This is a genomic window from Kribbella orskensis (genome assembly GCF_004342085.1).
Lineage (GTDB): Bacteria > Actinomycetota > Actinomycetes > Propionibacteriales > Kribbellaceae > Kribbella > Kribbella orskensis.
This window is the reverse complement of the sequence record NZ_SLWM01000002.1, coordinates 557,731-614,265: the sequence shown is the minus strand read 5'-3', so window position 1 is coordinate 614,265 and position 56,535 is coordinate 557,731. Positions and strand designations below refer to the sequence as shown.

Sequence of the window (56,535 nt, the reverse complement as noted above, 5' to 3'; positions counted from 1 at the left end):
AGCAGATGCTGCGCGAGCACGACGGGCGGGTCAGCTGCCTGATCCTCGAGGCGGCCACCCAGCACGACCCGCCGGAGGGTTACCTCGCCGGGTTGCGCGACCTCGCCCACCGGTACGGCGCCCTGCTGATCTTCGACGAGATGATCACCGGCTTCCGCTTCTCCGAAAAAGGGGCCCAGGGCATCTACGGAGTGACGCCCGACCTCTCGACCTTCGGCAAGGCGCTGGGCAACGGGTTCGCCGTGTCCGCTCTGGCCGGCCGGCGCGAGCTGATGGAGCGCGGCGGACTGCACGACAGCCGGGAGCGGGTCTTCCTGCTGTCCACCACGCATGGTGCCGAAACGCACTCCCTGGCTGCGTCGATGGCGGTCCTGGACGTCTACGAGCAGGAGGGGATCGCCCAACGCCTGCACGAGATCGGGGACCGTCTCGCGGCCGGCGTACGGGAGGTGGCGGCCTCGGCCGGCGTGGCGGACCACGTGGTGGTGCGCGGCCGCGCAAGCAACCTGGTCTTCGCAACGCTCGATGAGGAACTGCAGCCGTCGCAGCCGTACCGCACGCTCTTTCTCCGGGAACTGATCCTCGGCGGAGTGATCGGCCCGTCCTTCGTGGTCAGCGCCGCGCTGACCGATGAAGACATCGGTCGCACGGTGGACACGGTCGCAGGAGCCTGCGCGGTCTACCGCAAGGCCCTGGACGCCGGCGATCCCAGCGGATGGACAGGAGGACGGCCAGTCAAACCGGTGTTCCGCCGGTTCGCGTGACACAAAAGCTTGTTAGGACGGTCTGTGACCGGACCTGACTGGGGGAGGCCCGGGCACGATCTGTTGCCCTCGGCCATGACTGAGCGCTTCGCTCGTGACAGAGGGGGTTCCACCTTGCACGCCATCTACATCGACGCGGATTTCACCGACGATGAACGCAGACAGAAGTTGTACGACGGCGACCTGTTCGTCTACTCGCCGCGCCCGTCGACGCTGGCGTTGACGGAGTTCGCCGCGGAGCTGGCCCGCGAGGCCTTCGCTCCACTCGATCCGGAGACCGCGCAGTTCGACATGGCGGTCGAGGAGTACGCCGCGCTGCTCGCCGAGCTGAAGCCGCGGTTCATCCACCACCCGGAGTCGAAGCGGCTGATCCAGGACATGCTGGTCGATCTGGGCTGCGACCCGGAACAGGTGTACTTCGACGTACCGCGGATGCGGAGCTCGACGTCGAACGACTACCTCACCACCGGGATCGCATTCGCGTTCCACCCGCACCGCGACACCTGGTACTCCGCGCCCTACTGCCAGCTCAACTGGTGGTTGCCGATCTTCCCGATCAGCGCGGACAACGGGCTCGCCTTCCACCCGCGGTACTGGCAGACACCGGTGAAGAACAGTTCGCGGGTCTACAACTACGCGGAGTGGAACGCGACCAGCCGGCTGATCGCGGCGACCCAGATCGGCACCGACACCCGGGTGCAGCCGGTGCCGGAGGAGGAGGTCGAGCTGGTGCCGCAGATCCGGCCGATCTGCCAACCGGGCGGGATCATCCTGTTCTCCGGGGCGCAGTTGCACTCCAGCGTGCCGAACACCTCGGGACGGACGCGGTTCAGCATCGACCTGCGCACCGTGCACCTCGGTGACGCGGCGGCCCACCGGGCGGCGCCGAACATCGACTCGGAGTCGACCGGGACGACGATGGGCGACTACCTGCGGACCAGCGACCTCGAGCATCTGCCCGAGGGGCTGATCGCGGCGTACGACATCCCGAAGCCCGCGCCGATCACGGCGGAGATCCCGCCACCCGGGACGGACATTTCCGAGCCCGCGACGGTGTGAGTTCTCCGGCCGGCGCAACCCTCGGCGCCGGCCGGGCCCAGGGCGTGTCTCCCCTGCTCCTGTGCGTCTCCGGGAGCGGGAGGCACGCCCTAGCGGCGGGTGGTCACCTGTCGCCTCCCGGCGAACCGGTCGATCAGCAGTGCGGTGGCCAGGACGACGAGCAGAGCGGCGCCGAAGCCGCCGATGGTGTCGGTGGGGTAGTGGGCGGTCAGGTCGATCTGGGCCCAGGCCATCAGCCCGCCACAGATCACCGCGAGCCCCAGCACCAGCGCAGTACCGACGAGGCGTCCCGCCTTGAGCAGATCGGCGGCTAGCAGGCCCAGCACCAATCCGATCGCTGTCGCGGCGGCGGTGTGGCCACTGGGGTAGGACAGGAAGTCTCCATGGATCCGCCGGTCCACGGGCTGCTTGAGCACCAGAGCGAGCACAGTGGTCAGGAACGGGCCAAGGACCGCGACGAGTGCGAGTCGCCGGCGTCCGGTGAGCAAGCAGAGCGCCGCCACGATCAGGACCGTGACCACCCGGCCGGCCGGCTCACCGGTCCAGTCGACGGTCAGCGCGACCTGCCAGACCCCGGCAGGGGTGTTGACGGCCGGCTGGATCCACCGATCGATCCGGTTCGGCCCGCTGTCACCGGCGTAGAGGAGGGCCGGTACGACGAGCAGCAGCGCCCCCAGGACCATCAGCACTACGGCCGGTCCCCGCAACGCGGGTATGACCGCCGGTTTCCGTCCACGTTCGCCGAGACGCGCGGGATCAGCGTTGTCTGTAGTCATGTCCCCCCACCCGATGCAAATTCTATCCCCAGGTTTTCGGGAGGTCGGTCGCAGACGTGGGGCACCCGTAGTACCCTGCGGTGACTTGCCGCCGACGGGTTGGTGAATTCTGGGGATGTGGAGCCGGGGACACATGGTGGTGCGGACTGGTTCGCCGGGGGGTGGCCGCGGAGAAACGGTCGGTGCGGAGGCGAGGCTCCCACTGATTGACAGTGCTGACGGGCAGACTGCGGACTGCCCCGGGCGGTCGCGTAGAGTGCCCGGGCGACAGCAGCGTGAGACGAGGGGCCGGTGTGAGCGGAGGTAGACGCGTGCCCGCGACGCCCGGCGAGGTCACGGCTCCGGACGGCGCCCCTGCCCTGGACATCACCAGCATCGCCCCGAGGGTGCGCGAGCTGGGCGACCGGGTGGACGCACCCGTGGTCGATGTCCATGCCGTCGACGTGCATGGGCCCATGTGGGTGGTGCCGCACGAGGTGCCGGCGATCGTGCCGCGCTCGTCGCGGTGGACCGAGCCGCGCTGGGTGGGCGTCTATCGCTGGGCCGCGGTCGGTGGCGACCTGCTGGCCGCGATGATCGGCATCTCGATCGCCCTGCTGACCCGCTTCGGGTACCACGTCGGCAGCAGCTACCTGCTGATCAGCAGCCTGCTCCCGCTCGCCTGGGTCGGGGTGGTCGCCCTGTCCAAGGGGTACGACTCCCGGTACTTCGGCGCCGGGCCGGACGAGTTCCGCTCGCTGCTGCGCTCAGGGGTCGGGCTCACCGCCGCGGTCGCCCTGGCGTCGTACGCGACGAAGACCGAGATCGCCCGTGGCTTCGTGGTGCTCGCCATCCCGGTGATCGTGGGAACCGCGCTGGTCCTTCGGTACGGGCTGCGCAAAGACCTGCACCGGCACCGTCTCCGAGGCCGCTGCATGCACCGCGTCCTCGTGGTCGGCCGAACAGGGCCGGCCGCGACTTTGTGTGAGCACCTGGAGAGCCGTCCGACGGACGGGTTCCGGGTGGTGGCGACCTGCCGGCCGCGCGGTGATTCCCGCTCGAACGGCCCGTTGCAGCCCGACGAACTCGACGAGGCCGACATCTTGGCCGCGGTCGACCGGCATGCCGTGGACGTGGTCGCGGTGGCGACCGATCCCGAGCTGGCCGGCCAGTCGCTGCGCCGGTTGTCCTGGGCGCTGGAGCAGCGCGGCGTCGAGCTGATCGTGTCACCTGGCATCATCGAGGTGGCCGGCCCGCGGATCTCGATCCGCCCGGTGGCAGGCCTGTCGCTGCTGCACCTGGAGCGGCCGTCCGTGAGTGGCGGGCCGCACCTGATGAAGGCGGTCTTCGACCGGACGCTGGCGCTCGGCATGCTGATCCTGCTCGCACCGCTGATGATCGGCCTGACCATCGCGGTCAAGCTGTCCAGCCCCGGACCGGTGCTGTTCCACCAGCGCCGGGTCGGCAAGGGCGGCGCCGAGTTCACCATGCTCAAGTTCCGCAGCATGTACGCCGACGCCGAGGCGCGCCTCGGCGACCTGTACGCGCTCAGCGACGGCAACGGCGTGATCTTCAAGATGCGGGACGACCCGCGGATGACGCCGCTGGGCAGGCTGATCCGCCGGTTCTCGCTCGACGAGCTGCCCCAGCTGTTCAACGTACTGCGGGGCGACATGTCCCTGGTCGGGCCACGCCCCCCGCTGTCGGAGGAGGTCGCCCTGTACGCTGCGGACGACTCCCGGCGGATGCTCGTCAAGCCAGGCATCACCGGCCTGTGGCAGGTGAGCGGCCGCAGCGATCTCTCCTGGGACGAGTCGGTCCGCCTGGACCTCCGCTACGTCGACAACTGGTCGATGACGCTGGACCTGCTCATCCTCTGGAAGACCGCGCGTGCGGTGATCTACGGAGCAGGAGCCTATTGATGGTCATCGACCGACGGTCACCGGTGTACGTCGCAGGCCACCGGGGACTGGTCGGGTCGGCGATCTGGCGCCGGCTCGAGCGTGGCGGCTTCACCCACCTGATCGGCGCGACGTCCGCCGAGCTCGACCTGCGCGACCGTGCCGCGACGTTCACCTTCCTGGCCGAGCACCGGCCGGCCGTGGTGATCGACGCGGCCGCCCGGGTCGGCGGCATCCTGGCCAACCGGGACCACCCGACCGAGTTCCTCAGCGACAACCTGCGGATCCAGGTCAACCTGATGGACGCCGCGCTGGAGGTCCGGACACGGCGGCTGCTCTTCCTCGGCTCGTCCTGCATCTACCCGAAGTTCGCCGGCCAGCCGATCCACGAGTCGAGCCTGCTGACGGGCGAGCTGGAGCCGACCAACGACGCGTACGCGATCGCCAAGATCGCCGGCATAATGCAGGTCCAGGCCGTCCGCCGGCAGTACGGGCTGCCCTGGATCTCCGCGATGCCGACCAACCTCTACGGGCCGAACGACAACTTCGACCTGACCAGCTCGCACGTGCTGCCGGCGCTGATCCGGCGGTTCCACGACGCGTTGCAGTCGGATGCCCCCGAGGTGGTGCTGTGGGGGACCGGGACGCCGCGGCGGGAGTTCCTGCACGTCGACGACCTTGCCGACGCCTGCCTGTTCCTGCTGGAGAACTACGACGACCCGCAGACCATCAATGTCGGCGTCGGCGAGGACGTGACGATCCGCGAGCTCGCCGAGCTGGTGGCCCGCGTCGTCGGCTACACCGGTGCGATCGGCAACGACCTGTCCAAGCCGGACGGCACCCCGCGCAAGCTGCTGGACGTGAGCCGGCTGCGGGCCCTGGGCTGGAAGCCCGCGACCGACCTCGAGCGGGGCGTCGCGAGCACGTATGCCTGGTACCTCGAGCAGCTGAGGGGTGAGGCATGAGGAAGGCCCTCATCACGGGGATCACCGGTCAGGACGGTTCGTACCTGGCCGAGCTGCTGCTGAGCAAGGGGTACGAGGTGCACGGCCTGATCCGCCGTGCCAGCACGTTCAACACGCACCGGATCGACCACCTGTACACGGATCCGCACGAGCAGGACAAGCGGCTGTTCCTGCACTACGGCGACCTCACCGACGGGTCGCGGCTCGTCACGCTGCTCGCGTCGATCCAGCCGCACGAGGTCTACCACCTGGCCGCGCAGAGCCACGTGCGGGTCAGCTTCGACGAGCCCGAGTACACCGGTGACACCACCGGGATGGGGACCACCCGCCTGCTCGAGGCGATCCGGATGATCGGGCTGGACTGCCGGTTCTACCAGGCCAGCAGCTCGGAGATGTTCGGCGCCACCCCACCGCCGCAGAACGAGGACACCCCGTTCTACCCGCGCTCGCCGTACGGCGCCGCCAAGCTCTACAGCTACTGGATGACGCGGAACTACCGCGAGGCGTACGACATGTTCGCGGTGAACGGGATCCTGTTCAACCACGAGAGCCCGCGCCGCGGCGAGACCTTCGTGACCCGCAAGATCACCCGGGCGGTGGCCCGGATCAAGCTGGGCCAGGAGAAGCGGCTGTACCTCGGCAACCTGCAGGCCTGCCGCGACTGGGGCTTCGCACCGGAGTACGTCGAGGGCATGTGGCGGATGCTCCAGCACGGCACCCCGGCGGACTACGTGATCGCCACCGGTACTTCGTACTCGGTGCGGGACTTCGTCTCGCTGGCCTTCGAGCACGCCGGGATGGACTGGAAGGACTTCGTCGACTACGACGCGCGGTACGAGCGGCCGACCGAGGTGGACTCGCTTGTCGGTGACGCCTCGAAGGCACTGGAGGAGCTCGGCTGGAAGGCCCAGGTCCACGTGCCGGAACTCGTCCGCATCATGGTGGATGCCGATCTCGACATCCTGACCCGCGAGGACTGAAGCAATGACTGCCGAGCTGACGGACCAGCACTTCACGCAGGGATCGGCCCGCCCCGCCGACCTGCCGCATCCCCGGGTCGACGTGCTCGGGATCCATGTCAGCGTCACCGACATGGACGAGACGGTCGAGACGTTCGCGCGCTGGATCGACTGGGGCGAGCGGCACCTGGTCTGCGTCTCGGACATGAACTCCGTGCTGCACGCCCGCGCCGACGAGCGCCTCACCGAGGTCTACAACAACTCCGGGCTCACCGTCGCGGACGGGATGCCGCTGGTCTGGGCGGGCAAGCGGGCCGGCTTCGACCGGATGGCCCGGGTCTGCGGACCGGACCTGCTGGGGCGGGTGATGGCCGAGGCGGCCGAGCGCGGCTGGTCGCAGTACTTCTACGGTGGTGCCGACGGGGTCGCCGAGCAGTTGCGGGAGAACTTCGTCGCGCGGCACCCGGGGCTGCGGGTGGCCGGCGTGTACTCACCGCCGTACCGGGCGCTGACCGACGCCGAGGACGCCGAGATCGTCGACCGGCTGAACGAGGCGAAGCCGGACATCATCTGGGTCGGACTCGGCGCGCCGAAGCAGGAGCGCTGGATGGCCGAGCACCGGGACCGGCTGGACGCCGCGATCCTGATCGGCGTGGGCGCCGCGTTCGACTTCCACACCGGCCGGCTCGACCGGGCGCCGGGCTGGATGCAGCGGTCCGGACTGGAGTGGAGCTACCGGCTCTACAAGGAGCCGCGCCGACTCTGGCGCCGGTACGTGCTGGGCATTCCGCGCTTCGGGGTCGGCATCCTGCGCCGGCCGCCGCGGCCGGTTTCTTGAAGTTTCGGAAACTGGCCGGACCGGCCGGCCGGGCGGGCTGGGGACTGGCCGATCAGGGCCTGTCCAGCCTGAGCAACCTGGCTGTCGGGGTTTTCGTCGCCCGTAGCGGCACTGTCGCCGACTTCGGCGTCTATGCGCTCGCGTTCGGCGGCTACACGATCGCCCTGAACGTCTCGCGGGCCGTCGCGACCGAGCCGCTGGCGGTGCGCTACACCGGCGACCGCGACCCGGACTGGCAACGAGCAGTCAGGGCCAGTACCGCGACCGCGGTGCTCGTCGGCCTGCTCTCCATGCTCGTCGCGCTGGCGATCGCGGCGGTCCCCGCTGTTCCGTCGAAGGGCGTGCTCATCGCTTTCGCGGTGACGATGCCGGGACTGCTTCTGCAGGACGCCTGGCGCTGGGCCTTCTTCGTCGTCGGCGAGGGCGGTCGCGCGTTCTTGAACGACCTGATCTGGTTGCTCGCGATGGGAGTGTTCTTCGCCGCGCTCTATCTGGCCGACGCGGCGACGGCGTTCTCGCTGACGCTGGCGTGGGGCCTGGGCGCGGTGGTGGCCGCGATCGCCGGGCGGTTCCAGACCCGGTTGGCGCCGCGCCGGCAACTCATCAAGGAGTGGGTGAAGACCCACTGGGACCTCACTCCCAAGTACGTCGGGGAGATGCTCGCGGTGAGCGGCACGATCCAGGTCTACATGCTCGGAATCACTGCCGCAGCGGGAATCGCGGCCACGGCCGGTATCCGCGGCGCGCAGGTCCTCCTGGGCCCGGTGAACGTGCTGAACCAGGGGATCCGGGTGGTCGCAGTACCGGAGGCCGCCAGGGCGCTCAGGCATTCCTACCGGCGGCTGTTGCTCGTCGGCCTGGCGATCTCGCTGGGTGTCGGCGCGGGGGCCCTGGCCTGGGGAGCGGTCTTCCTTCTGCTACCCGAGGACGTGGGGGAGTGGCTGCTGGGCGAGGGCGTCTGGGCCCAGGCGAGCGCCGTGATGGTGCCGGTCATCCTGCTGCAGGCGTTCGGAGCCTCGAACGCCGGCGCGTTCGCAATCATCCGGGCACTGGCGGCCGCTACCAGGGGTTTGCGCGTCCGGCTGGTGTCCTCGGTGATCCTGATCGTCGCGGGCATCGGAGGGGCGTTCCTAGGCGGCGCCAAGGGCGCTGCCTGGGGACTCGCCACGGCATCCTTCTGCACTCTGCTGCTGTGGTGGCACGAAGCCCACCGCGCCATCGCCGTCCACAAGGCTGCTGCCAGCAGACCGTGACGCCTGGGGCCTGCCCTTTGCAGGCAGACCCCAAGCGCTACGTCTAGCGTGCGTCGAAGTGGGTCTGGACCTGGTCCGCGCTGAGTGCGGCCGGGTAGATCGCCACTTCGTCGATGGTGCCTGCCAGGCCGCTGCTGGCCGGCTGGTTCGGCCAGGCGTTCAGGTTGTCGTTCCCGATCCGCCAGTAGCCGGTGTAACCCTCGGCGTTGTTCACGCTCTGGGTGCCCTGCAGGACTCCGTCGAGGTAGAACTTCATCGAGCCCGGTACGAACGTGCCGACCACGTGGTGCCAGGTGCCGTCGTTGGTGCCCGGCGCCGAACTGATCGTCCGGGTGGACCCGTCATAGATCCCGAAGGTGACGGCGCCGTCGTTCTGCAGGTAGACGTGCCGGTCGTACTGGCTGCTCGTCCCGTTCGAACTGTTGCCGAAGCCCACGAGTTTGCCGCCCTGCGTCGAGGTCGTGCGGTACCAGGCCTCCACGCTGAAGGTCTGCGGCTGGCTGATCGCGGTCTGCCCGATCATCCGGCCGTTCCCGGTGAAGTCACCCGCGGTGTTGCCGCTCGTCAGTGCACCGGTGACGCCCAGGCTGACCCCGGAGTACGGGCCGGTGTTGTTCTGGCCGGAGGAGTCGGTGGCTGTCGCCGTACCGTTCGGCTCCCCGAGCCGCCAGTACGCCGTGGGCCCGTCCGCCAGCACCTGCTGGTCGTACGGCGCGTCGGCGGCGGCCACCGTGACCGGTAGGGAGTAGTCGCCTCGGAGGGTGCTGTTCCCGTCGGTCACCTCGATCCGGTAGACCTGGGACGAGCCCGGGGCCAGTCCCGTGTCGGTGAAGGACAGCCACGGGCGGCTCCAGAACCTCGAGTCCGCTGTGTAGGTGGCGACCACGGTGTTGCTGAAGCTGCGCAGTACGCGGTAGGTCAGGGTGATGTCGTCGTTGTCGACGACGGTCTGGAAGTTCACCTTGACCTGCCCGGCCTGGTAGCTGACCGGAACCACCTTGGCGGGCTTGGCCGGAGCCGCGCCGGGTCCGGTGTTGGTGAAGCGGACCAATCCCTGCTGGGTAGCGCCGTTCACCGTGGTGAAGTCGCCGCCGACCCAGAGATCGCTACCACCGGTCGCCGACACGAGCGGGCCCACCTGGGTCGGTGCGCCGGTGTTCGTGTTCGGGAACCACGGGCCGAGCTCGCCGGTGTCGAGGTTCTGCGTCAGCAGGAAGCGGCCGGCGCCCTGCGGGAACCCGTTGCCGCCGAGGTAGCTGCAGTCGTGGGCGTGGGACCCCTTGTAGAGCCAGCCGTTCACCACTGTGATGGCCTCGGTCGCGCCCAGGCAGTTGTTCTTCCACAGCAGGCTTCCCGAACTGACGTCCGCCGCCCAGGTGCCGTCGAAGCAACCGCCACCGTCGCCGGCGTTGGCGAAGTACACCCGGTCGCCGCTGGTCTCGATGTCCTTGACCCGCGAGGTGCAGCCGGGGACCGGATCGGGGACCGCACTCGCGGCCGGGAACGCCTGCAGCGAGCCGTCGACCGGATCCAGGCTGGCCACCGACCACCGCGGCGTGCCGTTCACGGTCGAGAAGTTGCCACCCGCAAAGACCCTGGTGCCGTCGTCGGCCACGTCGATGGCGTAGACGTCGTTGTCCGGCTGCGGAGCCCAGGGCAGCAGCGCCGCCGTACTGGTTGTCACCGCGGCCAGCCGCGGCCGGGCGATGTTGTTGACCAGCCCGAACGATCCGCCCAGGTAGACCGTGCTGCCGGCGACCGCGAGGGCCTTGACCCGGTAGGAGACCGACGGCTTCCAGTTGGAGACCAGGGCGCCCGTCGCGGTGTCGAAGGCCGCGATCCGGTTGCGGGTCTGGCCGTCCACCTTGGTGAAGTCACCGCCGACGAAGACCCGGGCGCCGTCGGCCGAGGCCGCGATCGCCCAGACCATGCCGTTCAAGACGTGGTCGAACCCGGTGTCGAGCGCACCGGTGCTCTGGTTGAACGCGGCCAGATAGGTCCGCGCCTGTTCGCTGGTACCGGCCGCGGCGCCCGGTGGCCGGACCGTGGTGAAACGTCCCCCGACGTACGCCTTGCCGTTCGCCACCGCGAGTCCTTGCACGCTGGCGTTGGTCTGCCACGCCGAGCTCGTCAGAGCCGACAGCGAAGCACCGATGCTCTGAGCGGGCGCTGGTGCCAGCAAAGCTGCCACCAGCGCCCCACCCAGCGCGAGAATCCCCACCTTCTTCAAAACATCCCCCCTCAAGGATGTATCCTGTGCGCCGCCTGGTGCGGCGAAGGGTCACACGGCCCGGATCACCGGACCGTCACCGACGCCGCCGGCCCCTTCCGGATGTTGCGTCCGTCGTGGACCTCGACGTGGTAGCTCACTGTCTGGCCCTTCTTCACACCGGTGTCGACAAAAGTCGTCGTCGCCCGCTGCCGCCAGTAGTACGTGTAGTACTTGTAGGTCCTGATCAGGGTCGAACCCCGGAACACGTTGTAGGTCAGCAGGATGTTGTCCAGGTCGTAGCCGTCGGTGAACTTCACCGTGACCTGGTTCGTGACCGTGCTGGACAACGTCGGCGCCTTGGGCATCAACGGGAGCGCACCCCCCGGCACGTTCGTGAACCGGGTCAGGCCCTGCTGGACGGTGTTGTTGACCTTGCCGAAGTCGCCGCCGACCCACAGGTCGTTGCCGCCGGACGCCATCGCCAGCGGGCCGACCTTGGTGGTGCCGCCCGCGTCGGTGTTCGGGAACCACGGGCCGATCTGGCCGTTGACGGCGCTCTCGACCAGCAGGTAGTGGGTGCCGGTGCCGTCGCCGAAGGCGCCGCTGGAGCTGCAGTTGTGCGCGTGCGAGCCCTTGTACACCCAGTCGCCGATGGCCTTGATCGCCTCGGTCGCGCCCAGGCAGTTGTTCTTCCACAGCAGTTTGCCGGTGGTCACGTCGGCGGCGAGCACGCCGTCGTAGCAGCCCGAGCCGTCACCGCCGTTGGAGACGAACACCTTGTTGCCGAGGGTGTCGATGTCCTTCACCCGGGTGGTGCACGTCGCCGTCGGCTTCGGGATGGCCGCGGCGGCGGGCATGCTGTAGGCCGCGCCGGTGGTGGTGTTCAGCATCGCCAGCGAGTAGTGGTCGATGCCGCGCAGCTTGGCGAACGGGCCACCGACGAACACCTTGTTGCCGTCGTCGGACACGTCGATCGCGTACACGTCGTTGTCGGCGTTCGGGTTCCACGCCAGCAGGTCGCCCTGGATCAGCCGGAGCGCGGCCAGCCGGTTGCGGACCTGGCCGTCGACCCGACCGAACGAGCCGCCCAGGAAGACCTGGTTGTACTGGTTGATCGCCAGCGCCTTGACGCGGTAGCTGACCGCCGGGTCCCAGGCGGAGACGATCCGGCCGGTGACCACGCTGAACATCGCGATGCGCTTGCGGGGCAGGCCGTTGACGGTGGTGAAGTCGCCGCCGATCACGACCCAGTTGCCGTCCGGGCTGGTCGCGATGCTCCAGACGGCGCCGTTGAGCTTCGGCGCGAACGAGGTCGGTGCGCCGGTCGTGCGGTTGAACGCCGCGATGTAGGTCCGGACAGCCTCACCTTGTCCGGCCGGCTTGCCCGGCTGGCGGATCCGGGTGAACAGACCGCCCGCGAAGACGGTGTTCCCGGAGACCGCGAGCGCGTTCACGCTGGCGTTGGTCTGCCACGAGAGTTGCTTGATCGCCGACACCGCGGAGGCGAAGCCCGGCTGGGCAGCCTCCACCGGAGCTCCGGACGGGATCAGGGCGGCGGCAAGTACGGCGGCAGCCGTCACGACTGCCAGAACTAGCTTTTTCATCAAAGTCCTTCGGACTGGGGCTGGGCGGGGCCATTAGCACGCGAATCTAGCGCCGGTGGGAGGTCGTCAGGAAGGCGACTTCCGACCGGCGTTATGACTTTGTGCTATAGGAGGTTAGCCGTCCGCTCAGCGGGCACCGAAGTGGGCCTGAACCTGCGCCGCGGTGAGCGCGTACGGGTAGACCGCCGCCTCGTCGATGGCCATATTCGTCTGGGTCGCGCCGCCACCGGACCAGCTGCTGACGTTGTCGAAGCCGATCCGCCACCAGCCGTAGTACAGGGACGCCTGGCCGGTGGTCAGGGTGCCGGCGAGCGCGCCGTCGACGTACAGCTTCATCGCGCCGTTGTCGAAGGTGCCGGCGACGTGGTGCCACTGGCCGTCGTTCTTGTTCGACGTGCTGTCGATGGTCTGCTTGACGCCGTCGTTGACGCCGAACGTGATCTGGCCGTTGGACCGCATGTACAGCATCCGGTCGGTGGAACTGCTGTTTCCGGTCTTCGAGTTGCCGAAGCCGATGATCCGTCCGCCGCGGGTGACGGACTGCTTGACCCACGCCTCCACGGTGAACTGCTGCGGCATGCTGTAGGCCTTCTCGCCGACCATCCGGCCGGTGCTGGTGCTGATCGTCGCCGCGGTGTTCCCGGCGACGGCGCCGGCGCTGCCGAGCGTCATCCCGGTGAAGGTGCCGTTGTTGCTCTGGCCGGAGGCGTCTACCGAAGTAGTCGTGCCGACCGGCTCACCGAGCCGCCAGTACGCCTGCGGGCCGTCAGAAGCGATGATCTGGTCGTACGCGGTGTTCGCGGTGGTCGCCACCGTGAGCGGGTCCGAGTAGTTGCCCCGGAGCGTCGTACTGCCGTCGGTCACCTCGACCCGGTAGTTCGTCACTTCCCCCGGCGTCACGTTGGTGTCGGTGAAGTGCAGCCACGGGCGGTCCCAGAACGTCGACTTGGCCGTCCAGGTCGCGATCGTGGTGTTGCTGAAGCCCTTCAGCAACCGGTAGGTCAGCGTGGTGTCGTCGTTGTCCACCACGGTCTGGAAGTGCACCTGCACTACGCCCGGCTGGACGCTGTAGGGGAGGAGCTTCGCCGGCTTGGCCGGAGCGGCGCCCGGGCCCGCGTTGGTGAAGCGGGTCAGACCCTGCTGGCCGAGGCCGTTGGTCTGGGTGAAGTCGCCGCCGACCCACAGGTCCGAGCCGCCGGTCGCGAACGCCAGCGGACCGACCTCGGTGGGCGGACCGGCGTTGGTGTTCGGGTACCACGGGCCGAGAGTGCCGTTCTCGAGGGACTCGGTCAGCAGGAACCGGTAGCCGGCGCCCTGCGGGAAGCCGCCCGCGCCGCCGTTGACGCAGTCGTGCGCGTGCGAGCCTTTGTAGAGCCAGCCGTTGACAACCTTCAGCGCCTCGGTCGCGCCCAGGCATTGGTTCTTCCACTTCAGCGCGCCGGTGGCGATGTCCGCCGCCCAGGTGCCGTCGAAGCAACCGACGCCATCGCCACCGTTGCCGAAGTACACGGTGTCGCCGCTGGCATCGATCGCCTTGACCCGCGTGGTGCAGGAGCCGTTCGGCGGCGGCACCGCCGAGGCGGCGGGGAACGGGAGCACCGCGCCGGTGGCCGGGTCCAGGCTCGACACGGTGTTCTGGTTGGTGCCGTTGACCGTGCTGAACTGGCCGCCGGCATAGACCTTGGAGGCGTCGTCCGCCACGTCCACGGCATACACGTCGCCGTTCGCGGCCGGGGCCCACGGCAACAGTGTGCCGACGTCGCCGGTGACCGCTGCCAGCCGGAGCCGCTCCACGTTGTTGACCAGGCCGAACGAGCCGCCGAAGTACACGGTGTTGCCGGACACGGAGATGGTCTTGACCCGGTACGAGACCGAGGGTTTCCAGTTCGTCACCAGCGCGCCGGTGGCGGTGTCGAAGGCGGCGATCCGGTTGCGGGTCACGCCGTTCACGGTGGTGAAGTCACCGCCGACGTAGAGCCGGGAGCCGTCGGCCGACGCGGCCACGGCGTACACCTGGCCGTCGAGGACCGGGTTGAACGCGGCGACCAGGTCCCCGGTGGTCGCGTCGAAGGCGGCCAGGTAGGCCTGCCCGACCTCGTTGGTGCCCAGCGCCGAGCCCGGCGGACGGACGCTGGTGAAACGACCGCCGACGTAGGCCTTCCCGGCCGCGACGGCGATGCCCTGGACACTTGCGTTGGTCTGCCAGACCGGGCTGTCCTGCGCCGAGAGCGAGGCGCTGATGCTCTGGGCGGGCGTCGGTGCCAGCGTGGTCGCCAGCAGGATGCCCACGACCCCCAGGCGCGCGAGCAGCCATCTCTTCTTCATACCGCGGTGTCCCCCCTCGGACAGGCGCCATCCCGGCGCCGCACATGGTTCGTGAATCCCCCGACAGGAGAGTAGGCCACACAAGGTGAGGGTTTGACCAGTCTGTTCGGGCCTCATTTCAGCAAATTGTCAGCAAGCGTGACCGGCGTGGGCGTTATCGGCGATTGCGGTTCCGGCGGCCGGGAATCCGGTCGGCCGGGGGCCTGGCCCGGGGCCGGTCACGACGGCCTGCTGATGCCTATATCCTGGGCCGTCGAACTCGAATTGGGGGGCCGGATGGAACCGGGCACCGTGGTCTGGCGGGACACCGCCCAGGCGCTGCTCAGGCACAAGTGGCTGATCATCGGCTGCATCCTGCTTGGCACCGTCGGAGCCGCTGTCTTCTCGCTGTCGCAGACCGAGCGGTGGACCGCGTCCAGCCAGGTGGTGATCGGTCCGGCCGTGCCGCCGGCCCTGGTCGGCAACCTGCCGACCGGCGCGGACAAGACCGGCCCGCTGGGCCTGGACCTGCCGGCCGAGACCCAGGCCCGGGTGATGGCGAGCCCGACGATCCTGCGTGAGGTCGCCAAGTCCCTCGAGCTGTCGACCACCGACGACTCGGTGCAGGCGCTCGCCGGGGTGACCCGGGTGAAGGCGGTCACCGACAACGCCTACCTGATCACCATCGACGGTCCGACCGCCGACGAGGCGGTCCGCCGGGCGAACGCGATCGCGCGGATCTACCTGGCCCAGCGCAGTACCGAGGCCAAGCAGTTGCTGATCACGCTGGCCAGCCAGGCGTCGGACCGGGCGAAGACCGCGACGGCCCAGTCGAAGACGCTGGTCAGCCAGATCTCCGAGGCGGTGGACCGGGGCGACACCCAGACCGCCGCGGCCCTGCGCGACCAGCGGGTCGGCCTGGCCACCGAGGCCCGGCAGGCCGCCGACGACGCCGCCGCGATGAACAAGGCGCTCTCCGGCGTCGGCGCGAGCAGCCAGCTGGTCACCCCGGCCACCAAGGACACCGCGACCTCGTCGCCGCTGGTGATGCGCGACATCACCGTCGGCGCGATCCTCGGCCTCGTGCTCGGGTTCGGCGTCGCTCTGCTCTTCACGCACCTGAGCCCGTTCGTGCTGACCCGCGACCAGGCCGCCCGCGCCGCCGGCTCGCCGGTCATCACCGCCTCCATCGGGCGCCGCCGGCTCTGGCGCCGCGCCGCGCCGCAACTGCCGCCCTCAGAAGTCACCTCGCTGGGCACCGAGGCGAGTGGCGCGCTGGCGCGTCGCGAGGTGAACCCGCGCGGGATCGGTGCCAGTGGCGCCGGCGCACTGCTCGTCGTGTCGGCCTCGCCGACGCCGAACTCGGCCGGTATCGCGCTCGCGATGGCAGAGGCGAGTGCCCGCGACGGCCGGGAAACCCTGCTGGTGCTGGCCGATCTGCGCGGCACGCCGCTGCTTTCGCACGTCACCGACCACGAGGGCCTTACCGACCTCGTCACCGAGCCGGCCGCGACCCGTGCGGTCCGGGCGCGCAAGCTGTTCCGCCCGGGCACGGTGGCCGACCTCTACGTGCTGCCGCCCGGTCTGAGCCAGGAGGAGTCGGCGCTCGCCGTCGGCCCGTCGCTGGTGCCGGGCATCGTGGCGGACCTCCCCCCGGGGTACTCCGTCGTCATCCACGGCCCTGCCTCTGTCGGCCGGCACGGGATCTCTCCGTTGGCCGCCGCCGTCGACGCCTCGGTGCTCGTGGTTCAGGTCGGCCACGACAAGGAGACCGACCTGACCCGGCTCACCGCCGCCCTGAAGTTCGCGGGCGCGCCGGTGCTGGGCGTAGTACTGATCGGTGCTTCGCGGCACGACGAGACCTTGGGGATCCCGCTGAACTTCAGCCCGGCCGAGCCCGCCGCGCCGCCGATCCGCTGACGGTGCGCCGATGACCCTGACGGCACCGCCGGTGCCGGGAACCACCCCCCAGGCCGAGGGCGACAAGTCGAGCTGGCTGTGGATGGTCATGTGGTGCCTGCTGGTGCTCGGCGTGCAGCCGTGGTCGTCCAGGGCCGCTGCTCCGCAAGGCACGACAGGGTCGACCAACAGCCTGATGAAGGGCGTGCTGCTCGGGGTGATCTTCCTGGTCACCCTGGCGGCGACCAAGCCGGGCTTCCGGACCCGGCTCAGCCCGACCACGAGCATCTACGTCGGCTATGTGATGTTCGCAAGCGCCACGGCCTTCCTGCTGGCCGATCCGGGTGGTCCGCTGCTGCGGCTGGCGCGGTTGATGATCGGGTTGTTCCTGCTGTTCATGCTTTGGCGGCCGCTGATCCGGGAGCCGGAGCGGTTGATCCGGGCCCACCTGCTGGCTCATCTGCTGCTGGCACTGACGGTCGTGCTGAGCCTGATCTGGCGACCGGAGGTGGCCTGGCGGCCGCTGAGCGCGTTCGGCACCGGCTACCGCCTGCAGGGCGTCCTCATCCCGATGCTGCCGCCGCGCGTCGGCGAGGTCGGCGCGATCCTGCTGGGCCTGGCGATCATCGCGTTCGTGTCCCGCAAGCTGACCTTCTTTCCGGCGAGCGCCTGCATCGGCCTCGGCCTGGTGCTGGTCGCGCTGAGCCGCACCCGTACCGCGGCCGCGGCCGTCGCCTTCGGGCTGGTGCTCGCGCTGCTGCTGACCCGGAAGACCTGGTGGGGACGAATAGCGTCGATCTCCGTGCCGGGGTTGATGGGGCTGGCGTTCCTGATGATCCCGTCGCTGCACACCTGGCTGTTGCGCGGCCAGGGCGCCAAGCAGATCAGCTCGCTGAGCGGCCGGACCACCAGCTGGCAGTACGTGCTCGACGAACAGGTGTCGCTGCAGACCGCGATCATTGGCCACGGACTCGGCAACAAGCGGGTCCTGCTGCGGCGCGGTGAGGGCGACATCGACGTGATGGCGATCGACAACAGCTGGCTGAGTCTCTACTGGGAGACAGGTCTGCTCGCCGTCACGATCGTGGGCATCGCGATGATCGTCGCCTGGGTCTCGGTGCTCCGCGCGCCGACGCCGTTCGTGAAGGCGAGCGGCGCGCTGCTGCTCGGCTACGTCTCGGCGGCCTCGCTCAACGAGAGCGGGCTGTCCGACCTCAGTTCGATGACGCTGCACCTGCTGGTCGCGGCCGCGGTCTGCGACTCAGACCGATTACGCGCCAGAGCCAGGGCGCTGGTCGAGAAACCAGCGCCGCCCACGCCCCGATGGCGATGACCCCACCTGCAAGCACTCACTGATGCTTGCAGGTGGTTGTCGCCGGCTAGCTGCTGACGCTGTCCTGGTCGAATCCGGCGGCCTGCCACTGGGACCAGGTCATCGTCTGTCCCCGGTAGGCGAAGCGCTCGGCCTGCTTGTCGCCGATCAGGTAGCTGTTCCGGCTGAACCTGATCGCGCCGTCCCCGGCCGGCGACTCCTTGTTCTCGACCACTCCGGTGCTGGCCGTCTTCGCGTCCATCACCACCTGGTTGGCCTCGATCACGATGTCCTTCAGCACGTACTTCCCGCGCGGCCCGTCGCCGCGGGTGCGGGACTGGATCGCGATGCCGTTGCGGTTGTGCTTGACCAGGTTGCCGGCCACCGTGACACCGGACGAGGTGTTCACGTTGATGCCGCCGCCGTCCCACAGACTCGGCCCGGAGCCGCGGCCGGTGCCGAACCCGTTGCCCTCGACAACGTTCTGCTCGATCGTGGCCTGGTAGCTGATCTCGTACCGGATCCCGTCCGCGGCGTTGTCGCGGATCCGGTTGCTGGTGATCCTCCGGTCGAACTCGGCGATATCGCTCCACATCCCGATCCCGCGGTTCGCCACGATGTCGTTGCCGGACACCTCGCCGGACGACCGGGTCGACTTGATCCCGCCGGACTCCCAGTCGGCGATCCAGAAACCGTCGGTGTTGTTCCGGGTGACCAGGTTGCCGGTCAGCTTCACGCCTTCGGAGCTGTACTGGCCGATGCCGAGCTGCCCGTTGTCGGCGACGGTGTTGCCGCTCACCACGGTCTGGTCGCCGTCGATGACCATGATGCCGACCGCGTGGTTCCAGCGGACCTCGTTCGCGGTGACCTTCCAGCCCGGACCGACCTGCAGAGCGCCACCCTGCGGCTTGCTGGCGAAGTGCTCGATGGTCAGCCCGGCGATCGTGACGTCCGGCGCGGCGGCCTCGATCGCGGTCTGCGTCCGCGACATCTCGACGTCCTTGCCGGTCGGGTCGTCCGCGAGGTACACAGCATTCGCCTTGTAATCCCCGAAGAAGGTGCCCAGCTTCAGCTGATCGAGGGCCATCACCCGCGTGAGGTGCTTCCCGGCCAGGAAGACCTGCTCACCGGGCTGACACGGATTGGTCTTCTCGTCCTCGCACTTGCCCTTGAGCTTGTACGCCGCGGGCAGCGCGCCTCGCACCACCCAGTGCTGCTGGTCCTGCTGCCAGCCCGTGAGCTCGACCGATCCGCTGAGCACGGCGCCTTCGCTGCTCGCGAGGGTGATCCCGGCCTCGGGATGGAGCGCGTGGGTGATCCGGTGGAGTCCCTTGGCGAAGCAGAACGTCTTGGCCGTCGGGTTCGCGCCGATCACCTGCTGGGGATCCGTGCCGACCGGGATCGGTACGCCGTCGCAGTTCGGCGCGGTGGACGGACCGGTCGGGCCGAGCTTGATGTTCGCCGCCGGGGGAGCGGCGGTGGGGACCGCGACCGTCGGCGTGGGTGGGGTCTGGTTCGACGCCGGCGTGGCCGGGTCGTCGGTGCATCCGGCAACTACGAAGACAGCGAGCAGAGCTGCGCCCGCCGACATGATCCCGCGTCTCATCGATTCCCCCACGTCGCCGGCCCCAAGAAGTCGCCCAAACTATAGGTCCTCGGCCGGTCGTCGACTTCAGGGCTTGCAATCGGTACCCAGCTACAGCCTTACGGTCGGACCATGAGCACTTCCGAGAACCTCTGGGTCCCGTCGGCCTGCACCCTGCCGACGGTCGAGCAACCGCTCCGGGCCGCCGAGTTCGAGCAGCTCTTCGCCCGCTCCGTGCAGGCGGTCCGCCGAGTCGATCCGATCACGCTCGACCTGACGATCGCCTCCACCGCGGAAGCCGAAGCTCGCGATCTCGCCCGGCGCGAGATCGCCTGCTGCGCCTTCTTCACCTTCGACTTCCTCCCCGCCGACGACGACGCGCTGGTACTGCGGATCGGCGTACCGGTGAGCGCCACCTACACCGCAGTACTCGACGCCGTGCAGGCTCGGGCTCTAACGGCGCAGGCGGGTGGTCAGCGGATGTAGGTGGTTCGGGCGAGGTTGTAGGCGAGGTCCTTGGCGACCTGGAAGGCGTCGTCCTCTTCCAGGCGGTGCTCGACGACGAGGTTGGCCAGGTAGCCGGCGTCGATCCGGCGGGCCAGGTCGTGCCGGGCGGGGATGGAGAGGAAGGCACGGGTGTCGTCGACGAAGCCCGAGGTGTTGTAGAAGCCGGCCGTCTCGGTGACGAGCTCGCGGAACCGCCGCATCCCGTCCGGGCTGTCGAGGAACCACCACGGCGCGCCCAGCCGCACGGTCGGGTAGACCCCGGCGATCGGCGCCAGCTCGCGCGAATAGGTGGTCTCGTCCACGGTGAACAGCACCATCCGGAACCCGTCGGCGTGCCCGAACCGCTCGAGCACAGGCCGCAGCGAGCGGGTGAACTCCGTCGCCACCGGGATGTCGTGCCCCTGGTCCGGCCCATACGCCGCGTGGATGTCCGGGTGGTGATCGCGGAGCACGCCCGGGTGGAGCTGCATGACCAGCCCGTCCTCGGCCGACATCGCCGCCATCTGGAACAGCATGTGCCCGGCGAAGCTGCTCGCGTCGTCGGCGGAAACCTCGCCCCGCAAGGCGCTCTCGTAGATCCGCGCGGCCGCTGAGTCGTCGAGCGGAGTCGCCGCGGCGCTCAGGTGCCCGTGGTCCGTGGCCAGCGCGCCGGCGGCCAGGAACGCCTGACGACGCTGCCGCAATGCGTCCAGATACCCGGCGTACGTCGAGGTGTCGGCGCCGGCGAGCTCCCCGAGCTGCCGGGTCAGGTCGCTCCACCCGGGCCGGTCTAGGTGGACGAGCGCGTCCGGGCGGAACGTCGGGATCACCCGGCCGGGCAGATCGGCGGCGAGCTTCGCGTGGTGCGCGAGGTCGTCCGTGGCTGCATCCGTGGTCGAGATGACCTCGATGTTGAACCGGTCGAGCAACGCGCGCGGGCGGAACTCCGGCTCGGCCAGCCGCGCGGAGATCTGGTCGAACAAAACGTCGGCCGTCTCCGCGGAGGGCGCCACCTCGACGCCGAGCACCTCGGCGAACTCGTGCTCCAGCCAGTACCGGCTCGGCGTCCCGAGCAGGAGGTCCCAGTGGGAGCAGAACTCGCGCCAGATGTCGCGCGGCTCGGCGGTCCTGGTGCCGTCGCGGCGGGGGAGCCCGAGGCGGTCGGGGGCGACGCCCTGCGAGATCAGCATCCGGGTGACGTAGTGGTCCGGCACCACCAGCAGCTCGGCCGGGTTGCCGAACGCCTCGTCGGTGGCGAACAGCGCCACATCGACATGCCCGTGGAAGCAGAGCAGCGGCAGGTCACGGGTGGACTCGTGGATCCGGCGGGCCACCTCGCGGGCCTCGCCGACGGGCAGGGCACGGTCCGGATGGGGGCGCAGAGCCTTCGGCATGAGTCCTCCGTGAGGGGTCGGCTGCAACGGCTGATGCAAAGGATTGCAGGCATCCGATCCTCACACAAGTCCATGAAACAAGGGAAATCAAGCGGTTGTCCACATCCGGTCATCGAGCTCTTGACACAACAATGCAAGCGATTGCAGACTCAGCGAACGACCAGCACTGGAGGTGGAGATGCCCGCAACGCTTCGTGATGTCGCACGCCTGGCCGGGGTGTCGCCGTCCACGGTGTCCCGGGCCCTGTCGACGCCCGCGGTCGTCAACGCGGCCACCCGGGCGCGGGTGCAGGCCGCCGCCGAGCGCCTGGGCTATCAGCCCAACCGGGCGGCCCGCGGACTGATCACCGGCCGGACCGGGAACATCGGCCTCGTCGTGCCGGATCTCGCCAACCCGTTCTTCCCGAGCGTGGTGAAGGGTGTCCAGGCCCGCGCCCGGCAGTCCGACGTGGCGGTCTTCCTGGCCGACACCGACGAGGACGCGGTCGAGGAGGTCGTCCTGGTCCGCGCGCTGGCCAAGCAGGTCGACGGCCTGATCCTGTGCTCGCCCCGCGCGAGCGAGGAGGACCTGCTCGCCGTGGCGCAGGAGACGAACGTCGTGCTCGTCAACCGCCTGGTCGAGGGAGTCCCCGCGGTCACCTTCGACAACGAGGGCGGCATGCGCCAGGCGATCGCCCACCTGGTCGCGCTCGGCCATCGCCGGATCGCCTGGGTCGGCGGACCCAGGACCTCCTGGTCCAGCGCGCACCGCATCATCGGCCTCTACGCGGCCGCCAACGACAACGGCGTGGACCTGCTGGAGGTCGGTCACTTCGCACCGACGTACGACGGCGGCATGGCCGCCGCGGACCAGGCCGTCGCCACCGGAGCCACCGCGGTGGTGACCTACAACGACCTGGTCGCGATCGGGCTGCTGGCCCGCTTGCACGCCCGCGGAATCTCGGTGCCCGACGACCTCAGCGTGGTCGGCATCGACGACATCGCCATGTCCCGGATGACCCGCCCCGCCCTCACCACCGTGCGGCTGCCGAAGCAGAAGGCCGGCCAGATCGCGGTGGAGTTGCTGCTCGCCGTCCTCGACGACCCGGATCCCGACACCATCATCGGGACCCGCGGCACGTTGCACGGCGAGCTGATCGTGCGGGACTCCACGGGAGTGGCCTCAGACCCTGCACGACCCTGACAGAGGAGAAGTCCGATGCGCCCCTACCGGATGATCGCCGCCGTCGGCACCCTCGCCGTTCTCGCGGCGTGCGGTGCCCCGACCACCAACCAACCCGCGGCCGACAGTGCCGGCGACGTGCCGGACAAGCCGTCGAAGGCCGTGACCCTGAACATCCTCGACGTGGCCGGCAACCTGCAGCTGACCCAACCCATGATCGACGAGTTCGTCAAGCAGCACCCGGACGTCATCTCCAAGGTCACCTACTCCAAGTCGCCCGCGCCCGAGCTGGCCGGCAAGATCAAGGCCCAGCAGAACGCGAACCGCGTCGACATCGACCTCGTCCTGACCGGCACCGACGGCCTGTCCGCGGGCCGGCAGCAAGGCATCTGGAACGACCTGCTCCCGAAGTACGCCGATCGTCTGCCGGGCATGAAGGACTACCTGCCGCCGGCCCAGAAGATGCAGGAGCTCGCCGGCAACAGCGGCGTCACGGTGACCTACTACCCGTCCGGCCCGCTGCTCGAGTACCTGCCGGCCAAGGTGGCGAAGCCGCCGGTGTCCGCCGAGGAACTGCTCGCCTACGCGAAGGCCAACAAGGGCAAGGTGATGTACGCCCGTCCCTCGAACTCGGGACCAGGCCGCACCTTCCTGATGGGCCTGCCGTACGTGCTCGGTGACAAGGACCCGAAGGACCCGGTCAACGGCTGGGAAAAGACCTGGGCCTACCTCAAGGAGCTCAACCAGTACGTCGACTACTACCCGTCCGGCACGGCGGACACGATGAAGGCGCTGGCCAACGGCTCGTCGAACATCATCGTCAGCACCACCGGCTGGGACATCAACCCGCGCGTGCTCGGCACGGTGCCGAAGGAAGCCGCCATCAGCACCCTGAAGGGCTTCCACTGGGTCACCGACGCGCACTACGCCGTCGTACCGAAGGGTGTCTCGACCGACAAGCAGGCCGCCGTCCTGCAACTGCTGCAGTTCATGCTCACCCCGGAGCAGCAGGCCAAGGCCTACGACAAGGGCTACTTCTACCCGGGCCCGGCGATCAAGGGCGTCGAGCTCACCCAGGCGCCGCAGGAGAGCCAGGACGCGATCAAGGAGTTCGGCCGCGCGGAGTACGACAAGCTCATCGCGGACAACCCGACCGAGGTGCCGCTGGACGCGAAGAGCCTGGTCGCCGCCTTCGACAAGTGGGACCGCGAGGTCGGTGGCAGCAAGGTGAAGACGTCGTGAGCGGATTCGGCCAGCTCAGACTCGACGGCGTCGGCCGCAGGTTCGGTACCGCGGACGCGCTGGCCGACCTGGACCTGACGATCGAGCGCGGCGAGTTCATCGCCCTGCTCGGGCCGTCCGGCTGCGGCAAGTCGACCGCGCTGAACTGCCTGGCCGGGTTGCTTCCGCTGACCGCGGGGAGCATCTGGCAGGACGACCAGCGGATCGACACGCTGCCGCCGGAGAAGCGCGGGTTCGGCATGGTCTTCCAGAACTACGCGCTCTTCCCGCACCTGACCGTGCGCGACAACATCGCCTTCGGGCTGCGGATGCGCCGGCTGCCGAAGGAGGAGGTGCGCCGCCGGACCGACGCGGCGATCGACATGGTCCGGCTGGAGGAGCACGCCGGCAAGCTGCCCGGCCAGTTGTCGGGCGGTCAGCAGCAGCGCGTCGCGATCGCCCGGGCGACAGTGCTCGAGCCGTCGCTGGTGCTGATGGACGAGCCGCTCAGCAACCTCGACGCCAAGCTCCGGCTGGAGATGCGGACCGAGATCCGCCGGCTGCACCAGTCGCTCGGACTCACCACCGTCTACGTCACGCACGACCAGGAAGAGGCGCTCAGCATGGCCGACCGCCTGGTCGTGATGCGGCTCGGCCGGGTCCAGCAGATCGGCACGCCCGAAGAGGTTCACACCAGGCCGACCACCTGGCACGTCGCGGACTTCATGGGCTATCGCAACCTGCTGCCCGTGTCGGCGAGCCAAGTGGACGGCGACGCGGTGACCGTCCCACTGGGCGGCACCACCGTCAACGGCGTGGCCCAAGGCCCGCTCGCGGCCGGGGACGAGGTTGTCGCGGCGGTGCGCCCGGAGGATGTCCGGCTGGGCAACGAGGACGTCACCGGACTCAAGGGCCGGGTCGAGGTCGTCGAGTACCAGGGCCGCGAGCTCGCTGTCGAGGTGGCGCTCGAGGACGGCGTCCGGCTGCACGCCCGCACCGATCGCAAGGTCGAGGCCGGCGAGCACGTCACGATCACGGTCACTCCCGGACGGCTCCTGGTGTACCCGTCCGAGGGTCCGGCCGATCGTCCCGCGGCCGAGCTCGCGTCGGCAGGTCTCGCGGTATGAGCGCCACTGCCGGGTCCGGGCCGACGCTGAACTGGCGGCATCGGCTGGCCGAGCGCGGCGTCGACCGGAAGCTCTGGTTGTTGCTTCCGGCCACGATCTTCGTGCTGGTGCTGTTCATCTACCCGTTCCTCTACGGGCTGAGCCTGTCGTTCCAGCCGATGAACGGCGGCAGCGTGCTGGCGAACTACCAGCGGTTCTTCAACGACGCCTACCAGCGCGACACCATCTTCACCACGCTCAAGATCGCGCTGCCGGCCGCCCTGCTGAACGTGTTCGCCGCCGTCCCGATCGCGTTCCGGATGCGGGGGCGGTTCCGCGGCAAGCGGCTGATGACGACCGTGCTGGTCGTCCCGATCACCCTCGGCACCGTGCTCACCGCCCAGGGCCTGCTGAACTTCCTCGGCCCGACCGGCTGGTTCAACCGGGTCCTGATGGGGCTGCACCTGATCGACGGCCCGATACGGCTGACCAACAACTACTGGGGTGTCTTCTTCTCACTCATCATCACCGGGTTCCCGTTCGCGTTCCTGCTGGTGCTGTCGTACCTGAGCGGCATCGACCCCACGCTCGAACGCGCCGCCGCGACGCTCGGCGCGACCCGTTCGCAGCGGTTCCGCCGGATCACCCTGCCGCTGCTCGCGCCTGGCCTGGCGACCACCTTCCTGCTCACGTTCGTGCTGGCGTTCTCGGTGTTCCCGTCCGCGGTGCTGGTGGGTAACCCGGCCGGCTCGACCCGGGTGATCTCCCTCGCGGCGTACCAGGCGGCGTACGAGCAGTACGACTACTCCTACGCCTCGGCGATCGCGATGATCATGGGCGCGGTGGAGCTCGTCGTGGTGGCGATCGTGCTGGTCTGGCGGGCGCGGCTCTACACCGGATCCACCGGAGGCAAAGGATGACCGCCACAACCGCAGCAGCACCGCCGGCCCGGCGCAGCCTCAGGGCGACCCCGACCGCCTGGGTGATCTGGGCCGTCGTGATCTTCTTCTTCGTCAACCTGGCCGGCGTGGTCGGTTCGGTGCTGGTCAGCTCGTTCGGCCGGCGGTGGTTCGACACCTGGCTGCCGAGCGGCTTCACCACCCACTGGTACGGCGACGCCTGGCGCGAGTTCGGCCTGCTCCAGGTGATCACCGTGACCCTGGTCGCGTCGGCGCTGGTGGTGGTCCTGTCCGTGCTGATCGGCGCGCCGGCCGCCTACGTCCTGGCCCGGCAGAACTTCCCGGGCAAGCGGCTGGTCTATCTGAGCTTCCTGCTGCCGATCCTGATGCCGCCGATCACCTACGGCATCCCGCTGGCCACCGTGCTCTACAAGTTCGGCTTCGCCGGACACCTGTCGGGCGTGGTCCTGGCGAACCTGGTGCCGTCGGTGCCGTTCGTGATCCTGACGATGACGCCGTTCATCGAGCAAGTGGACCCACGGATCGAGAGCGCGGCCAGGATGCTCGGCGCCGGCACCCGGGCCGTCTTCCTGAAGATCCTCGCACCGCTGCTGGTGCCGGGGCTGCTCGCCTCGGCGATCCTGGTCCTGGTCCGCACGGTCGGCATGTTCGAGCTGACCTTCCTGACCGCCGGGCCGGAATCCCAGACCCTGGTGGTGGCTCTCTACTACTCGATGTCAGCCGCCGGCATCCGGGCCCAGCAGTCTGTCGACGCGATGGCCGTCATGTACACGGCGATGATGCTGGTGCTGCTCGTGGTGGCGCTGCGCTTCGTCAACCCGACCCAGCTGGTGGCTCGGGTCAAGGAGGAGCCGGAATGAGGATCACCGCCGCCCGGGTCGTCGTCACCAGCCCCGGACGCAACTTCGTCACGCTGAAGCTCGAGACCGACGAAGGCGTCCACGGGGTCGGCGACGCCACCCTCAACGGCCGGGAACTGGCGGTCGCCGCCTACCTGAACGAGCACGTGGTGCCACTGCTCATCGGTCGCGACCCGGCCCGCATCGAGGACACCTGGCAGTACCTCTACCAGGGGGCGTACTGGCGTCGGGGCCCGGTCACGATGTCCGCGATCGCGGCGGTGGACACCGCGCTGTGGGACATCAAGGGCAAGGTCGCCGGGCTCCCGGTGTACCAGCTGCTGGGCGGCCGGAGCCGCGACGGCGTCACCGTCTATGGGCATGCCAGTGCGGAGACCACCGAGGACCTGCTGAAGGAGGTCGACCACTACGTTGCCCTCGGCTACAAGGCGGTCCGGATCCAGACCGGGATCCCCGGACTCGACTCGACGTACGGCGTCGGCCACGCGGGGACGACGTACGAGCCGGCCAACGCGGAGCTTGCCTTGCCGGCGGAGAGTCTCTGGTCCACCGAGAAGTACCTGGCGCACGTGCCGTCGGTGTTCAAGGCGGTGCGCGAAGAGTTCGGCCCGACGCTGAGACTGCTGCACGACGTGCACCACCGGCTCACCCCGATCGAGGCCGCCCGGCTGGGCAAGAGCCTCGAGCCGTACACGCCGTTCTGGATCGAGGACCCGGTCCGGGCCGAGCTGCAGGAGGGCTTCCGGCTGATCCGGCAGCACACCACCACGCCGATCGCGGTCGGCGAGGTGTTCAACAGCATCTGGGACTGCCAGCAGCTGATCTCCGAGCAGCTGATCGACTTCATCCGCGCCACCGTCGTGCACGCGGGCGGCATCACCCACCTGCGCCGGATCTTCGACCTCGCCGCGCTGCACCACGTCCGCAGCGGCTCGCACGGCGCGACGGACCTGTCGCCGATCTGCCTGGCGGCGGCGCTGCAACTGGACATCTCGATCCCGAACTTCGGCCTCCAGGAGTACATGCCGCACTCGCCGGAGACCGATGCTGTCTTCCCCCACAGCTACAGCTTCGCCGACGGCTACCTGCAGCCGAGCGACGAGCCGGGCCTGGGCGTGGATCTCGACGAAGAGGCCGCGGCCGCCTACCCGTACCGCCCGGCCTACCTGCCGGTGAACCGCCTGGAGGATGGAACGATGCATTCATGGTGATGACCGAACGACTGAACCTGGCCAGCCTCCCGGCCGCCCACGCGCCCGCGGTGGACCCGCGCGAGCTGACGATCGGCATCGTGCACCTCGGCCTGGGCGCGTTCCACCGTGCTCACCAGGCCGTCTTCACCGAGCAGGCCGCCCTGCTCACCGGTGGCACCGGCTGGGGCATCTGCGGCATCAGCCAGCGCTCCGCAACCGTCCGCGACCAGCTAGCCCCCCAGGACGGCCTGTACTCCGTACTGACCCGTGGCGCGGGTGATCCGACGATCCAGGTGATCGGGAGCATCCGTGACGTCCTCACGGCGCCGGAGGACCCGGCCGCCGTGGTCGCGCGGATCGCCGATCCCGACGTCGCCGTGGTGACGTTGACCGTGACGGAGAAGGGGTACCGGGCCGCGTCCGGCGGTGGGCTCGACCTGACCGATCCGGAGATCCAGGCGGACCTGACCGGGCGACCACCGAGAACCGTGGTGGGACAGCTGGCGGCAGGTCTGGCTCGGCGCGCGGAGATCGGCGCCGGCCCTCTCACTGTGGTTTCCTGCGACAACTTGGTGGCCAACGGCCCCTTCCTCCGTCGGCTGGTGGAGGACTACGCAGCCGCGGGCTCAACCGCGGGCTTGGCAGAGCAGCTCGAAGCCGCCAGGTTCCCCGCGAGCATGGTGGACCGGATCGTGCCGGCGACCACCGAGGCCGATCGGGACGAGGCCGCGCGGCTCCTCGGCGTACGGGATGAGGCTGTGGTGGTCGCCGAGCCGTTCCTGCAGTGGGTGATCGAGGACGACTTCGCCGGAGCCAGGCCGGCCTGGGACAAGGCGGGCGCAGTACTGACCGCGGACGTGGCGCCGTGGGAGCAGGCCAAGCTCAGGATGTTGAACGCGACGCACTCGATGCTGGCCTATCTGGGTGGCTTGCGGGGCTACGAGACGATCGCCGAGGCGGTGCGGGACGACGAGCTCGCCGGGTACGCCACCGAGCTGATGACGGCTGACGTGGTTCCCACTCTCACGCCGCCGGACGGGCTCGATCTTGCGGCGTACGGGGCGAGCGTGTTGGAGAGGTTCGCGAATCCCGCCCTGAAGCACCGCACGGCTCAGGTCGCGATGGACGGCTCGGTGAAGCTGCCCGTCCGCCTGCTCGGCACCGTGCGCGATCGCCTGGCCGCCAACGCCGAGCCGCGGCTGGCCTCGCTCGCGGTCGCCGCCTGGATGGTCTACGTCAGCAGGGGAGTGGACGCCAAGGGCAACGAGTTGCACCTCGACGACCCCCAGGCAGGGAAGCTGCGAGCCGCTCTCGATGGAGCCGGCTCACAGCCTCCCGCCGTCGTCGACGCGCTGCTTGGGGTTCGCTCGGTCTTCGGCGACGACCTCCCCGACAACAAGGTCTTCCGCGCCCTGCTCACCGACCACGTCGCGAGCTTGACCAAGTAGTCACCCGGTGGTGAACCTGCTGCCGGCGTCGAGGCCGGCCTGCTGCCACTCGCCGGGGCTGAACCACTGGGCGGTGGCGAAGTGCTCCACGGTCAGGCCGCGCACCGTCACGCCACCCGCGCCGGACTCGATCGCGGTCGGCGTCTTCGACATCTCCACGGCCTGGCCCTGCGGGTTGTCACCCAGGAGGACCGCGTTCCCGGCGTAGTCGGCGTAGAAGGTGCCCGGAGCAACCTTGTCCTGGCTGTTCACCCGCTTCAGGTGCTTGCCATTGAAGAACACCTGCTCACGCAGGTAGCAGATGTTCGCGACGTTGTCCTCGCACTGGCCGGTCTGCCCGTAGGCGGCCGGCAGCACACCCTTGATCACCCAGTCGCCGTTGCTCGCGGTCCACCCGGTCAGCGGCACGGACCCCGTCAGTACGGCGCCCTGGTCGCTGCCGAGCGTCGAGTTCGTCTTCGGGTGGATGGTGCGGCTGATCCGGTGCACGCCCGCGGCGAAGCAATACGTCGTACCGGCCTGGCCGATGTCCACCACGTCGGCGGCGTCCTGGTCCGGCGTGATCGTCACCCCGGTGCAGGCGGGCGCCTGGGACGGCCCGGCGGGGAAGCTGCTGGCAGCCACCTTGTCCACGGGCCCGAAGGCCGAGGCCCTGTTGAAGGGAAATCGGTATTCTCCGAGTCGTTGCCCCAGGCTTGTATTGCGCAAGTTCGCCGGTGCGTTCAGCTCGTCTGGAAGCTCCCCGCGGTGTCGAGGCCGGCGCGTCGCCAGCCGTTGGCGTCGAGCTTGGCGCCGAACCTGGCGAACCGCTGCGCGGAGGCCTCGTCCAGCAGGTACCGGTTGCCGCTGAAGGTGAGCTGCCCGGCGGGCACCTCGGCCCCGCTGTTCTGCACCATGCCGGTGGACTGGGTGCCACCCGTCATCCCGATCGTGTTGCCGGTGACGCGCACGTTGCGGAGCAGGTAGCGGCCCCACGGTCCGTCGCCCCGGGTCCGGGACTGGATCGAGACGCCGTTCACGTTGCCGGTCACGGTGTTGTTCCGGACCTGCACGTTCGAGGAGGTGTTGACGTTGATGCCACCGCCGTCCCACAGCGAGGTGCCGGACCCACGTCCGGTGCCGAAGCCGTTGCCGGTGATGGTGTTGTGCTCGATCACGCCGTTGCGGCTGATCTCGAAGCGGATGCCGTCGGCGGCGTTGTTCGCGATCTTGTTCGAGCTGATCACCCGGCCGTCGTCGGCCACGTCCGCCCACATCCCGACGCCCTTGTTGGCCCGGATCACGTTGCCGCTGACGGTGCCGGAGGAGCGGGTCGACTTGATCCCGCCGGACTCCCAGTCGGCGATCCAGAAGCCGTCGGTGTTGTTGTAGGTGATCGCGTTGCGGGTCAGGTCCGCCTCGAGCGAGTTGTACTGCCCGAGACCGAGCTGGCCGTTGTGGTGCACCAGGTTGCGGTCGATCCGGGCGTTGTTCGCCTTGACCAGCATCAGGCCGACCGACTTGTTCCAGCGCACCTCGTTGGCCTTGACCGTCCAGCCCGGACCGGAGACCAGGGCGCCGGCCTGGGCCGCACTGGCGAAGTGCTCGATGGTCAGGCCGCGGACCGTGACGCCCGGCGCGTTCGACTCGATCGCGGTCGGCGTCTTCGACATCTCGACCGCGTGCCCGGCCGGGTTGCTCCCGAGGTAGATCGCGTCGGCGGCGTAGTCGGCGTAGAAGGTGCCGGCCTTCACCGCCGCGAGGGAGGCGACCCGGGTGAGATGGGTGCCGTCCACGAACACCTGCTCCCGCAGGCTGCAGATGTTCGCCCTGTCGTCCTCGCACTGCCCGCTCTTCCCGTACGCCGCCGGCAGCGCGCCGCGGGTGACCCAACGGGTGCCGGTCTTGCTCCAGCGGGTGAGGGGGACCGAGCCGGACAGGACCGCGCGGGAGGCGCTGGCGATCGTCATGTCGGCCTTCGGCCGGATCGTCTGGCTGATCCGGTGCAGGCCGGCGGCGAAGCAGAAGGTGGAGCCGGCCGGGCGTGCGTTGATCACCGACTGCGCGTCCTGGCCGGGCCTGATCACCACCCCGCTGCAGGAGCCCGCGACAGCCGGGCCCGCATTGCTCTCACCCACGACCGGCTGGGCAGGTCCCGCGGGGGTGGCGGTCTGCTTCGGCTTGGGGGCCTTGGCGGTGGTGGACGGGACCGGCTTCTTCGTCGGGCCGGCCGACGGCGGCTTGCTCGAGACGGCTGCCTGAGGCTTGGTGGTCGGCTTGGTGAGGGGAATTCCTGAGCTGGCAGCGGACTTCTGCTCGAGGTCGCGTGACTTGCCTGCGGATGCCGCGTTCTTCAGGTGAGAGATGACTGGATAAGCCGCTGTAACGCCGACCACCGCCATCGCGATAACCGCTGCGAACCACAACTTCCTCAAATCACCCTCCGGGTGCGGCGGCGCCCGCATGTCTGCGCCGCACGGGCGGTCCCACGAACCAGGTGTCACCACCGCGAGACTTAAGGTAGTGCCATGCGGGTCGCCATGTTGCACAACCGTTACCGTTCGGGTCAACCCAGTGGCGAGAACACCGTCGTCGATCAAACGGCTGATTTCTTGCGTAGCTCAGGACATGTCGTTGACCTCTACGCACAGAACAGCGACGACATCGCGCAAATGAGCCGGAAAGATCGCGCGCTGTTACCTCTACGCTCCGTATGGTCATTCTCCGCCGAACGCGATTTAACCTTCCGATTGCAGGCGCGACGTCCTGACGTCGTGCATGTGCACAACACCTTCCCGCTGTTCAGTCCGTCGGTACTGCGGGCCGCGCACCGGCTGGATCTCCCGGTGGTGGCGACTCTCCACAACTTCCGGCTGATGTGCGCCAACGCGGTCCTGCAGCGCGACGGTGGTCCGTGCGAGGACTGCGTCGGCCGGATCGCCTGGCGGGGCGTCCTGCACGGGTGCTACCGGGAGTCGAAGGTACAGAGCCTGCCGCTCGCGACCGGCATCAGCGTCCACAACTCTCTGCACACCTGGCGGCGCTACGTCACCACCCTGGTGGCGCCGTCGGAGTTCGTCCGCTCCCGGTACGTCGCAGGCGGGTTCGACCCCGCGCAGATCGTGGTCAAGCCGCACGCGGTCCCGCAGGCGGGCGCAGTACGGGAGGGTGCGGGTGACTCCGTGGTGTTCCTCGGCCGGCTGCAGGAGGACAAGGGCTTCGCCGACCTCCTCCAGGCGTGGGACTCGTCGCTGGGGGAGTTGGTGGTGATCGGCGACGGCCCGCTCCGCGGCGAGGCCGAAGCGCTGGCCCAGCGGGACCCGTCGGTCCGGGTGCTCGGGCAACTTCCCTGGGCCGACTGCATGGAGGTGCTCCGCTCCGCGCGCGTCGTCGTCGTACCGGCTCGTTCCTATGAGACGTTCGGTCTCGTGGTGGTGGAGGCGTTCGCGCACGGAGTACCGGTGGTCGCGTCCAGGATCGGAGCGCTGGCGGAACTGGTGGACGACGGAGAGACCGGCGCGCTGACCGAGCCGGGGGATCCGGAAGGGCTGCGGAAGGCCCTCGGGTGGCTGGTCGACCCCGCCACTTCGATAGCCTGCGGGCAGCGAGCCCGACAGGTCTATCTCGACCGCTTCACCCCGGAGCGAGACCTGGAGGCCACGGAGAGGATCTACACCGATGCGATCGCCCGCCGAGCGGCCTACGGCCGGTCGCGGTAGGCGGGCTGTGAGCGCGCGGTATAAGGTCAGCGCTGACGTGGGGGGTCAGTCCGGTGGTTGGTGGGAGCCGGTTGTCCGGGTGCTCACCGGCAGTTCGTCACGCAAAGAGTCGCCCGAGCGGCGGAGAAGGGTCCGCCAGGACTCACAGGGGGAGCAGAAGGTGCCGCAACGCATCGGATACCTGACCGGGGTTTTCGATCTGTTCCACGTCGGTCACCTCGACGTGCTGGAACGGGCCAAGGAGAAGTGCGACCGGCTGGTGGTGGGTGTGCTGACCGATGACTGGGCGGTGGACGCCTGGGGAACGCGGCCGTTCGTGCCGCTGGTCGAGCGTGCCCAGATCGTCGAGCAGTTGCGCTGTGTCGACGAGGTGGTTGTGGTGGATGGCGTCCAGCCCGAGTGGCTGATCGGCGTACTGGGGGTACGGTCCGTGTTCGCTGCCAGTGGTACCAACGGCGTGCTGGGCGCCGACGAGCTCGACGGGATCCCCGCCGGGCTGGTCAGCACCTTGCCGGCCGGCCGGGGTTCCAGCAGCCAGATCCTGCGCGCTGCGATCGACCAGCGACAGTCGCGCAGCTCCGTCGCATGACGCGCCGCTCCCTCGGCGACGTCGTCGCCGAGCTGGCCCGAGCCCAGAAGTCTTCTGCCGGCACCCCGGTGTACTCACGGTTCGTCAACCGGCGGATCGGCCGGTACCTGGCCGCCGCCGCGTTCCTGACCGGCCGCACGCCGAACCAGGTCAGCCTGGCCAGCGGGTTCTGCTCGCTGATCGGCATCGTGCTGATCGCGCTGGTCGAGCCCAGCCTGCCGCTCGCGTTGGTGGTGACGGCCCTGCTGGTGCTGGGTTATGCCCTGGACTCCGCCGACGGGCAGCTGGCCCGGCTGCGCGGTGGTGGGTCGCCGCTGGGGGAGTGGCTCGACCACATGATCGACTGCGTGAAGGTCGCGCTGCTGCACAGCGCGGTGCTGATCTCGCTCTACCGCTTCGATGCCCTGAGCAACGAACTGGTGCTGCTCGTCCCGCTGGCCTACCTGTGCGTGTCCACGGTGATGTTCTTCGGGCTGATCCTGATCGATCAGCTCCGCCGCCGGCATGGTGGCGCGAAACCCAACGTGCGCGGGGACTCCGTCGTCAAGTCGTTGCTGATCGCACCGACCGACTACGGCATCCTCTGCCTGGTCTTCCTCGCCTTCGGCCGGCCCTCTCTGTTCATCGTCCTGTACGCCGCGATGCTGGTGGCGAACCTGGTCTTCCTGCTGGCCGCGTTCGCCAAGTGGTACGGCGAGATGGCCGCGCTGCAGCCCGCGGCCCGTGCCGAGGTACAGAGCTGATGGGCGTCATCGGCTACGCCCCTGGGGTGTACGACATGTTCCATATCGGGCACCTGAACATCCTGCGGCGGGCCAGCGAGCACTGCGACTTCCTGATCGCCGGTGTGGTCGAGGACGACGTGGTGAGCCGGATCAAGGGCCGGCCGCCGGTGGTGCCGCACCACGAGCGGATGGAGGTCGTCCAGGCGATCGGCCTGGTCGACCAGGTGGTCAGCGACTGGTCCAGCGACAAGTTCGAGATGTGGAAGCAGTTGCGCTACGACGTGCTCTTCAAGGGTGACGACTGGAAGGGCACCGAGAAGGGGACCCGGCTGGAGAAGCTGCTCGGCGAGGTCGGCGCCAGCGTGCACTACTTCCCGTACACGGCCTCCACCTCGAGCACCGATCTGCGCAGGCTGCTGGAGGGAACGTGACGGTGACCCGGCCGAAGATCCTGCTCAGCGCCTATGCCTGCCGCCCGAAGGGTGGGTCCGAGCCGGGTGCCGGCTGGGCCTGGGCGAAGGCCGCCGCGCGCGACCACGACGTCTGGCTGCTCACCCGCGGCAAGTTCGCGCACGAGATCGCCGAGGAACTCGCGATCCGCCCGGTGCCGTCGTTGACGGTGGTGCCGCTCGAGCTGCCGAAGTGGGTGCTGAAGCTGCGGCGCCGACCTGCCGACGTGTACTGGTACTACCCGTTGTGGCAGCGACTGGCCGGGCGCACGGCCCGGCGGCTGCACGCGCAGTACTCGTTCGACGTGATCCACCACCTGACCTTCGCGGTCGACTGGATGTCCGCGGGCGTGGTCCGGCCCTCCTCGGCGAAGGTGATCTGGGGTCCGGTCGGGGGATCGACCTCGGCGCCGCTCTCGATGGCGCACTGGCTCGGCCCGCGCGGCGTGTCGGCAGAACTGGTACGCCGGGCCTACACCGGGATGCTCCGCAAGGTGATCGGCCGGAAGCTTGCCCAGAGCGCTGATCTGGTGGTTGCCCAGAACAAGGATGTCGCCGAGGAGTTCAAGGATTCCGCGGCCGAGGTGGTCGTCGAGCCGAACGTCGCGATCAGCCGCTTCGCCACCGCCAGCGGGCCGCGTGAACCCTATGGTGCCCCGGGCATCAAGACCGCGCTGTTCGTCGGCCGGCTGATCCCGTGGAAGGGGTTGCTGATGGCGATCAGCGCCCTGGCCCGCCCGGAAGCCGCGGGGTGGGAGCTCCGGGTGATCGGCGACGGCCCCGACTGGAGCCGCGCCGAACGCCTCGCCGACAACCTCGGCATCCGCGATCGTGTCGAGTTCGTCGGCCAGCTCCCGCGCGAAGAGGTCCTGGACGCTCTCCTGCGCGCGGACGCTCTCCTGGCACCCGCCATGCGCGAAGCGGCCGGCTGGGCCGTAGCCGAGGCTCTCGCCAGCGGTTGCCCAGTGGTCTGCCTCGACCGAGGCGGCCCCTCGGTGATCGTCGGCCCCGAAGACGGCGCCGTCGTCTCCTGGCGCGGTGACGTAGTCGGCGAACTGGCCAAGGGTCTCGCCGGCCTCCACGGCCGCATCGAGCCCGTCAACCGCTGGTCCCCGGACCGCCTCCCCGAGGTCCTGGCCACCTTCTACGCCCCGACCCGCGTCGCCAAGTGAGGGCCCCCGAACCGCCAGCCCATCAATGGCCGGGCGACGACCGCGCTGCGCCTACGGACCACCCGAGGACGGGCCGTTTGATGGTGTGGCGGTCCGGCTAGTCCCGGGCTGTCTTGCCCGGGAGCGCGAGCATCCGGTCCAAGGCGATCTTGGCGTACTTCTCGGTGTCGGCGTCGACGGTGATCGGGTTGACGACCGTGCCGGCGACCAGGTTCTCCAGGGTCCAGACGAAGTGGGGGAGGTCGATGCGGTTCATCGTGGCGCAGTAGCAGACCGTCTTGTCGAGGAACACGATGTTCTTGTCGGCGTGCTGCTTCGCCAGGCGCTGCACCAGGTTGAGCTCGGTGCCGACCGCCCACGACGTACCGGACTCGGCCTTCGCCAGGGTGTCGATGATGTACTCCGTGGAGCCGACCAGGTCCGCCTTGGTGACGACCTCGTGCTGGCACTCGGGGTGCACGATCACGTTGACGCCGGGAACGCGCGAGCGCACGTCGTCCACCGATGCGGCGGTGAACCGGCCGTGCACCGAGCAGTGCCCGCGCCACAGGATCATCTTCGCCGCGGCCAACTGCTCGCGGGTCAGACCGCCGCCCGGCTTGTGCGGGTCGTACACCACGCACTCGTCCAGGCTGATGCCCATCTTCAGTACGGCGGTGTTGCGGCCGAGGTGCTGGTCGGGCAGGAAGAGCACCTTCTCGCCCTGCTGGAAGGCCCAGTCGAGCGCGACGTCGGCGTTGCTCGAAGTACAGACAGCGCCGCCGTTGCGGCCGCAGAACGCCTTGATGTCGGCGCTGGAGTTCATGTACGTGACGGGCACGGTCACGTCGGCGACACCCGCGTCGGCGAGCGCGTCCCAGGCCGCCTCGACCTGCTGGATCCGGGCCATGTCGGCCATCGAGCATCCGGCCGCGAGGTCGGGCAGGATCACCGTCTGGTTGTCGTTGGTGAGGATGTCCGCGGACTCGGCCATGAAGTGCACACCGCAGAACACGATGTACGGCGAGTCGGGGCGGGCCGCCGCGTCACGGGCGAGCTTGAACGAGTCACCGGTGACATCGGCGAACTGGATCACCTCGTCGCGCTGGTAGTGGTGGCCCAGCACGAACACCTGGTCCCCGAGCGCGGCCTTGGCCTTGAGTGCCCGCTCGACCAGATTCGGGTCAGAGGCGGGCGGGAGCGAGCCGGGGCACTCCACCCCGCGCTCCGAGTGGGGGTCGGTGTCCCGGCCCAGGAACAACAACGGGAGAGACTTCGAACCCTCAGCGGTGGTCGTCACGTCAACCATCGTGCCATGGCGACCCCTTCACCCCTCGTGGCGCACGTCACTGCCCACGATGCGAAATTCCCGGCCACGGCCGGATCCTTGGCAACGGCACCGAACCGGGGTGATTCTGAACAGATGAACGTCGTCGGCTCCGCGGCAGAGCTCGCCGAGCGGTTGCGCGGAACCGGGTACCTCGCCGATGACGGCCTGGCCACGGTCGGCTACCTGGCGCTCGTGCTGGACCGGCCACTGCTGCTGGAGGGCGAGCCGGGCACCGGCAAGACCTCCCTCGCCGAGGCCATCGCCCTCGCGCTCGGGCTGCCGCTGATCCGGCTCCAGTGCTACGAGGGCATCGACGCCTCACAGGCGCTGTACGACTGGGACTTCCCGCGGCAGATCCTGCACCTGCGCACAGTCGAGGCGACCGGGAAGGGCGCGAAGGTCGAGGACGTCGAGAAGTCCCTCTTCGACGAGCGCTTCCTGCTCGCCCGGCCCGTACTGCGTGCCCTCCGCGAAAGCCCGGCCGTCCTCCTGGTGGACGAGATCGACCGCTCCGACGACGAGTTCGAGGCGTTCCTGCTGGAGGTCCTCTCGACCCACGAGGTGACGATCCCCGAACTCGGCACAGTCGCCGCGAAGGTGCCGCCGATCGTCGTGCTCACCTCCAACCGGACCCGCGAGGTGCACGACGCGCTGAAGCGCCGCTGCCTCTACCACTGGATCGACCACCCCGGTCTGGAGCGCGAGGTCGAGATCGTCCGGACCAGGCTGCCGGAGGTGTCCGCACGGCTGGCCGAGCAGGTCGCGCGGTCGGTCCAGCGGATGCGCGAACTGGACCTGCTCAAGCCGCCCGGCGTCGCGGAGACGCTCGACTGGGCCCGGGCGCTCGACGCGCTCGGCACGGACACCCTCGACGTCCAGGCCGCGGCGGCGACGCTCGGGGCGGTGCTCAAGTACCGGGAGGACACCGACCGGGTCCGGGAGTCACTGGACCGGCTGCTGGCGAGCTGACTGCCATGACGATCCGCGGCCCGGACCCATCTCCCGACCACCTGCTGGTCGGCTTCGGTTCCGCGCTGCGGCACGCCGGCCTGGCGGTGACGGCCGATCGGGTGCAGGTCTTCCTGCGCGCCGTGGCCGTACTCGATGCGGGCGTCGCCGCCGACGTCTACTGGGCCGGCCGGGCCGCTCTGTGCAGTGGTCCGGACGACACCGCCCGGTATGACGACGTGTTCGCCGCCTGGTTCTCCGGCGATCTCCCGCGGACCGCGCACCGGCCGCGCCCCGCCGCGACCACCCTGCAGGCCGGGCTCGAGTCACCGGATACCGATGCCGATGGCAACGACCGGTCGATCGCGGTGGCCGCGAGCCAGACCGAGATCCTCCGGCACCGCGACGTCGCCGAGCTCTCGGCCGCCGACCGCGCCGAACTCGTCCGGCAGTTCGCGACCCTGAGACCGCGAGCCCCAGTACGGCGCGGAGCCCGGCGGCGGCCGTCCAACCGGGGCGAGATCGACCCTCGGCGCACCCTGCGGGCCCAGCTGCGCCAGGTCGGCGAACCTGCCCGCGTGCTCTACCGGCGCCGTGGCACCAGACCTCGCCGGGTCGTCCTGCTCATCGACGTGTCCGGCTCGATGCGCCCGTACGCCGACAGCCTGCTCCGGTTGGCTCACTCGCTGGTCCGGGTGGCCCCGCGCCAGGTGGAGGTGTTCACCGTCGGCACCCGGCTCACCCGAGTGACGCCCGCGCTGCGGCACCGCGACCCGGAGTACGCGCTGCGGCTGGCAGGCGACGCCGTACCGGACTGGTCGGGTGGCACTCGGCTCGGTGAGGTGCTGAAGGTGTTCCTGGACCGCTGGGGTCAGCGTGGAACCGCCCGCCGGGCCGTCGTGGTGGTATGCAGCGACGGGTGGGAACGCGGCGACACCACGTTGCTGGGCGAGCAGCTGCGCAGACTGGCGGGACTGGCGCACCGGGTGGTCTGGCTCAACCCTCATCGCGGCAAGCCCGGTTATCTGCCGGTCCAGGCGGGGATCGTGGCCGTGCTGCCCTATCTGGACGACCTGATCGCGGGGCACAGCCTGGCCAGCTTCGCGGATCTTCTGGAGGTGGTGGCCGATGCGTGACGTTCTGGAGCAGCTGGTGAGGTGGTGGAACGCCGGCCATCCGGTTGCCGTCGGCACCGTTGTCGCGACGTTCGAGTCGGCGCCGCGGCCACCGGGCGCGATGATGCTGGTCGGCCCGGGTGGCGAGGCTGTCGGCAGCGTGTCGGGCGGCTGCGTCGAGGGCGCGGTCTACCAGCTCGGCGAGGAGATCCTGGAGTCGGGCGAGCCGGTGCTGCAGCGGTACGGCGTGAGCGACGAGTCGGCCTTCGCCGTCGGGCTCACCTGCGGCGGGATCCTGGACATCTTCGTCGAGCGGGTCGATCAGGCGTCGTTCCCGGAACTGGGCGAGGTGGCCGCCGACATCGCCGCCGGCCGCCCGGTCGCGGTGGCGACCGTGGTCGCACACCCCGACGCGTCCCGGGTCGGTCGCCGGCTGGTGGTGCGACCGCAGGGACAGCCGACGGCCGGCAGCCTCGGGTCGGAGCGGTCCGACGCCGCGGTGGCCGACGACGGGCGCGGGCTGCTCGCGACCGGCCGGACGGAGACGCTGGAGTACGGGCCGGACGGGCAGCGCCGAGGTGAGGGGATGCGGGTCTTCGTCGCGTCGTACGCCCCGGTGCCGCGGTTGCTGGTCTTCGGGGCGATCGACTTCGCGGCGGCGGTGGCGAAGCTCGGCTCGTTCCTCGGGTACCGGGTGACCGTCTGCGACGCGCGCGGTGTCTTCGCGACGGCGTCGAGGTTCCCGTCGGCCGACGAGGTGGTGGTCGACTGGCCGCACCGGTACCTGACCGCCGAGGTGGCCGCCGGGCGGGTCGACTCCCGGACCGTCGTCTGCGTGCTCACCCACGACCCGAAGTTCGACGTACCGCTGCTGGAGGTGGCGCTCCGGCTGCCCGATCTCGCGTACGTCGGGGCGATGGGCTCGCGTAGAACCCACGACGAACGGCTGAAGCGGCTCCGCGGGGCTGGGCTGACCGAGTCCGAACTGGCCCGGCTCGCCAGCCCGATCGGGCTGGACCTGGGCGCCCGGACCCCGGAGGAGACGGCGGTCAGCATCGCGGCCGAGATCATCGCGCTGCGCTGGGGCGGGGCCGGCGACCGGTTGTCAGCGCAGGCCGGGTCCATTCACCACTGATCTCCCTCCCTTGTGGTGCGCGTCACACCAGGCGCACGATCGGAGGACATCGGCACTGCTCATTGTCATTGTCTGGAGGCCGGGATGTCTCGGATCACAGTGAAGGTCGACGGAGGCGGCTACACGGACGACGTGGAGCCTCGCACGCTGCTCGTGCACTATCTGCGCGAACAGCTGGGAAAGACCGGCACCGTGGTCGGCTGTGACACCGGCAACTGCGGCGCCTGCACAGTGCTTCTCGACGGGCGGAGCGTGAAGTCCTGCTCGATGTTCGCGGTCCAGGCCGACGGGCACGAGATCACCACGATCGAGGGGCTCGCGACCGACGGGCAGTTGCACCCGATGCAGCAGGCCTTCCACGAGAACCACGCGTTGCAGTGCGGCTACTGCACGCCCGGCATGATCATGCAGTCGATCGACCTGCTGGCCGACAATCCCGACCCGACCGACGACGAGGTCCGGCTCGGGCTGGAGGGCAACCTCTGCCGGTGCACGGGCTACCAGAACATCGTCCGGGCGGTCCGCGCGGCGGCCGCCGGGGGAGGTGCGCGATGACCACCACCCAGGAGCGGCCGGCCGCCGAGGTCGGCAATCCGCGCCGTCGCAAGGAGGACGCCCGCCTGATCACCGGGCGGACCCGCTGGACCGACAACGTCGTCCTGCCCGGCATGTTGCAGCTGGCAATGGTCCGCAGCCCGTTCGCGCACGCCCGGATCACCGGGATCGGCACCGAGGCGGCGAGGTCGTCGTCCGGAGTCGTCGCGGTACTGACCGGGGCCGACCTGGCCGAGGAGCAGGGCGGGCTGCCGTCCGCCTGGACGGCCACGCCGGAGCAGAAGGCACCGGCCCACCCGTCCATCGCGGTCGACATGGTGAACTTCGCCGGCGAGATCGTGGCCGTGGTGGTGGCCCGCTCGGCCGCCGAGGCGAACGACGCGGCAGACCTGGTCGACGTCGACTACGAGGAGCTCCCGGCGGCGCTGGAGTTGAAGGCGGCGGCCGCCGACGAGGTGCTCGCGCATCCCGAGCTGGGCACCAACGTGTCGGCCCGGTTCACCTTCGACTCCGCCGAGGCGGGCACCGGCGGGGATGTCGACGCCGCGATCGCGGCGGCCCGGGACGGCGGCATCGTGATCGAGCGCGAGTACCGCCAGCAGCGGCTGATCCCGGCGTTCATGGAGCCGCGGTCGATCGTGGCCGACCCGACCGGCGAGCAGCTGACGGTGTGGTCCTCGACCCAGGTGCCGCACTTCGTCAAGATCTTCATCGCGCTGGTGCTCGGGATCCCGGAGCACAAGATCCGGGTGATCGCCCCCGACGTCGGGGGCGGCTTCGGCGGCAAGCTGCAGTTCACGCCCGAAGAGGTGCTGACCGTGATCGCGGCCCGGCGTACCGGCAAGCCCTGCAAGTACACCGAGACCCGGTCGGAGTCGCTGCAGGCCGCCCACCACGGCCGGGACCAGTGGCAGAAACTCACCCTCGCGGCGGACCGCGACGGCACCGTCAGGGGACTCAAGGTCGAACTGCTCGCGAATATGGGGGCCTACCTCGGCCTGGTGTCGGCGGGCATTCCGCTCCTCGGGGCGTTCATGTACAACGGCATCTACAAGTTCCCGTCCTACCGGCTGATCTGCACCAACGTCTTCACCAACAAGACCTGGACCGACGCGTACCGCGGCGCCGGCCGGCCGGAGGCGACCTTCGCGGTCGAGCGGCTGATGGACGAGCTCGCGGCCGAGGTCGGGGTCGACCCGCTGGAGATCCGCGAGCGGAACTGGATCAAGCACGAGGAGTTCCCGTTCACGACGGTGTCGGGGATGCACTACGACTCGGGCAACTACGAGGCGGCGACCGCGAAGGCCAAGGACCTTTTCGGGTACGAGGACCTGCGCGCCGAGCAGCAGAAGCGCCGCGAGTCGGGGGACCCGGTCCAGCTCGGGATCGGCATCTCGACGTACACGGAGATGTGTGGGCTGGCCCCGTCGCGCTGGCTCGGCTCGATGGGCTACGTCGGTGGCGGCTGGGAGCACGCGTCGATCCGGATGCTGCCGACCGGCAAGGTCGAGGTGATCACCGGCACCAGTCCGCACGGTCAGGGACACGAGACCGCGTGGAGCCAGATCGTGGCCGACCGGCTGGGTGTCCCCTTCGAGGACGTCGAAGTGCTGCACGGGGACACGCAGGTCTCGGCCCGGGGCCTGGACACCTACGGGTCGAGATCGCTGGCCATCGGCGGGATGGCGGTGCTCGCGGCGGCCGACAAGGTGATCGAGAAGGCCAAGCCGATCGCGGCCCAGTTGCTCGAGGCCAACGCCGACGACCTCGAGTACAGCGGCGGGCGGTTCGGAGTCCGGGGTACCGAAGCGGGGATGAGCCTTGCTGAACTCGCTTTCGCGGTGTTCCAGGGACATAAGCTGGACGGCGGCGCGGAGCGCTCGCTCGACGCCGACGCCACCCTCGAACCGGACGACTTCTCCTTCCCGCACGGCACCCATCTGTGCGCGGCGGAGGTCGACACCGAGACGGGAGCGGTCACGATCCGCTCGTACGTGAGCGTCGACGACGTGGGCAACGTGGTCAATCCGGTGATCGTCGAGGGGCAGGTGCACGGCGGCGTCGCGCAGGGTATCGCGCAGGCGCTGTACGAGGAAGCAGTGCACGACGAGTCCGGCACCTTGGTGACCGGCTCGTTCGACTCGTACCTGGTGCCCGCGCCACCGGATCTGCCGTCGTTCGTCACGGCGCGCACCGAGACTCCGGCGACCACGAACCAGCTCGGCGTGAAGGGAGTCGGCGAGGCCGGCACGATCGCCTCCACCCCGGCCGTGGTCAACGCGGTCGTCGACGCGGTCCGCCATCTCGGGGTGTCCGACGTCGAGATGCCCTGTACGCCGTACCGGGTCTGGAAAGCCTTGCAGGAAGGGGCGAAATCATGATTCCGGCAGCGTTCGACTACTACGCGCCGACGTCGGTGGACGAGGCGCTGGCCCTGCTGCGCGAGCACGACGACGCCAAGGTGCTGGCCGGCGGCCAGAGCCTGATGCCGGTACTGCGGTTGCGCCTGGCGGCGCCCGAGGTGATCGTCGACCTCGGGCGGATCGACGAGCTGCGCGGGATCCGCGACGACGGCGAGGCGCTGGTGATCGGCGCGATGACGCCGCACAGCGTGGTCCAGGCCGACCCGTCGATCGCCGAGCACGCGAAGCTGATCTCGCTCGCGGCCGCCGCGATCGGCGATCCGCAGGTGCGTCACCGCGGTACCTTCGGGGGATCGCTGGCGCATGCCGATCCGGCGGCCGACCTGCCGGCGGTGGTGCTGGCGCTCGACGCGGAGATGGTGATCCAGGGTCCGGGCGGTCGCCGTACGGTCGGAGCCGCGGACTTCTTCGAGGGCGTGTTCACCACGACCCTCAGCGAGGACGAGTTGCTGGTCGAGATCCGCGTTCCGAAGTACACCGGCTGGGGCGCGCACTACGAGAAGTTCAGCCGGGTCGCACAGCAGTGGCCGATCGTGGCGGTCGCGGCCGCCGTACGGCTGGACGGCGGCACGATCGCGGAGGCGCGGGTAGGGCTGTCCAACATGGGGTCGATCCCGGTCCGGGCGACAGCGGTCGAGCAGGCACTGGTCGGTCAGCCGGCTACGGCCGAGGCGGTCCGGGCGGCCGCGGCTCGCGCGGCAGACGGGACCTCGCCGCCGACGGATCTCAACGGCGATGCGGAGTACCGCAGGCACCTGGCCTCGGTGCTCACCCGGCGGGCTGTACTGAGCGCGGCAGGCGCTGGATGAAGCTCGAGCACCGCTTCGTCGTACCGGTGCCGGTCGAGCAGGCCTGGGCCGCATTCAACGACCTCGAACGGGTGGTGCCGTGTTTCCCCGGCGCCACCCTGACGTCGTGCGACGGTGACGAGTTCGCCGGGTCGTGCAAGGTGAAGCTCGGCCCGGTGGCGTTGCAGTACACCGGGACCGGCATTTTCGTCGACCGCGACCCGGCGAACCACAGCGCCGTACTCGAGGCCAAGGGCAAGGATCGGCGCGGCAACGGCACCGCGACCGCCCGGGTGACCGCCCAACTGACCCCGACGGGTGACACGGCCACCGAGGTGACGGTCGACACCGACCTGACCATCACCGGCCGCCCGGCCCAGTTCGGCCGCGGCCTGATCCAGGAGGTCTCCGACAATCTCCTGGACCAGTTCGTCGACTACTTGAGCGTCCAGCTGGCAACTCCGATCGAGCCTGCGAGCCTGGCCGAATCAGCGAGCCCAGCCGCGCCGGCGAGCCCGGCCGAACCGGTGAGCCCGAAGGCCGAACCGGTGAGCCCGGCCGAACCGGTGAGTCCGGCCGCGCCCACGCCACCTAGGTCGCCGACGACCCCGCCCGGTCCCACGCCTCCTTCCGAGGCCTCCCTGAACCTCGCCTCCACGCTCCTCCCGGCCGTGGCCAAACGCGTCGCGCCCTACTTGATCGGCGCTGCCGTGGCGCTTCTCCTCCGTCGGCTCCTGCGCCGCTGACATCGCCTCGGGAACTGTCCGGGGGATGGCCGCGGTGCAGCGCGGGGGAGTGGGCGTAGGAGAGGATGTCGGCTATGCGCGTGCTGATTGCTCCGGACAAGTTCGCTGGGACGTTGACCGCTGTCGAGGCCGCGGCCGCCATCGAGGAAGGGTGGCGGCGGCGGGATCCGCAGGCTGAGGTGCTGGTGGCGCCGATGGCGGATGGTGGGCCCGGGTTCATCGACGTGCTGACGGCTGTTGTCGATGGCACCTTGTTGTCGGTGACCGTGCGTGGGCCGCTCGGCGAGGAGGTCCCGGCGACGGTGCTGGTCGCGGGGGAGACCGCGTACGTCGAGACCGCGCAGGCGTGCGGGTTGCACCTGGTCGAGCCGGAGGATCGCCGGCCGGAGGATGCGACGACGTACGGCGTGGGTCAGTTGATCGCGGCGGCGGTCGACGCCGGAGCGAAGCGGATCATCCTCGGCCTCGGCGGGTCGGGCACGAACGACGCGGGCGCCGGGCTGCTCGCGGCGCTCGGAGCCACCGCGGTCGGCGGCGCCCTCGACGCGGGTGCGACCGGGCTGGCGACGCTCACCGAGGTGGACCTGGAGCCGGTCAGGAGCCGGATGGCCGGGATCGAGTTCGTGGCGGCGAGCGACGTCGAGAACCCGATGCTCGGACTGCGCGGCGCGACGAACGTGTTCGGCAGCCAGAAGGGCATCACCGACGACCGGAAGCCAGAGGTCGACCTCTGGCTGACCAGGTTCGCCGAGCTCGCCGGGCGGAAGACGGCCGACGCCAAGGGTGCGGGTGCCGCCGGAGGACTCGGGTACGCGCTGCTACTGCTCGGCGCCGAACGCGTCTCCGGGATCGACCTGGTGGCGGAGCTGACTGGGCTGCAGGTGAAGGCCGCGCAGGTGGACATCGTGCTCACCGGTGAAGGCGCCTTCGACTTCCAGTCGCGCGACGGCAAGGTGATCTCCGGTGTCGCGAAGGTGGCGAACGACGCGATGCGGCCCTGCGTGGTGCTCGCCGGCAAGGTGCAGATCGGCGCCCGCGAGATGCGCACGATGGGCGTCGAGTCCGCCTACTCCCTGGTCGACGCGGTCGGCGAGGAGCGCGCCTTCGCCGACCCCCACGGCTCCCTGGCCGCCGTCGCCGAGCGAGTCGCCCGCACCTGGGCCCGCTGAACCACCTCCTGCGTACGCCGTACGCGGTGTCCGGGTTCCGTGCCGCGACCACCCGCTGTGCGCCGTACCGTGGTCAGCCGGTGAGCCGACTGCTTGATCGGGGAAATTGGTGTGCGACCATGGGAATGGTTCGGGACCGGCGCGTGTTGGCCCGAATGACAGCGGACTTTCCGCGCGTGGCCGCCTGCCCAAAGCGGCCGGGTGCTCAAGAGATGACTGGAGTCAGGAATGACTGAAGCGCAGACCGAGCAGGCCGCAACCACGGCCACCGGCATCCTGTTGACCGACGGGGCTGCCGCCAAGGTGAAGGCGCTGCTGGACCAGGAAGGTCGCGACGACCTTGCCCTGCGGGTCGCCGTACAGCCGGGCGGTTGCTCCGGTCTGCGGTACCAGCTGTTCTTCGACGAGCGTCAGCTCGACGGCGACGTGGTGGCCGACTTCGGTGGTGTGAGCGTCGTCACGGACCGGATGAGCGCGCCGTACCTCAAGGGTGCGTCGATCGACTTCGTGGACACGATCGAGAAGCAGGGCTTCACGATCGACAACCCGAACGCCACCGGCTCCTGCGCCTGCGGCGACTCGTTCAACTGACCTAACCCAAAGCCCCGCTCTCCCCAACCAGGGCGAGCGGGGCTTTGTCATGCCCACCCCCAGAGCGGCACTTTGTGCAGCACCTGAGCAGATCCGGGCCGATGGCTGGTTGTTCGCCGCCTGGCGCCTTATAGGCCGGCAGCCGGCGAACAGACCGCCAGCCGCGCCCCGGAATCGGTGAAAGCCAGCGCCAGGCTGCGGGTCGCCGTCAGTTGGGGGGTAGCCGGTCAGGTGCTGTGTAGTTGCTCGGGTCTGGAGGTTCAGTGCGCTGACGCGCCCTCGCGGGCTCGCTTGGGGAGTAGGTAGGTGACGAGCAGGCTGACGGCGAAGAGGGCGACGGCGACGAGGGTGGCTGACTTGGTGGCGCCGAGGAAGGCCTGGTCGGGGAGGAGTTCGAAGAAGATGGTGCCGATGACGGCTACTCCGATCGCGCCGCCGAACTGCTGCATTGCGGTCAGTACTCCGGACGCCGAGCCCGCGGCCTGGTCGTCGATCGAGGCCAGGATGATGTCGAAGAGCGGGGCGAACACCATGCCCGCGCCGATCCCGCTCGCCAGCGTGGCCGGTACCAGGTTCCAGATCGTGGTCTGCTCGCCGTACACGTGCAGGGTGAACCAGACGCCCACCATCGAGACCGCCATCACCAGGATCCCGAGCTGCAGCGCCTTCCGGCCGAGCTTTGGTGCGAGCAGTCCGCCGGACAGCGGCGCGCCGATCGCGATGCCGAGCGAGAACGGCACCATCGCGAGTCCGGCCTTCAGCGGGCTGTAGTGCAGACCGAGCTGGGTGAACAGGTTGAAGACCAGCATGAACCCTGACATCGCCAGGAAGAACGTGGTGATCACGCCGAGCCCCGCGACGTACCCGCGGCTGCGGAACAGCGACGGGTCGATCACCGGGTTGCCCGACCGGCGCTCCCGCCGGCCGAACAGCGCGAACACCGGCACGGCGGCGACCATCATCGCGATCGACCACACCGGCCAGCCGAGCTCGCGACCCTGAACCAGCGGGTAGATCAGCAGACCGCACGCCAGGCTGACCAGGATCACACCGGTGGTGTCGAGCCGGGACGCGCCGGGCGTCTTCACCTCGGGCATGTACCGCAGGGCGCCGAACAGGGCGAGCGCACCGATCGGCACGTTGATCCAGAAGATCATCCGCCAGCCGGCGTCGAACCAGTTCGCGTCGATCAGCGCCCCGGCGATGATCGGGCCGGCCACCGCGGACAGCCCCATCACCGGACCGAACAGCGCGAACGCCTTGCCGATCTCGGCGGGTGGGAAGACCGCCTTCAGGATCGCGAAGCCCTGCGGGATCATCACCGCGCCGAGCAGCCCTTGCGCGACCCGGCTGCCGATCAGCATCTCCGGTGAGGTGGCGAGCCCGCAGACCGCGGAGGCGACGGTGAAGCCGACCGCGCCGATCACGAACAGTCGGCGCCGCCCGACCAGGTCGCCGAGCCGGCCGAAGCTGATCAGGCCGATCGCGAACGCGAGCGTGTAGCCGGCCAGCATCCACTGCAGCGCGGCCTCGGAGCCGCCGAGCTCGGCGCGGATCGAGGGCGCCGCGATATTCACGATGGTGGCGTCGACCAGGTCCATGATCTCGGCGACCAGCACGGTGCCGAGCACGATCCAGCGCCACTTGTATGCCGGTGCGCCGGCGGGCGCCGGTGGATCGACCTGCGTCAGGGAGGTGGTTGAGGTGCTCATCGGTGGCGCCCCTTTCGAAGGAAGCGAACGGTGTTCGTTGACGAACACTGTTCTACGCACGAACGGTGTTCCTGTCAAGTACGGTGTTCGCTACAGTGGGGCCATGAACCAGTCGCGGTGGCAGCCCATCAGCCCCGAGAAGCCGGCCCGCCCGGTCCGTGAACCGCTGACCCGCGACCGGATCGTCGACGCGGCGATGGAGTTGCTCGTCGACCAGGGGTACGAGGCGGTCTCGATGCGGAAGGTCGCGCAGGCGCTGAACACCGGACCTGCCTCCCTCTACGCCCACGTCGCGAACAAGAAGGAACTGGATCAACTGCTGGTCGACCGCGCGGCCCAGGGGATGGAGTTCCCGGCCGAGCCGGATCCGGAGCACTGGCAGGAGCAGCTCAAGGACTGCATGCGGTCGATGCTCAAGGTGATGCGCGACTATCCCGGGGTCGCGCGAGCCGCCATCGGGCAGGTCCCGCTCGGTGAACGGGCGATGCAGAGCACGGAGAAGATGCTCGCGATCCTGAAGGCGGGCAACGTTCCCGACCAGGCTGCTGCCTGGGCCGTCGACCTGATCCCGCTCTACGTCACGGCGACCGCGTTCGAGGAGAGCGTCCAGCGGGCCTGGGAGTGGACCGAGGACGACATCGCCAGGTTCGTCGGCGAACTCCGGCAGTTCTTCCAGTCGCTGCCGGCAGAGAAGTTCCCCTTCACCGTCGCGCTGGCCGCCTCGATGACGTCTGGCGCGAACGGCGACGAACGCTTCGAGTTCGGCATCCAAGTGATCACGGCCGGCCTGGCCTCTTTCGCCGACCCCGCCTAGCTCGAACCCGCGGGCTGACCCCGGCGAGTGGTTGGCGTGGTCGGCGTGGTCGGCGCGATCGCGTTGATCAAGGTGCCCGAGACCACGCGGTGCCCGCTGAACGGTACGGCGACCCCGGGGACCGAGGAGGCGCTGCCGCCGGTCGAGCTGGAGCCGGCTAAGGCCTGAGCGGTTCCTGCAGCTCGGTGACCCACAGCGAGGGGTCGTCCGGGCAGTCCAGGTAGAGCTCGCGCGCCGGCCCGCCGGAACGATGACCGTTGTCGTCGATCCAGCGGGCCAGCGCCTGCCAGGTGGGCAGTACGGCGTCGATCCGTCCGCGGTGCACGATCGTCGCGGCGCGGGTGGCAGGCAAGTCCACCACGAGCAGCCCGTTGAGCTCACCCTCGGCCTCGACCGCCGCGGGCACGCCGGCGTGGATGACGACCTCGTCACCGGCGGCCGCATACCAGCAGGTCAGCCTTCCGGACGGCTTCACGGCTGTTGCCTCAGGCAAACGTCGGCCGAGCTCGGCGCACAGCGGGTTGACCACCGGGCCGATGTCCTCCGGTGTGAAACTGGCCGCGGTGCTCGACAACGCGACCAGCCGGGTGGCCGGAAGGTCCTTCAGCACAACGGCCGGTACTTCGTCGCCGAGCTCGATGCTACGCAGGCGGGACTCGACCTGGGCGAGCCTGGCGGCGTTCTCGGCGACCTCGGACTCGAGCTCGGCCCGTCGCAGCGTGAGCATCGCCCGCACCTCGACCAGGCTGACCTCGTCGGCGAGCATCGTGCGGACCTGCTCCAGGGTGAAGCCGAGGTCCTTCAGCGCGACGAGCCGGTTCAGCTCGGCGAGTTGCGCGGCCTCGTAGCTGCGGTACCCCGTCGCCTCGTCCACGTGCGCCGGGCGTAGCAGGCCGATGGCGTCGTAGTGGCGCAACATCCGCACCGACACCCGCCCGTGCCTGGCGAAGTCTCCGATCGCGAACAACTCCCGCTCCCGTCTGTCTCGTCAGAGTCAACCAGCAACCGGCCCGATGACGTCGTCGGCGAGCTCGGCGAAGGTGATGACGGTGTCGTCCGCATGCCACGGACCGATCACCTGTACTCCGACCGGCAGCCCGCTCGTTGCCACCGGCATGCTCAGCGCGGGAAGACCGGTCAAGGAGGCGTGGGAGATCCAGAACGCCTGCGCGTCGTACGGCGTACCGTCGATCGTCCGCTCCATGAAGGGCCGCTCGTCGTGGGGGAAGGCCGTGGTGAAACTGGTCGGGCAGAGGAACACGTCGACGTCCGCGAAGTACCGCTGCCAGGCGACTCGCGCCGCGATCCGCCGACGCTCCTGCTCGAGCACCTCGGCCAGGCTCGCGAAGTCCGGATTCTCGCCGTTCACCGCGAAGAACAGGCCGAGCTGGAAGCCCAGCGCCTGGGCCTGCCCGATCGGGTCGACCTCTGCGGGCCAGCCCTCGACGATCTCCACCCCGTTCTTGCTGAGGGCGTCGACGGCGTCGGACAGCGCGGCGCCGACCTCCCTCGTCACTGGTGCCTGCTCGTGATCGAGTACGACGCCGACGCGGTAGTCGGAGAGCCTCTGGTGGCGCGGAGGTAGCAGCTTCCACGAGTAGGGAAGTTCAGGGGAGTAGGGAACCGTCGGCCCGCCGGTGACCTGCAGAGCGATCCGCAGATCAGCCGCGGACCGAGCCAGCGGGCCGAGGCTCGACAAGTCGGGAAACTCGGTCGGGATCGCCAGAGGTCCTGGAGGTTGGAAGCCGTGCATAGGCGCAACACCAGCCGTAGGCCTGAGCCCGTAGACACCGCAATAGCTCGCGGGCAGGCGGATGGACCCGACAAGGTCCGACCCGTACTCCAGATAGGTCATCCCTGCCGCCAACGCCGCGGCTCCACCTCCGCTCGAGCCGCCCGCCGTACGGCTCGGGTCGTGCGGGTTGTTCGTCCGTCCGTAGACCTCGTTGAAGGTCTGCCCGAAGTCGGCGAGCATCATGGGCACGTTGCTCTTGCCGACGATGATCGCGCCGGCCGCGGCCAGGCGCTCGACCACGGTGGCATCCCAGTCGGCGACGTACTCCGCGAAGGCCGGATTGCCCCAAGTCGTGTGCAGTCCGGTCACGTTGAAGCTGTCCTTCACCGTCATCGGCACGCCGTGCAGCGGACCCACCTCACGGCCTGCCGCAACGGCTTCATCAGCTGCGGCCGCCGCCTCCAAGGCGAACTCCGCTCGCGTCTCCACCACCGCGTTCACCGTGGAATCCGCTGCGATCCGCTCCAGCAGCCGCGCCGTCACCTCACGAGACGACACTGCCCCACCCCGGATCCCCGACGCGATCTCCCCAGCCGTCCAGAACTCCATCTCAGTCATAGGAGCAGGTCTACGACCTGACACGGTGTCAGAGTCAACAAGAACCGGCGCCTTGCGAGGAAGTCGCACCCTCACGAAGCGCCGGTTCTCCGCCTCTGTTCAGTTGGTGTCGCGGCGGTAGAGCAGGACGGTGCCGATGATCAGGAGGGCGAAGGTGTAGCCGCCGAAGAGCAGTGCGTTCTCCGGGCGAGTGAGGGCGACGGCGATCGAGTCGGCGGTGGCCGTGTCGGACTGGATGGCCAGCAGACCGTTGCCGGCGAAGAACGGGAGGAAGCGGGCCACCGTCGCGGGCAGGAACAGGGTGAGCAGGTTCTCGACGACGAGCCACCAGACCAGCAGGCTCGAGATGGCGCCGGAGCCGTGGCGGATGACCATCCCGACGCCCAGGCCGAAGAGCGCGGCCAGCGTGGTGAACAGCAGCGCCCACAGGGTTGTCGCAGCCATGCCGGACGTGTCTCCCAGTTCGAGGCCACCAGCCACGGCGCCGACGTACCCGGCAGCCATTCCGCCTGCGCCGAGCACCAGTCCGATCGTGCCGGCGGTGACGGTCTTGGCGGCGGCGATCACCCAGCGCGCGGGTTGCGCGGTCAAGGTCCCGGCCAGGGTGCCGTGCTGGGCCTCGGAGGTGAAGAGCAGGATCCCGGCGACCGCGGCGAACACCGCGGTGAGCACGGTCGAGTAGATGTAGACGACGGAGACCACCAGGACCTCGTCGGTGATCAGTGTCGCCACGGCCCAGGAGGTGAAGCCGCCGGCCAGGATGGTCAGGGCCAGGATCGCCCGGTTCGCCCGCAGCGTGGACAGCTTGATCCACTCACTCTTGAGCACCGCCGGGAAGGCCTTGAAGTCGTCGGCGCGGCTACGTTCGGCGAGGCGCTGGTCGGGATGGCTGATGGTAGTGGTCGGAGTGGAGAGAATGGCAGTCATCGCTGGTCCTTCACTGAACAGTCGGGCTGAAATTCGGCTGGATGGCGGGATGGGCAGTGGGCGGACCTGCGGCAGAAGGGGTGGAGCTCAGGCGGACGCGAACTCCGCTGACGCGCGGGTCAGGTCGAGCAGGCTGTCCTCGAGCGACCGCGAGGTCTCGGTGAGCTCGACCAGGCGGATGCCGTGGTCGAAGGCGATCTGGGAGACCGCGGTCTTCGTCGTCCCACGCACCTCCAGCCGGTCACCCTCGATCTCGACCTGGACGTCAGACGAAGCCAGTACTGCGGCCAGCGCCGCGGCCTGAGGTGTCTCGGCAATCACGGTGCCGGCGCTCCGAGCGGTGATCGCGTCGACGGACTCCGCTGCGAGCAGCCGCCCACCGCCGACCACTACGAGGTCATCGGCGAACATGCTGAGCTCGGCGATCAGGTGGCTCGACACGAAGACCGTGCCACCGCGGTCGGCGAAGTTCCGCAGATACGTCCGCAACCAGCGGATACCGTCCGGGTCCAGACCGTTCGACGGCTCATCGAGCAGCAGGATCCCCGGATCGCCCAGGAGTGCGCCGGCAAGCGCCAAACGCTGACGCATGCCCAGTGAGAACCCACCGGCTCGCTGATCCGCGGCCGTCTCCAGCCCGACCTCGGCCAGTACCTCCTCGGCCCGCTTCGCCGGTACTCCGCTGAGCGCCGCCGTGGCCCGCAGGTGATTCCGGGCGGTGCGCCCGGGGTGCATGCAGCGGGCGTCGAGGACCGATCCGACGATGCGCGCGGGGTTCTTCAGGCTGGTGTAGCCGATGCCGTGGTACCTGACGTCGCCGCTGTCCGGCCGGGTCAGTCCGACCATCATCCGCATCGTCGTCGACTTGCCGGCGCCGTTCGGGCCGACGAATCCCGTCACGCGGCCAGGGGCTACCTCGAACGTCATGTCGTGAACGGCGAGGCGCTTGCCGTACTGCTTGGTGAGTCCGGAGACGGTGATCATGCGCTGCACTCCATGCCTTTTGCAGGGGCCTTCCGAGAAGGCGACCTTACGCTGTAAGGTTGGTCTTGACCCTAGACTTACGGTGTAAGGTTGTCAAGGAAGGCAGCCGACCGAAGGAAAGAGATCATCCGTGCCGAAGAAGACCGCAGCGCGAGTCCCGGTGACCCGGGAGCGAGCTCTGCAGACCGCCGTGGCGCTGGCCGACAAGGAAGGGCTGGGGTCGCTCTCGATGCGCAAGCTCGCGCAGGAGCTCGGTGTCGAGGCGATGTCGCTCTATCACCACGTGAAGAACAAGGACGACATCCTCGACGGGATGGTCGACCTGGTCTTCGCCGAGATCGAGCTGCCGGTCGATGGCGACGAGTGGAAGCCCGCGATGCGGGACCGGGCGCGCTCGGCCCGGGCGGCCCTGACCCGTCACCCCTGGGCGATCAGCATCATGGACTCCCGCGCCGCGCCGGGGCCGGCGACCCTGCGGCACCACAACGCGGTGATCGGCGCCTGCCGCCGGGCCGGCTTCTCGGTCCAGATGGCGGCGCACGCGTTCTCACTGCTCGACAGCTACATCTTCGGCTTCGTGCTGCAGGAGGTGAACCTGCCGTTCGACGAATCGGCGGTGATCCCGGACGTGGTCGAGGCGATGATGCTGCCCTACTCGCCCGAGGACTACCCGTACCTGACCGAGTTCACCACGGAGTACATCCTCCAACCGGGTTACAAGTTCGGCGCCGAGTTCGAGTACGGCCTCGCTCTTCTGATCGACAGTCTCGAAGCCGCGGCCCATCCGTGACCGCGGTTCCTTGCAGCGATGCATCCCTTGCAGAGAAGGCAAATCATGGCTACTGCCATCACCACCAACCAGGCGATCACGCAGGCGGCCTACGGGTCAGCTGACGTACTGCGACTCGGGCAGCTCGCTGTGCCGGAGATCAAGGACAACGAGGTGCTCGTCCGGGTCGCCGCCGCCGGGCTCGACCGCGGGACGTGGCACATCATGACGGGCAAGCCGTACCTGCTGCGTCTCGTCTTCGGCCTGCGCAAACCGAAGAACCCGGTGCTCGGGCGAGCTCTCGCCGGGACGGTTGTCGCCGTGGGGCCGGCCGTGACGAGGTTCTCCCCCGGCGATGAGGTCTACGGCGTTGGCCACGGATCCTTCGCGCAGTACTGCGCTGCGCCGGAGAGCAAGCTGGCTCGCAAACCGGCGAACACCTCCTTCGAAGAGGCCGCGGTGGTTCCGATCTCCGGGCACACCGCTCAGCAGGCGCTGACCGATATCGGCAAGGTGCAGCCCGGCCAGAAGGTGTTGATCACCGGGGCCTCCGGTGGCGTCGGCAGCTACGCGGTCCAGTTGGCGAAGGCCTTCGGCGCCGAGGTCACCGGCGTGGCCAGTACCGCGAAGCTCGATCTGGTGCGGTCACTCGGTGCGGACCACGTCATCGACTACACCAAGGAAGACTTCGCCGACGGCGTGAACCACTACGACCTGATCATCGACATCGCCGGCAACCCGAAGCTCTCGCGGTTGCGTCGCGCGCTCACCCCGACGGGAACTGCCGTCCTCACCGGCGGCGAGGGTGGCGACAGCCTGACCGGCGGCATGAGCCGTCAGCTCGGCGCCCTGGTCACCTCGTGGTTCTCCCGCCAGCGAATCGCCAGCTTCATCGGCAACGAACGCGGCGCCGAACTCGAACGCCTCACCGCCCTGATCGAGGCAGGCAAGCTCAAGCCGGCCATCGACAAGAGCTACCCGCTGGCCGAAGCCGCCGAAGCCATGCGCCGGCTTGAAGCCGGCCAGGTCCGCGGCAAGATCGCCATCACCGTCTGATGGGCGGGGACCCGGGCATGGACGAGAGCGGGCCGCTGCGCAGTACGACGGTTCTCATCACCGGCGCCACCAGTGGCATCGGCAAGGCGACTGCATTGGGTTTGGCCGGGATGGGCGCACGCGTGGCCATCACCGGCCGGGATCGTGAACGCACTGAGGGCGCGGCGCGCGAGATTCGTGCCGTGGGCGGCGGGGACGTGGACGTGTTCGTCGCGGACCTGTCGTCCCAGGCGGAGGTGCGGAGGTTGGCCGACGAGGTGCTGCAGAGGTTGCCTCGGATCGACGTACTGATCAACAACGTGGGCGGCTACTGGGACAACCGGCACGTCACGGCGGACGGGCTCGAGCGGACCTTCGCTCTGAACCACCTCGCGCCGTTCCTGCTCACGAATCTGTTGCTGGACAGGCTGAAACAGAGCAGCCCGGCGCGGGTGGTCACGGTCTCCTCCAACGCCCAACGGATCGGCCGGATCGATTTCGACGACCTGCAAGGAGAGACGTCGTACTCCGGGTCGCGGGCGTACGACCAGTCGAAGCTGGCCAATCTTCTGTTCAGCTACGAGCTGGCCCGGCGGCTGCAGGGCGACGGCGTCACCGCGAACGCTCTGCATCCCGGGGTCGTCAGCACTTCCTTCGGCGCTGAGGACCCCGGCCGGATCCAGCGGCTGTTCGTGCCCTTCTTCCGGCCGTTGATGAAGACGCCCGCCCAGGGCGCCGCGACATCGATCCACCTGGCTTCCTCACCCGACCTCGAGAACGTGACCGGTCTCTACTTCGCGAACAGCAAAGCCAAGAACTCCTCCGAGCGTAGTCACGACCTCTCCGCCGCCACCCGGCTCTGGAAGGTCAGCGATGAGCTGGTCAGCCCGTCGAGACCACGCGGCTCCACACGTCGATGACGAGGATCGATCGCATCCCGACGCCCAGGTAGAGGCCAAGGGCTGGTGTCGGGTTGGCACTGTCCACGTGGAGAATCGTGCCGGCTCGGCCGGCGGCCGCGTCGATCGCGAAGGCGTTCTGGAGCAGGTACCTCGCCAGTCCGCGACCGCGTGCTTCCGGCAGAACGCCGATGCGGGCCACATAGCCGCAGTTGTCGCTGGCAAGGAAATCGTCCCCGCACTCCAGCGCTGCGACCGCGAGGCCGTCGAGCTCCAGCACAGTGAGCAGGGACCAGTCGAAGGTCGTCCGCTTCTCCCGGGACGCGACCCATTCGTCGTACGGGAGCGGTGTTGCGCCGTCCTGGCCTTCGAACGTCTCGACCATGATCTGATGAGCGGCGCGGCTGACCTCCTTGCCGGCGCTCTGGGC

The 56,535-nt window shown here is 69.3% G+C and carries 51 protein-coding genes (2 of these 51 cut by a window edge); 36 read left to right on the top strand and 15 right to left on the bottom strand.

Annotation, left to right across the window (positions count from 1 at the left end; genetic code table 11):
* Both EV644_RS07915 and EV644_RS07910 read left to right on the top strand, forming a co-directional pair.
* Positions 1–764: the 3' portion of a glutamate-1-semialdehyde 2,1-aminomutase gene (locus EV644_RS07915; protein WP_132187830.1), read on the top strand. The gene continues 562 nt to the left of window position 1, outside the view; 764 of the gene's 1,326 nt are visible here — the last part of the coding sequence; its start codon lies off the left edge, out of view; it ends in the stop codon at positions 762–764.
* Positions 765–839: 75 nt separating this feature from the next.
* Entirely contained in the window at positions 840–1,823 is a 984-nt protein-coding gene (locus EV644_RS07910; RefSeq protein ID WP_199239683.1) for a phytanoyl-CoA dioxygenase family protein, read from the top strand.
* A gap of 89 nt (positions 1,824–1,912) precedes the next feature.
* Here EV644_RS07910 and EV644_RS07905 read toward each other — a convergent pair whose 3' ends face one another.
* Positions 1,913–2,599: a phosphatase PAP2 family protein gene (locus EV644_RS07905; protein WP_132187831.1), complete on the bottom strand. Its 687-nt coding sequence runs from the start codon at positions 2,597–2,599 to the stop codon at positions 1,913–1,915.
* A gap of 311 nt (positions 2,600–2,910) precedes the next feature.
* On the opposite strand from EV644_RS07905, the gene EV644_RS07900 reads away from it, so the two are divergent.
* The 5 genes from EV644_RS07900 to EV644_RS07880 are packed head-to-tail and all read left to right on the top strand — an operon-like array spanning position 2,911 to position 8,494.
* Positions 2,911–4,500: a sugar transferase gene (locus EV644_RS07900; protein ID WP_241997960.1), complete on the top strand. Its 1,590-nt coding sequence runs from the start codon at positions 2,911–2,913 to the stop codon at positions 4,498–4,500.
* Positions 4,500–5,444: a GDP-L-fucose synthase family protein gene (locus tag EV644_RS07895; RefSeq protein WP_132187833.1), complete on the top strand. Its 945-nt coding sequence runs from the start codon at positions 4,500–4,502 to the stop codon at positions 5,442–5,444. Before EV644_RS07900 ends, EV644_RS07895 begins: the two co-directional genes overlap by 1 nt.
* The gene (gene gmd / locus EV644_RS07890; protein ID WP_132187834.1) at positions 5,441–6,424 is read left to right on the top strand and encodes a GDP-mannose 4,6-dehydratase; all 984 of its coding nucleotides are present in this window, start codon (positions 5,441–5,443) and stop codon (positions 6,422–6,424) included. Before EV644_RS07895 ends, gmd begins: the two co-directional genes overlap by 4 nt.
* Positions 6,425–6,428: 4 nt before the next feature.
* Positions 6,429–7,241 (top strand): WecB/TagA/CpsF family glycosyltransferase, encoded by an 813-nt coding sequence (locus tag EV644_RS07885; RefSeq protein ID WP_132187835.1) that lies wholly within the window; start codon positions 6,429–6,431, stop codon positions 7,239–7,241.
* Positions 7,238–8,494 (top strand): MATE family efflux transporter, encoded by a 1,257-nt coding sequence (locus EV644_RS07880; RefSeq protein ID WP_132187836.1) that lies wholly within the window; start codon positions 7,238–7,240, stop codon positions 8,492–8,494. Before EV644_RS07885 ends, EV644_RS07880 begins: the two co-directional genes overlap by 4 nt.
* Before the next feature lie 43 nt (positions 8,495–8,537).
* Here EV644_RS07880 and EV644_RS07875 read toward each other — a convergent pair whose 3' ends face one another.
* From EV644_RS07875 to EV644_RS07865, 3 genes are all read right to left on the bottom strand, one after another.
* A complete protein-coding gene (locus EV644_RS07875) occupies positions 8,538–10,739 on the bottom strand; it encodes a LamG-like jellyroll fold domain-containing protein (protein ID WP_241997962.1) in 2,202 nt (733 codons plus the stop codon).
* Between the two features lie 50 nt (positions 10,740–10,789).
* Positions 10,790–12,310, bottom strand: a complete 1,521-nt coding sequence (locus EV644_RS07870; RefSeq protein ID WP_132187837.1) for a WD40 repeat domain-containing protein — start codon at positions 12,308–12,310, stop codon at positions 10,790–10,792.
* Between the two features lie 126 nt (positions 12,311–12,436).
* The gene (locus EV644_RS07865; RefSeq protein ID WP_132187838.1) at positions 12,437–14,635 is read right to left on the bottom strand and encodes a LamG-like jellyroll fold domain-containing protein; all 2,199 of its coding nucleotides are present in this window, start codon (positions 14,633–14,635) and stop codon (positions 12,437–12,439) included.
* Between the two features lie 276 nt (positions 14,636–14,911).
* Between EV644_RS07865 and EV644_RS07860 the strand changes: the two genes are divergently transcribed.
* Entirely contained in the window at positions 14,912–16,534 is a 1,623-nt protein-coding gene (locus EV644_RS07860) for a Wzz/FepE/Etk N-terminal domain-containing protein (RefSeq protein ID WP_132187839.1), read from the top strand.
* Positions 16,535–16,544: 10 nt separating this feature from the next.
* A complete protein-coding gene (locus EV644_RS07855; RefSeq protein ID WP_132187840.1) occupies positions 16,545–17,846 on the top strand; it encodes an O-antigen ligase family protein in 1,302 nt (433 codons plus the stop codon).
* A 46-nt stretch (positions 17,847–17,892) separates the two neighbouring features.
* On the opposite strand, the gene EV644_RS07850 is transcribed toward EV644_RS07855, so the two are convergent.
* The gene (locus EV644_RS07850; RefSeq protein WP_241997964.1) at positions 17,893–19,431 is read right to left on the bottom strand and encodes a right-handed parallel beta-helix repeat-containing protein; all 1,539 of its coding nucleotides are present in this window, start codon (positions 19,429–19,431) and stop codon (positions 17,893–17,895) included.
* Between the two features lie 111 nt (positions 19,432–19,542).
* Between EV644_RS07850 and EV644_RS07845 the strand changes: the two genes are divergently transcribed.
* A complete protein-coding gene (locus EV644_RS07845) occupies positions 19,543–19,896 on the top strand; it encodes a hypothetical protein (protein ID WP_132187841.1) in 354 nt (117 codons plus the stop codon).
* Here EV644_RS07845 and uxaC read toward each other — a convergent pair.
* Positions 19,884–21,290: a glucuronate isomerase gene (gene uxaC / locus EV644_RS07840; protein ID WP_132187842.1), complete on the bottom strand. Its 1,407-nt coding sequence runs from the start codon at positions 21,288–21,290 to the stop codon at positions 19,884–19,886. The two genes, EV644_RS07845 and uxaC, sit on opposite strands and share 13 nt — an antisense overlap.
* A 178-nt stretch (positions 21,291–21,468) precedes the next feature.
* Between uxaC and EV644_RS07835 the strand changes: the two genes are divergently transcribed.
* Genes EV644_RS07835 through EV644_RS07805 form a run of 7 tightly spaced genes read left to right on the top strand, consistent with a single transcriptional unit; the run spans position 21,469 to position 29,200 of the window.
* Positions 21,469–22,473, top strand: coding sequence for a LacI family DNA-binding transcriptional regulator (locus EV644_RS07835; RefSeq protein ID WP_132187843.1), 1,005 nt, complete (start codon positions 21,469–21,471; stop codon positions 22,471–22,473).
* 15 nt (positions 22,474–22,488) lie between these two features.
* Positions 22,489–23,694 carry an ABC transporter substrate-binding protein gene (locus EV644_RS07830; protein ID WP_132187844.1) on the top strand — a complete coding sequence of 402 codons (1,206 nt, stop codon included), beginning with the start codon at positions 22,489–22,491 and terminating at the stop codon, positions 23,692–23,694.
* Positions 23,691–24,800, top strand: coding sequence for an ABC transporter ATP-binding protein (locus tag EV644_RS07825; protein ID WP_132187845.1), 1,110 nt, complete (start codon positions 23,691–23,693; stop codon positions 24,798–24,800). The genes EV644_RS07830 and EV644_RS07825 overlap by 4 nt, the downstream gene beginning before the upstream one ends.
* Positions 24,797–25,699, top strand: coding sequence for an ABC transporter permease (locus tag EV644_RS07820; RefSeq protein WP_132187846.1), 903 nt, complete (start codon positions 24,797–24,799; stop codon positions 25,697–25,699). Before EV644_RS07825 ends, EV644_RS07820 begins: the two co-directional genes overlap by 4 nt.
* Positions 25,696–26,559, top strand: coding sequence for an ABC transporter permease (locus EV644_RS07815; protein WP_132187847.1), 864 nt, complete (start codon positions 25,696–25,698; stop codon positions 26,557–26,559). Before EV644_RS07820 ends, EV644_RS07815 begins: the two co-directional genes overlap by 4 nt.
* Positions 26,556–27,770, top strand: coding sequence for a D-mannonate dehydratase ManD (gene manD / locus EV644_RS07810; protein WP_132187848.1), 1,215 nt, complete (start codon positions 26,556–26,558; stop codon positions 27,768–27,770). Before EV644_RS07815 ends, manD begins: the two co-directional genes overlap by 4 nt.
* Positions 27,770–29,200, top strand: a complete 1,431-nt coding sequence (locus EV644_RS07805) for a mannitol dehydrogenase family protein (protein WP_199239682.1) — start codon at positions 27,770–27,772, stop codon at positions 29,198–29,200. The genes manD and EV644_RS07805 overlap by 1 nt, the downstream gene beginning before the upstream one ends.
* Here the strand turns inward: EV644_RS07805 and EV644_RS07800 are convergent, their stop codons facing one another.
* Positions 29,201–29,824 (bottom strand): hypothetical protein, encoded by a 624-nt coding sequence (locus EV644_RS07800; RefSeq protein WP_132187849.1) that lies wholly within the window; start codon positions 29,822–29,824, stop codon positions 29,201–29,203.
* Positions 29,825–29,922: 98 nt separating this feature from the next.
* Positions 29,923–31,581, bottom strand: coding sequence for a right-handed parallel beta-helix repeat-containing protein (locus EV644_RS07795; RefSeq protein WP_370451414.1), 1,659 nt, complete (start codon positions 31,579–31,581; stop codon positions 29,923–29,925).
* Between the two features lie 126 nt (positions 31,582–31,707).
* Here EV644_RS07795 and EV644_RS07790 point away from each other — a divergent pair, with 126 nt between their 5' ends.
* From EV644_RS07790 to EV644_RS07770, 5 genes are all read left to right on the top strand, one after another.
* Positions 31,708–32,898 (top strand): glycosyltransferase, encoded by a 1,191-nt coding sequence (locus EV644_RS07790; protein WP_132187850.1) that lies wholly within the window; start codon positions 31,708–31,710, stop codon positions 32,896–32,898.
* Between the two features lie 160 nt (positions 32,899–33,058).
* Entirely contained in the window at positions 33,059–33,487 is a 429-nt protein-coding gene (locus tag EV644_RS07785; RefSeq protein WP_132187851.1) for an adenylyltransferase/cytidyltransferase family protein, read from the top strand.
* Positions 33,484–34,230 (top strand): CDP-alcohol phosphatidyltransferase family protein, encoded by a 747-nt coding sequence (locus tag EV644_RS07780; protein WP_132187852.1) that lies wholly within the window; start codon positions 33,484–33,486, stop codon positions 34,228–34,230. The genes EV644_RS07785 and EV644_RS07780 overlap by 4 nt, the downstream gene beginning before the upstream one ends.
* Positions 34,230–34,643 carry an FAD synthase family protein gene (locus tag EV644_RS07775; RefSeq protein WP_132187853.1) on the top strand — a complete coding sequence of 138 codons (414 nt, stop codon included), beginning with the start codon at positions 34,230–34,232 and terminating at the stop codon, positions 34,641–34,643. Before EV644_RS07780 ends, EV644_RS07775 begins: the two co-directional genes overlap by 1 nt.
* Complete coding sequence (locus EV644_RS07770; RefSeq protein WP_132187854.1) at positions 34,640–35,833, top strand: glycosyltransferase; 1,194 nt, start codon at positions 34,640–34,642, stop codon at positions 35,831–35,833. Before EV644_RS07775 ends, EV644_RS07770 begins: the two co-directional genes overlap by 4 nt.
* 97 nt (positions 35,834–35,930) lie before the next feature.
* Here the strand turns inward: EV644_RS07770 and nadA are convergent, their stop codons facing one another.
* A complete protein-coding gene (gene nadA, locus EV644_RS07765) occupies positions 35,931–37,121 on the bottom strand; it encodes a quinolinate synthase NadA (protein ID WP_206751496.1) in 1,191 nt (396 codons plus the stop codon).
* Positions 37,122–37,235: 114 nt separating this feature from the next.
* Between nadA and EV644_RS07760 the strand changes: the two genes are divergently transcribed.
* The 9 genes from EV644_RS07760 to EV644_RS07720 all read left to right on the top strand — a co-directional run bounded on the left by EV644_RS07760 (position 37,236) and on the right by EV644_RS07720 (position 46,612).
* Positions 37,236–38,111, top strand: a complete 876-nt coding sequence (locus EV644_RS07760) for an AAA family ATPase (protein ID WP_132187856.1) — start codon at positions 37,236–37,238, stop codon at positions 38,109–38,111.
* A gap of 5 nt (positions 38,112–38,116) precedes the next feature.
* Positions 38,117–39,226 carry a vWA domain-containing protein gene (locus EV644_RS07755; protein ID WP_132187857.1) on the top strand — a complete coding sequence of 370 codons (1,110 nt, stop codon included), beginning with the start codon at positions 38,117–38,119 and terminating at the stop codon, positions 39,224–39,226.
* Positions 39,219–40,340, top strand: coding sequence for an XdhC family protein (locus tag EV644_RS07750; RefSeq protein ID WP_132187858.1), 1,122 nt, complete (start codon positions 39,219–39,221; stop codon positions 40,338–40,340). Before EV644_RS07755 ends, EV644_RS07750 begins: the two co-directional genes overlap by 8 nt.
* A gap of 84 nt (positions 40,341–40,424) precedes the next feature.
* On the top strand, positions 40,425–40,895 hold the full coding sequence (locus tag EV644_RS07745; protein WP_132187859.1) for a (2Fe-2S)-binding protein: 471 nt from the start codon (positions 40,425–40,427) through the stop codon (positions 40,893–40,895).
* The gene (locus tag EV644_RS07740; RefSeq protein WP_132187860.1) at positions 40,892–43,276 is read left to right on the top strand and encodes a xanthine dehydrogenase family protein molybdopterin-binding subunit; all 2,385 of its coding nucleotides are present in this window, start codon (positions 40,892–40,894) and stop codon (positions 43,274–43,276) included. The genes EV644_RS07745 and EV644_RS07740 overlap by 4 nt, the downstream gene beginning before the upstream one ends.
* Positions 43,273–44,127: an FAD binding domain-containing protein gene (locus tag EV644_RS07735; RefSeq protein ID WP_132187861.1), complete on the top strand. Its 855-nt coding sequence runs from the start codon at positions 43,273–43,275 to the stop codon at positions 44,125–44,127. Before EV644_RS07740 ends, EV644_RS07735 begins: the two co-directional genes overlap by 4 nt.
* Positions 44,124–44,852, top strand: a complete 729-nt coding sequence (locus EV644_RS07730; RefSeq protein WP_132187862.1) for an SRPBCC family protein — start codon at positions 44,124–44,126, stop codon at positions 44,850–44,852. Before EV644_RS07735 ends, EV644_RS07730 begins: the two co-directional genes overlap by 4 nt.
* A 74-nt stretch (positions 44,853–44,926) precedes the next feature.
* Positions 44,927–46,021, top strand: a complete 1,095-nt coding sequence (locus EV644_RS07725) for a glycerate kinase family protein (RefSeq protein ID WP_132187863.1) — start codon at positions 44,927–44,929, stop codon at positions 46,019–46,021.
* A gap of 228 nt (positions 46,022–46,249) precedes the next feature.
* The gene (locus EV644_RS07720; protein ID WP_132187864.1) at positions 46,250–46,612 is read left to right on the top strand and encodes a HesB/IscA family protein; all 363 of its coding nucleotides are present in this window, start codon (positions 46,250–46,252) and stop codon (positions 46,610–46,612) included.
* A gap of 260 nt (positions 46,613–46,872) precedes the next feature.
* Here EV644_RS07720 and EV644_RS07715 read toward each other — a convergent pair whose 3' ends face one another.
* Entirely contained in the window at positions 46,873–48,324 is a 1,452-nt protein-coding gene (locus tag EV644_RS07715) for a DHA2 family efflux MFS transporter permease subunit (RefSeq protein ID WP_132187865.1), read from the bottom strand.
* 103 nt (positions 48,325–48,427) lie between these two features.
* Between EV644_RS07715 and EV644_RS07710 the strand changes: the two genes are divergently transcribed.
* A complete protein-coding gene (locus EV644_RS07710; RefSeq protein ID WP_158292765.1) occupies positions 48,428–49,138 on the top strand; it encodes a TetR/AcrR family transcriptional regulator in 711 nt (236 codons plus the stop codon).
* A 36-nt stretch (positions 49,139–49,174) separates the two neighbouring features.
* Positions 49,175–49,306 (top strand): hypothetical protein, encoded by a 132-nt coding sequence (locus tag EV644_RS47110; protein ID WP_255511280.1) that lies wholly within the window; start codon positions 49,175–49,177, stop codon positions 49,304–49,306.
* On the opposite strand, the gene EV644_RS07700 is transcribed toward EV644_RS47110, so the two are convergent.
* From EV644_RS07700 to EV644_RS07685, 4 genes are all read right to left on the bottom strand, one after another.
* A complete protein-coding gene (locus EV644_RS07700) occupies positions 49,296–50,105 on the bottom strand; it encodes a MerR family transcriptional regulator (protein ID WP_132187867.1) in 810 nt (269 codons plus the stop codon). The genes EV644_RS47110 and EV644_RS07700 overlap by 11 nt on opposite strands.
* Positions 50,106–50,132: 27 nt before the next feature.
* Positions 50,133–51,491, bottom strand: a complete 1,359-nt coding sequence (locus tag EV644_RS07695; protein WP_132187868.1) for an amidase family protein — start codon at positions 51,489–51,491, stop codon at positions 50,133–50,135.
* A 99-nt stretch (positions 51,492–51,590) separates the two neighbouring features.
* Complete coding sequence (locus tag EV644_RS07690; protein ID WP_132187869.1) at positions 51,591–52,418, bottom strand: ABC transporter permease subunit; 828 nt, start codon at positions 52,416–52,418, stop codon at positions 51,591–51,593.
* Between the two features lie 87 nt (positions 52,419–52,505).
* The gene (locus EV644_RS07685; RefSeq protein WP_132187870.1) at positions 52,506–53,402 is read right to left on the bottom strand and encodes an ATP-binding cassette domain-containing protein; all 897 of its coding nucleotides are present in this window, start codon (positions 53,400–53,402) and stop codon (positions 52,506–52,508) included.
* A gap of 130 nt (positions 53,403–53,532) precedes the next feature.
* On the opposite strand from EV644_RS07685, the gene EV644_RS46125 reads away from it, so the two are divergent.
* From EV644_RS46125 to EV644_RS07670, 3 genes are read left to right on the top strand one after another with little or no spacing between them, the layout of a single operon-like run.
* Positions 53,533–54,192 carry a TetR/AcrR family transcriptional regulator gene (locus tag EV644_RS46125; RefSeq protein ID WP_132187871.1) on the top strand — a complete coding sequence of 220 codons (660 nt, stop codon included), beginning with the start codon at positions 53,533–53,535 and terminating at the stop codon, positions 54,190–54,192.
* A 45-nt stretch (positions 54,193–54,237) separates the two neighbouring features.
* Positions 54,238–55,227 (top strand): NAD(P)-dependent alcohol dehydrogenase, encoded by a 990-nt coding sequence (locus EV644_RS07675; protein ID WP_132187872.1) that lies wholly within the window; start codon positions 54,238–54,240, stop codon positions 55,225–55,227.
* A 17-nt stretch (positions 55,228–55,244) separates the two neighbouring features.
* Positions 55,245–56,126: an SDR family oxidoreductase gene (locus tag EV644_RS07670; RefSeq protein ID WP_132187873.1), complete on the top strand. Its 882-nt coding sequence runs from the start codon at positions 55,245–55,247 to the stop codon at positions 56,124–56,126.
* Here EV644_RS07670 and EV644_RS07665 read toward each other — a convergent pair.
* Positions 56,089–56,535, bottom strand: partial view of a GNAT family N-acetyltransferase gene (locus EV644_RS07665; RefSeq protein ID WP_132187874.1) — the end only. The gene runs 495 nt beyond the window's last position; 447 of the gene's 942 nt are visible here — the last part of the coding sequence; its start codon lies off the right edge, out of view — the gene reads right to left on this strand; its stop codon occupies positions 56,089–56,091. The two genes, EV644_RS07670 and EV644_RS07665, sit on opposite strands and share 38 nt — an antisense overlap.

Excerpts from the sequence above, each read along its gene's own strand:
- EV644_RS07910 (WP_199239683.1), top strand. The coding sequence starts at position 840 with ATGACTGAGCGCTTCGCTCGTGACAGAGGGGGTTCCACCTTGCACGCC.
- EV644_RS07905 (WP_132187831.1), bottom strand. The coding sequence starts at position 2,599 with ATGACTACAGACAACGCTGATCCCGCGCGTCTCGGCGAACGTGGACGG.
- EV644_RS07895 (WP_132187833.1), top strand. The coding sequence starts at position 4,500 with ATGGTCATCGACCGACGGTCACCGGTGTACGTCGCAGGCCACCGGGGA.
- gmd (WP_132187834.1), top strand. The coding sequence starts at position 5,441 with ATGAGGAAGGCCCTCATCACGGGGATCACCGGTCAGGACGGTTCGTAC.
- EV644_RS07885 (WP_132187835.1), top strand. The coding sequence starts at position 6,429 with ATGACTGCCGAGCTGACGGACCAGCACTTCACGCAGGGATCGGCCCGC.
- EV644_RS07870 (WP_132187837.1), bottom strand. The coding sequence starts at position 12,310 with ATGAAAAAGCTAGTTCTGGCAGTCGTGACGGCTGCCGCCGTACTTGCC.
- EV644_RS07865 (WP_132187838.1), bottom strand. The coding sequence starts at position 14,635 with ATGAAGAAGAGATGGCTGCTCGCGCGCCTGGGGGTCGTGGGCATCCTG.
- EV644_RS07860 (WP_132187839.1), top strand. The coding sequence starts at position 14,912 with ATGGAACCGGGCACCGTGGTCTGGCGGGACACCGCCCAGGCGCTGCTC.
- EV644_RS07855 (WP_132187840.1), top strand. The coding sequence starts at position 16,545 with ATGACCCTGACGGCACCGCCGGTGCCGGGAACCACCCCCCAGGCCGAG.
- EV644_RS07850 (WP_241997964.1), bottom strand. The coding sequence starts at position 19,431 with ATGAGACGCGGGATCATGTCGGCGGGCGCAGCTCTGCTCGCTGTCTTC.
- EV644_RS07845 (WP_132187841.1), top strand. The coding sequence starts at position 19,543 with ATGAGCACTTCCGAGAACCTCTGGGTCCCGTCGGCCTGCACCCTGCCG.
- uxaC (WP_132187842.1), bottom strand. The coding sequence starts at position 21,290 with ATGCCGAAGGCTCTGCGCCCCCATCCGGACCGTGCCCTGCCCGTCGGC.
- EV644_RS07835 (WP_132187843.1), top strand. The coding sequence starts at position 21,469 with ATGCCCGCAACGCTTCGTGATGTCGCACGCCTGGCCGGGGTGTCGCCG.
- EV644_RS07830 (WP_132187844.1), top strand. The coding sequence starts at position 22,489 with ATGCGCCCCTACCGGATGATCGCCGCCGTCGGCACCCTCGCCGTTCTC.
- EV644_RS07820 (WP_132187846.1), top strand. The coding sequence starts at position 24,797 with ATGAGCGCCACTGCCGGGTCCGGGCCGACGCTGAACTGGCGGCATCGG.
- EV644_RS07815 (WP_132187847.1), top strand. The coding sequence starts at position 25,696 with ATGACCGCCACAACCGCAGCAGCACCGCCGGCCCGGCGCAGCCTCAGG.
- manD (WP_132187848.1), top strand. The coding sequence starts at position 26,556 with ATGAGGATCACCGCCGCCCGGGTCGTCGTCACCAGCCCCGGACGCAAC.
- EV644_RS07805 (WP_199239682.1), top strand. The coding sequence starts at position 27,770 with ATGACCGAACGACTGAACCTGGCCAGCCTCCCGGCCGCCCACGCGCCC.
- EV644_RS07795 (WP_370451414.1), bottom strand. The coding sequence starts at position 31,581 with ATGGCGGTGGTCGGCGTTACAGCGGCTTATCCAGTCATCTCTCACCTG.
- EV644_RS07790 (WP_132187850.1), top strand. The coding sequence starts at position 31,708 with ATGCGGGTCGCCATGTTGCACAACCGTTACCGTTCGGGTCAACCCAGT.
- EV644_RS07780 (WP_132187852.1), top strand. The coding sequence starts at position 33,484 with ATGACGCGCCGCTCCCTCGGCGACGTCGTCGCCGAGCTGGCCCGAGCC.
- EV644_RS07775 (WP_132187853.1), top strand. The coding sequence starts at position 34,230 with ATGGGCGTCATCGGCTACGCCCCTGGGGTGTACGACATGTTCCATATC.
- nadA (WP_206751496.1), bottom strand. The coding sequence starts at position 37,121 with ATGGTTGACGTGACGACCACCGCTGAGGGTTCGAAGTCTCTCCCGTTG.
- EV644_RS07760 (WP_132187856.1), top strand. The coding sequence starts at position 37,236 with ATGAACGTCGTCGGCTCCGCGGCAGAGCTCGCCGAGCGGTTGCGCGGA.
- EV644_RS07755 (WP_132187857.1), top strand. The coding sequence starts at position 38,117 with ATGACGATCCGCGGCCCGGACCCATCTCCCGACCACCTGCTGGTCGGC.
- EV644_RS07750 (WP_132187858.1), top strand. The coding sequence starts at position 39,219 with ATGCGTGACGTTCTGGAGCAGCTGGTGAGGTGGTGGAACGCCGGCCAT.
- EV644_RS07745 (WP_132187859.1), top strand. The coding sequence starts at position 40,425 with ATGTCTCGGATCACAGTGAAGGTCGACGGAGGCGGCTACACGGACGAC.
- EV644_RS07740 (WP_132187860.1), top strand. The coding sequence starts at position 40,892 with ATGACCACCACCCAGGAGCGGCCGGCCGCCGAGGTCGGCAATCCGCGC.
- EV644_RS07735 (WP_132187861.1), top strand. The coding sequence starts at position 43,273 with ATGATTCCGGCAGCGTTCGACTACTACGCGCCGACGTCGGTGGACGAG.
- EV644_RS07730 (WP_132187862.1), top strand. The coding sequence starts at position 44,124 with ATGAAGCTCGAGCACCGCTTCGTCGTACCGGTGCCGGTCGAGCAGGCC.
- EV644_RS07725 (WP_132187863.1), top strand. The coding sequence starts at position 44,927 with ATGCGCGTGCTGATTGCTCCGGACAAGTTCGCTGGGACGTTGACCGCT.
- EV644_RS07720 (WP_132187864.1), top strand. The coding sequence starts at position 46,250 with ATGACTGAAGCGCAGACCGAGCAGGCCGCAACCACGGCCACCGGCATC.
- EV644_RS07715 (WP_132187865.1), bottom strand. The coding sequence starts at position 48,324 with ATGAGCACCTCAACCACCTCCCTGACGCAGGTCGATCCACCGGCGCCC.
- EV644_RS07710 (WP_158292765.1), top strand. The coding sequence starts at position 48,428 with ATGAACCAGTCGCGGTGGCAGCCCATCAGCCCCGAGAAGCCGGCCCGC.
- EV644_RS07695 (WP_132187868.1), bottom strand. The coding sequence starts at position 51,491 with ATGACTGAGATGGAGTTCTGGACGGCTGGGGAGATCGCGTCGGGGATC.
- EV644_RS07690 (WP_132187869.1), bottom strand. The coding sequence starts at position 52,418 with ATGACTGCCATTCTCTCCACTCCGACCACTACCATCAGCCATCCCGAC.
- EV644_RS07685 (WP_132187870.1), bottom strand. The coding sequence starts at position 53,402 with ATGATCACCGTCTCCGGACTCACCAAGCAGTACGGCAAGCGCCTCGCC.
- EV644_RS07675 (WP_132187872.1), top strand. The coding sequence starts at position 54,238 with ATGGCTACTGCCATCACCACCAACCAGGCGATCACGCAGGCGGCCTAC.
- EV644_RS07670 (WP_132187873.1), top strand. The coding sequence starts at position 55,245 with ATGGACGAGAGCGGGCCGCTGCGCAGTACGACGGTTCTCATCACCGGC.